Annotated in this window: 57 protein-coding genes (2 of these 57 cut by a window edge); 36 read left to right on the top strand and 21 right to left on the bottom strand. The window is 67.9% G+C overall.

The window, feature by feature from the left end; translation table 11 throughout:
* From choX to ACFOMP_RS13340, 8 genes are all read left to right on the top strand, one after another.
* Window positions 1–263, top strand: partial view of a choline ABC transporter substrate-binding protein gene (gene choX / locus ACFOMP_RS13305; protein WP_379031322.1) — the 3' end only. Its footprint begins 700 nt before the window's first position; 263 of the gene's 963 nt are visible here — the last part of the coding sequence; the start codon falls outside the window, past its left edge; the stop codon is at window positions 261–263.
* A complete protein-coding gene (gene betC, locus ACFOMP_RS13310) occupies window positions 264–1760 on the top strand; it encodes a choline-sulfatase (RefSeq protein WP_379031325.1) in 1497 nt (498 codons plus the stop codon).
* Entirely contained in the window at window positions 1761–2177 is a 417-nt protein-coding gene (locus ACFOMP_RS13315) for a PPC domain-containing DNA-binding protein (protein ID WP_379031328.1), read from the top strand.
* 114 nt (window positions 2178–2291) lie between these two features.
* Window positions 2292–2852, top strand: a complete 561-nt coding sequence (locus ACFOMP_RS13320) for a DUF1269 domain-containing protein (RefSeq protein ID WP_289893066.1) — start codon at window positions 2292–2294, stop codon at window positions 2850–2852.
* Window positions 2853–2891: 39 nt separating this feature from the next.
* Window positions 2892–3650 carry a monofunctional biosynthetic peptidoglycan transglycosylase gene (gene mtgA, locus ACFOMP_RS13325; protein ID WP_289893065.1) on the top strand — a complete coding sequence of 253 codons (759 nt, stop codon included), beginning with the start codon at window positions 2892–2894 and terminating at the stop codon, window positions 3648–3650.
* Between the two features lie 84 nt (window positions 3651–3734).
* Window positions 3735–4424 (top strand): FtsZ-binding protein FzlA, encoded by a 690-nt coding sequence (fzlA, locus tag ACFOMP_RS13330; RefSeq protein WP_289893064.1) that lies wholly within the window; start codon window positions 3735–3737, stop codon window positions 4422–4424.
* A complete protein-coding gene (queG, locus tag ACFOMP_RS13335; RefSeq protein ID WP_379031333.1) occupies window positions 4405–5457 on the top strand; it encodes a tRNA epoxyqueuosine(34) reductase QueG in 1053 nt (350 codons plus the stop codon). The genes fzlA and queG overlap by 20 nt, the downstream gene beginning before the upstream one ends.
* Entirely contained in the window at window positions 5454–6386 is a 933-nt protein-coding gene (locus ACFOMP_RS13340) for a DMT family transporter (protein ID WP_289893062.1), read from the top strand. The genes queG and ACFOMP_RS13340 overlap by 4 nt, the downstream gene beginning before the upstream one ends.
* Here ACFOMP_RS13340 and ACFOMP_RS13345 read toward each other — a convergent pair whose 3' ends face one another.
* The 8 genes from ACFOMP_RS13345 to cysQ form a co-directional block, all read right to left on the bottom strand.
* Window positions 6387–7781: a hypothetical protein gene (locus tag ACFOMP_RS13345; protein WP_379031337.1), complete on the bottom strand. Its 1395-nt coding sequence runs from the start codon at window positions 7779–7781 to the stop codon at window positions 6387–6389.
* Window positions 7778–9502, bottom strand: coding sequence for a DUF5927 domain-containing protein (locus ACFOMP_RS13350; protein WP_379031340.1), 1725 nt, complete (start codon window positions 9500–9502; stop codon window positions 7778–7780). The genes ACFOMP_RS13345 and ACFOMP_RS13350 overlap by 4 nt, the downstream gene beginning before the upstream one ends.
* Window positions 9499–10527 carry a glycosyltransferase family 2 protein gene (locus ACFOMP_RS13355; protein ID WP_379031343.1) on the bottom strand — a complete coding sequence of 343 codons (1029 nt, stop codon included), beginning with the start codon at window positions 10525–10527 and terminating at the stop codon, window positions 9499–9501. Before ACFOMP_RS13355 ends, ACFOMP_RS13350 begins: the two co-directional genes overlap by 4 nt.
* Before the next feature lie 108 nt (window positions 10528–10635).
* The gene (locus ACFOMP_RS13360; RefSeq protein WP_289893058.1) at window positions 10636–11673 is read right to left on the bottom strand and encodes a glycosyltransferase family 2 protein; all 1038 of its coding nucleotides are present in this window, start codon (window positions 11671–11673) and stop codon (window positions 10636–10638) included.
* Entirely contained in the window at window positions 11670–12668 is a 999-nt protein-coding gene (galE, locus tag ACFOMP_RS13365) for a UDP-glucose 4-epimerase GalE (protein WP_289893057.1), read from the bottom strand. Before galE ends, ACFOMP_RS13360 begins: the two co-directional genes overlap by 4 nt.
* Before the next feature lie 3 nt (window positions 12669–12671).
* Window positions 12672–13562 carry a UTP--glucose-1-phosphate uridylyltransferase gene (locus tag ACFOMP_RS13370; protein ID WP_019352815.1) on the bottom strand — a complete coding sequence of 297 codons (891 nt, stop codon included), beginning with the start codon at window positions 13560–13562 and terminating at the stop codon, window positions 12672–12674.
* 253 nt (window positions 13563–13815) lie between these two features.
* The gene (locus ACFOMP_RS13375; protein ID WP_289893056.1) at window positions 13816–14616 is read right to left on the bottom strand and encodes a 3-deoxy-manno-octulosonate cytidylyltransferase; all 801 of its coding nucleotides are present in this window, start codon (window positions 14614–14616) and stop codon (window positions 13816–13818) included.
* A gap of 4 nt (window positions 14617–14620) precedes the next feature.
* On the bottom strand, window positions 14621–15418 hold the full coding sequence (gene cysQ, locus ACFOMP_RS13380) for a 3'(2'),5'-bisphosphate nucleotidase CysQ (protein WP_289893055.1): 798 nt from the start codon (window positions 15416–15418) through the stop codon (window positions 14621–14623).
* A 130-nt stretch (window positions 15419–15548) separates the two neighbouring features.
* Between cysQ and ACFOMP_RS13385 the strand changes: the two genes are divergently transcribed.
* The 11 genes from ACFOMP_RS13385 (at window position 15549) to uvrC (ending at window position 29138) form a co-directional block, all read left to right on the top strand.
* Entirely contained in the window at window positions 15549–16370 is an 822-nt protein-coding gene (locus ACFOMP_RS13385; RefSeq protein WP_289893054.1) for an ABC transporter permease, read from the top strand.
* Between the two features lie 233 nt (window positions 16371–16603).
* The gene (gene dnaK, locus ACFOMP_RS13390) at window positions 16604–18520 is read left to right on the top strand and encodes a molecular chaperone DnaK (protein WP_289893052.1); all 1917 of its coding nucleotides are present in this window, start codon (window positions 16604–16606) and stop codon (window positions 18518–18520) included.
* 81 nt (window positions 18521–18601) lie between these two features.
* Window positions 18602–19756, top strand: coding sequence for a molecular chaperone DnaJ (dnaJ, locus tag ACFOMP_RS13395; RefSeq protein ID WP_379031350.1), 1155 nt, complete (start codon window positions 18602–18604; stop codon window positions 19754–19756).
* 124 nt (window positions 19757–19880) lie between these two features.
* On the top strand, window positions 19881–20675 hold the full coding sequence (gene radC / locus ACFOMP_RS13400; RefSeq protein WP_379031353.1) for a RadC family protein: 795 nt from the start codon (window positions 19881–19883) through the stop codon (window positions 20673–20675).
* Window positions 20676–20872: 197 nt separating this feature from the next.
* The gene (gene petA, locus ACFOMP_RS13405) at window positions 20873–21442 is read left to right on the top strand and encodes a ubiquinol-cytochrome c reductase iron-sulfur subunit (RefSeq protein WP_289893049.1); all 570 of its coding nucleotides are present in this window, start codon (window positions 20873–20875) and stop codon (window positions 21440–21442) included.
* A gap of 10 nt (window positions 21443–21452) precedes the next feature.
* Window positions 21453–22775 carry a cytochrome b gene (gene petB, locus ACFOMP_RS13410; protein ID WP_019352398.1) on the top strand — a complete coding sequence of 441 codons (1323 nt, stop codon included), beginning with the start codon at window positions 21453–21455 and terminating at the stop codon, window positions 22773–22775.
* 12 nt (window positions 22776–22787) lie between these two features.
* Window positions 22788–24164: a cytochrome c1 gene (locus ACFOMP_RS13415; protein ID WP_379031358.1), complete on the top strand. Its 1377-nt coding sequence runs from the start codon at window positions 22788–22790 to the stop codon at window positions 24162–24164.
* 153 nt (window positions 24165–24317) lie between these two features.
* Window positions 24318–25187 (top strand): PfkB family carbohydrate kinase, encoded by an 870-nt coding sequence (locus ACFOMP_RS13420; protein WP_379031361.1) that lies wholly within the window; start codon window positions 24318–24320, stop codon window positions 25185–25187.
* Between the two features lie 39 nt (window positions 25188–25226).
* Window positions 25227–26030 carry a S49 family peptidase gene (locus ACFOMP_RS13425; RefSeq protein WP_379031364.1) on the top strand — a complete coding sequence of 268 codons (804 nt, stop codon included), beginning with the start codon at window positions 25227–25229 and terminating at the stop codon, window positions 26028–26030.
* A 165-nt stretch (window positions 26031–26195) separates the two neighbouring features.
* Window positions 26196–26966, top strand: coding sequence for an SDR family oxidoreductase (locus ACFOMP_RS13430; RefSeq protein WP_379031367.1), 771 nt, complete (start codon window positions 26196–26198; stop codon window positions 26964–26966).
* A gap of 300 nt (window positions 26967–27266) precedes the next feature.
* Entirely contained in the window at window positions 27267–29138 is a 1872-nt protein-coding gene (gene uvrC, locus ACFOMP_RS13435; protein WP_379031370.1) for an excinuclease ABC subunit UvrC, read from the top strand.
* Window positions 29139–29171: 33 nt separating this feature from the next.
* Here the strand turns inward: uvrC and ACFOMP_RS13440 are convergent, their stop codons facing one another.
* A complete protein-coding gene (locus ACFOMP_RS13440) occupies window positions 29172–29858 on the bottom strand; it encodes a ZinT family metal-binding protein (RefSeq protein WP_379031373.1) in 687 nt (228 codons plus the stop codon).
* A 159-nt stretch (window positions 29859–30017) separates the two neighbouring features.
* Between ACFOMP_RS13440 and pgsA the strand changes: the two genes are divergently transcribed.
* The 4 genes from pgsA to ACFOMP_RS13460 all read left to right on the top strand — a co-directional run bounded on the left by pgsA (window position 30018) and on the right by ACFOMP_RS13460 (window position 32357).
* Window positions 30018–30647 (top strand): CDP-diacylglycerol--glycerol-3-phosphate 3-phosphatidyltransferase, encoded by a 630-nt coding sequence (gene pgsA, locus ACFOMP_RS13445; protein ID WP_019353066.1) that lies wholly within the window; start codon window positions 30018–30020, stop codon window positions 30645–30647.
* The gene (gene moaD, locus ACFOMP_RS13450) at window positions 30637–30888 is read left to right on the top strand and encodes a molybdopterin converting factor subunit 1 (RefSeq protein ID WP_289893043.1); all 252 of its coding nucleotides are present in this window, start codon (window positions 30637–30639) and stop codon (window positions 30886–30888) included. Before pgsA ends, moaD begins: the two co-directional genes overlap by 11 nt.
* 3 nt (window positions 30889–30891) lie before the next feature.
* Window positions 30892–31332, top strand: a complete 441-nt coding sequence (locus tag ACFOMP_RS13455) for a molybdenum cofactor biosynthesis protein MoaE (RefSeq protein ID WP_289893042.1) — start codon at window positions 30892–30894, stop codon at window positions 31330–31332.
* 68 nt (window positions 31333–31400) lie between these two features.
* The gene (locus ACFOMP_RS13460; protein ID WP_379031377.1) at window positions 31401–32357 is read left to right on the top strand and encodes an acetyl-CoA carboxylase carboxyltransferase subunit alpha; all 957 of its coding nucleotides are present in this window, start codon (window positions 31401–31403) and stop codon (window positions 32355–32357) included.
* A 268-nt stretch (window positions 32358–32625) separates the two neighbouring features.
* Here the strand turns inward: ACFOMP_RS13460 and ACFOMP_RS13465 are convergent, their stop codons facing one another.
* Window positions 32626–33894, bottom strand: coding sequence for a 4-aminobutyrate--2-oxoglutarate transaminase (locus tag ACFOMP_RS13465; protein WP_379031380.1), 1269 nt, complete (start codon window positions 33892–33894; stop codon window positions 32626–32628).
* A gap of 101 nt (window positions 33895–33995) precedes the next feature.
* Between ACFOMP_RS13465 and ACFOMP_RS13470 the strand changes: the two genes are divergently transcribed.
* Entirely contained in the window at window positions 33996–34715 is a 720-nt protein-coding gene (locus tag ACFOMP_RS13470) for a rhomboid family intramembrane serine protease (protein ID WP_289893039.1), read from the top strand.
* Window positions 34716–34726: 11 nt separating this feature from the next.
* On the opposite strand, the gene mnmD is transcribed toward ACFOMP_RS13470, so the two are convergent.
* The gene (mnmD, locus tag ACFOMP_RS13475; protein ID WP_379031384.1) at window positions 34727–35383 is read right to left on the bottom strand and encodes a tRNA (5-methylaminomethyl-2-thiouridine)(34)-methyltransferase MnmD; all 657 of its coding nucleotides are present in this window, start codon (window positions 35381–35383) and stop codon (window positions 34727–34729) included.
* 47 nt (window positions 35384–35430) lie between these two features.
* Here mnmD and ACFOMP_RS13480 point away from each other — a divergent pair, with 47 nt between their 5' ends.
* Window positions 35431–36450 carry an NAD(P)/FAD-dependent oxidoreductase gene (locus ACFOMP_RS13480; RefSeq protein ID WP_379031387.1) on the top strand — a complete coding sequence of 340 codons (1020 nt, stop codon included), beginning with the start codon at window positions 35431–35433 and terminating at the stop codon, window positions 36448–36450.
* Here the strand turns inward: ACFOMP_RS13480 and ACFOMP_RS13485 are convergent.
* Window positions 36434–36943: an NnrU family protein gene (locus ACFOMP_RS13485; protein WP_379031390.1), complete on the bottom strand. Its 510-nt coding sequence runs from the start codon at window positions 36941–36943 to the stop codon at window positions 36434–36436. The two genes, ACFOMP_RS13480 and ACFOMP_RS13485, sit on opposite strands and share 17 nt — an antisense overlap.
* A gap of 88 nt (window positions 36944–37031) precedes the next feature.
* Between ACFOMP_RS13485 and ACFOMP_RS13490 the strand changes: the two genes are divergently transcribed.
* On the top strand, window positions 37032–37595 hold the full coding sequence (locus ACFOMP_RS13490) for a DUF4202 domain-containing protein (RefSeq protein WP_289893034.1): 564 nt from the start codon (window positions 37032–37034) through the stop codon (window positions 37593–37595).
* Complete coding sequence (locus ACFOMP_RS13495; protein WP_379031393.1) at window positions 37588–38286, top strand: cobalamin biosynthesis protein CbiX; 699 nt, start codon at window positions 37588–37590, stop codon at window positions 38284–38286. Before ACFOMP_RS13490 ends, ACFOMP_RS13495 begins: the two co-directional genes overlap by 8 nt.
* Before the next feature lie 62 nt (window positions 38287–38348).
* Here ACFOMP_RS13495 and ACFOMP_RS13500 read toward each other — a convergent pair whose 3' ends face one another.
* From ACFOMP_RS13500 to ACFOMP_RS13525, 6 genes are read right to left on the bottom strand one after another with little or no spacing between them, the layout of a single operon-like run.
* A complete protein-coding gene (locus ACFOMP_RS13500; RefSeq protein WP_379031396.1) occupies window positions 38349–41441 on the bottom strand; it encodes a valine--tRNA ligase in 3093 nt (1030 codons plus the stop codon).
* A gap of 60 nt (window positions 41442–41501) precedes the next feature.
* Window positions 41502–42161, bottom strand: coding sequence for a glutathione S-transferase family protein (locus ACFOMP_RS13505; protein WP_379031399.1), 660 nt, complete (start codon window positions 42159–42161; stop codon window positions 41502–41504).
* Window positions 42161–42793: a glutathione S-transferase family protein gene (locus tag ACFOMP_RS13510; protein WP_379031402.1), complete on the bottom strand. Its 633-nt coding sequence runs from the start codon at window positions 42791–42793 to the stop codon at window positions 42161–42163. The genes ACFOMP_RS13505 and ACFOMP_RS13510 overlap by 1 nt, the downstream gene beginning before the upstream one ends.
* A gap of 3 nt (window positions 42794–42796) precedes the next feature.
* Window positions 42797–43432: a YceI family protein gene (locus tag ACFOMP_RS13515; RefSeq protein ID WP_379031405.1), complete on the bottom strand. Its 636-nt coding sequence runs from the start codon at window positions 43430–43432 to the stop codon at window positions 42797–42799.
* The gene (locus ACFOMP_RS13520; protein WP_379031408.1) at window positions 43429–44217 is read right to left on the bottom strand and encodes a VOC family protein; all 789 of its coding nucleotides are present in this window, start codon (window positions 44215–44217) and stop codon (window positions 43429–43431) included. The genes ACFOMP_RS13515 and ACFOMP_RS13520 overlap by 4 nt, the downstream gene beginning before the upstream one ends.
* 10 nt (window positions 44218–44227) lie before the next feature.
* Window positions 44228–44584: a DUF1428 domain-containing protein gene (locus tag ACFOMP_RS13525; protein ID WP_019353263.1), complete on the bottom strand. Its 357-nt coding sequence runs from the start codon at window positions 44582–44584 to the stop codon at window positions 44228–44230.
* Between the two features lie 89 nt (window positions 44585–44673).
* Here ACFOMP_RS13525 and ACFOMP_RS13530 point away from each other — a divergent pair, with 89 nt between their 5' ends.
* Window positions 44674–45387, top strand: a complete 714-nt coding sequence (locus ACFOMP_RS13530) for a winged helix-turn-helix transcriptional regulator (protein ID WP_379031411.1) — start codon at window positions 44674–44676, stop codon at window positions 45385–45387.
* Here ACFOMP_RS13530 and ACFOMP_RS13535 read toward each other — a convergent pair.
* Complete coding sequence (locus tag ACFOMP_RS13535) at window positions 45321–45803, bottom strand: peroxiredoxin (RefSeq protein WP_289893027.1); 483 nt, start codon at window positions 45801–45803, stop codon at window positions 45321–45323. The two genes, ACFOMP_RS13530 and ACFOMP_RS13535, sit on opposite strands and share 67 nt — an antisense overlap.
* Window positions 45804–45882: 79 nt before the next feature.
* On the opposite strand from ACFOMP_RS13535, the gene ACFOMP_RS13540 reads away from it, so the two are divergent.
* On the top strand, window positions 45883–47094 hold the full coding sequence (locus tag ACFOMP_RS13540) for an NAD(P)/FAD-dependent oxidoreductase (protein WP_379031414.1): 1212 nt from the start codon (window positions 45883–45885) through the stop codon (window positions 47092–47094).
* Window positions 47091–47657: a 16S rRNA (guanine(966)-N(2))-methyltransferase RsmD gene (rsmD, locus tag ACFOMP_RS13545; protein WP_289893025.1), complete on the top strand. Its 567-nt coding sequence runs from the start codon at window positions 47091–47093 to the stop codon at window positions 47655–47657. Before ACFOMP_RS13540 ends, rsmD begins: the two co-directional genes overlap by 4 nt.
* Here rsmD and ACFOMP_RS13550 read toward each other — a convergent pair.
* Window positions 47654–48085 carry an Lrp/AsnC family transcriptional regulator gene (locus ACFOMP_RS13550; RefSeq protein WP_017999354.1) on the bottom strand — a complete coding sequence of 144 codons (432 nt, stop codon included), beginning with the start codon at window positions 48083–48085 and terminating at the stop codon, window positions 47654–47656. The genes rsmD and ACFOMP_RS13550 overlap by 4 nt on opposite strands.
* A gap of 138 nt (window positions 48086–48223) precedes the next feature.
* Between ACFOMP_RS13550 and ACFOMP_RS13555 the strand changes: the two genes are divergently transcribed.
* Together ACFOMP_RS13555 and ACFOMP_RS13560 are read left to right on the top strand one after the other, a co-directional pair.
* A complete protein-coding gene (locus ACFOMP_RS13555; protein ID WP_379031419.1) occupies window positions 48224–49381 on the top strand; it encodes a type III PLP-dependent enzyme in 1158 nt (385 codons plus the stop codon).
* Between the two features lie 80 nt (window positions 49382–49461).
* Window positions 49462–50547 (top strand): DUF2235 domain-containing protein, encoded by a 1086-nt coding sequence (locus ACFOMP_RS13560; protein WP_379031422.1) that lies wholly within the window; start codon window positions 49462–49464, stop codon window positions 50545–50547.
* A gap of 11 nt (window positions 50548–50558) precedes the next feature.
* Here the strand turns inward: ACFOMP_RS13560 and metF are convergent, their stop codons facing one another.
* Entirely contained in the window at window positions 50559–51422 is an 864-nt protein-coding gene (gene metF, locus ACFOMP_RS13565) for a methylenetetrahydrofolate reductase [NAD(P)H] (protein WP_289893022.1), read from the bottom strand.
* 90 nt (window positions 51423–51512) lie between these two features.
* Here metF and ACFOMP_RS13570 point away from each other — a divergent pair, with 90 nt between their 5' ends.
* The 4 genes from ACFOMP_RS13570 to ACFOMP_RS13585 form a co-directional block, all read left to right on the top strand.
* A complete protein-coding gene (locus ACFOMP_RS13570; protein ID WP_379031425.1) occupies window positions 51513–52430 on the top strand; it encodes a LysR family transcriptional regulator in 918 nt (305 codons plus the stop codon).
* A 308-nt stretch (window positions 52431–52738) separates the two neighbouring features.
* Entirely contained in the window at window positions 52739–53833 is a 1095-nt protein-coding gene (locus ACFOMP_RS13575) for an ABC transporter permease (protein ID WP_289893020.1), read from the top strand.
* Window positions 53830–54618, top strand: a complete 789-nt coding sequence (locus tag ACFOMP_RS13580) for an ABC transporter ATP-binding protein (protein WP_289893018.1) — start codon at window positions 53830–53832, stop codon at window positions 54616–54618. The genes ACFOMP_RS13575 and ACFOMP_RS13580 overlap by 4 nt, the downstream gene beginning before the upstream one ends.
* Window positions 54619–54621: 3 nt before the next feature.
* A protein-coding gene (locus tag ACFOMP_RS13585) for an MlaD family protein (RefSeq protein WP_379031429.1) crosses the window boundary here: on the top strand, window positions 54622–55140 show its beginning. It continues 783 nt past the right edge of the window; the window shows 519 of its 1302 coding nt (coding positions 1–519); its start codon is at window positions 54622–54624; its stop codon lies off the right edge, out of view.

Raw genomic sequence — 55140 nt, forward strand, 5'->3', positions numbered from 1 at the left:
GCGGCGCCACGGTCCATACCGTCGCCCGCAAGGAATGGGTGGCCGCCTGCCCCAATGTCGCCAAGCTGTTCAGGCAGATGACCTTCACCGTGGATCAGGAAAACGTGCTGATGGGCAAGATCCTCGACGACGGCGTCGATGCGGTCGAAGCGGCGCGGGGCTGGATCGCCCAGAACCCCGATGCGGTGGCGAAATGGCTTGACGGCGTGACCACCCTGGATGGAAAACCCGGCGCTGAAGCAGTCATGGCATCGGTGAAGTAATTGAAAAATCCCAATATCCTGATCGTGATGGCCGACCAGCTGTCGGGGGTTCTGTTCCCCGACGGCCCGGCCGAGTTCCTGCATGTGCCGCATCTGCGCAAGCTGGCGGAACGCTCGACCCGTTACGCCAACGCCTATACCGGCAGCCCGCTTTGCGCGCCGGGGCGGGCCAGCTTCATGTCGGGGCAATTGCCGCGCCGCACCCGGGTCTATGACAATGCCGCCGAGTTCTGCTCGGACATCCCGACCTATGCCCATCACCTGCGCCGGGCGGGCTATCACACCTGCCTGTCTGGCAAGATGCATTTCGTCGGCCCCGACCAGCTGCACGGTTTCGAGGAGCGGCTGACCACCGACATCTACCCGGCCGATTTCGGCTGGACCCCGGATTATCGCAAGCCGGGCGAGCGCATCGACTGGTGGTATCACAACCTGGGCTCGGTCACCGGCGCCGGCGTGGCCGAGATCACCAACCAGTACGAATATGACGACGAAGTCGCCTATCACGCCACCCGCAAGCTCTACGACCTGGCGCGCGGTGCCGACGACCGGCCCTGGTGTCTGACCGTCAGCTTCACCCATCCGCACGACCCCTTCGTCGCCCGGCGCAAGTATTGGGATCTCTACGAGGGCATCCCGGAACTCGAACCGCCCGAGGCGATTCCCTACGCGCGGATGGACCCGCATTCGCAGCGGCTGATGGATGCCAGCGACTGGCGCGGGCTCGAGGTCACGCCCGAGCATGTCCGCCGCGCCCGCCAGGGCTATTTCGCCAACATCTCCTATGTCGACGACAAGCTGGGCGAGATCATGGACGTGCTGGAGCGCACGCGGCAGGAGGCGATCGTGGTCTTCCTGTCCGACCATGGCGAGATGCTGGGCAGCCGCGGCATGTGGTTCAAGATGAACTTCTTCGAAGGCTCGGCCCGCGTGCCCCTGATGATCGCGGCGCCGGGCATGGCGCCGGGACGGGTGGACCAGCCGGTCTCGACCATCGACGTGCTGCCGACGATCTGCGACCTCGCGGGCATCTCGATGTCCGAGGTGGCGCCCTGGACCGACGGCCGCTCGCTGGCGCAAGGCGCCGGGGGGCGCGGGCCGGTGGCGATGGAATACGCGGCCGAGGGCAGCATCGCGCCGCTGGTCTGCCTGCGCGACGGCGACTGGAAATATGTCGCCTGCGCCGCCGACCCGGACATGCTGTTCAACCTGGCCGATGACCCGGACGAACGGCAGAACCGCGCCACCGACCCGGCCGCGGCCGAGGTGCTGGCGCGGATGCGCGCCATGGCGGCCGAACGCTGGGATCTGGCCGCCTATGACGCCGAGGTGCGCGAAAGCCAGGCCCGGCGCTGGGTGGTCTACGAGGCGCTGCGCAACGGCGCCTATTTCCCCTGGGACCACCAGCCGCTGATGCAGGCCTCGGAACGCTACATGCGCAACCACATGGACCTGAACGTGCTGGAGGAATCCAAGCGCTTCCCGCGGGGCGAGTGAATGGTGCCGCTGTCCTCCGGCCGCTTCGCGGCGATCCGCCTGCAGCCGGGCGAGGATCCGCTGGCGGCGCTGCGCGCCCTGCAGCGCCGGACGGGGGCGGCGGCCATGGCGCTGGTCACCTGCGTGGGCAGCCTGACCCGCGCGGTGATCCGGCACGCGAACCGGGACGAGGCCAGCGAATATCGCGGCCATTTCGAGATCACGGCGCTGACCGGCACCATCGACCCCGCCGGCCAGCACCTGCATCTGACCATTGCCGATGACGAGGGCCGGGCCTTCGGCGGCCACCTGCTGCCGGGCTGCGAAATCTACACCACGGCCGAGATCGTGGTGCTGATCCTGGACGATCTGGGCTTCGCCCGCGCACCCTGCCCGCTTTCCGGCCATGACGAACTGGTCGTGCGGCCCGCGCCATAGGAACGCGGCCCGCCGGTCCGGGGCCCTCCGCCCCCTGCGACCCGGCGTCACGGCGGGGAACCCGCTCCGCCGCCGGGGCGTTGCCCCGCCGTCATCAGTCAAGAGGATCCCGCCATGTCCGACCTGCTTGTCATCGCCTTCGACGACGAGGCGACCGGCTTCGAGCTGCGCACCGAACTGGTCAAGATGCAGAAGGAATACCTGATCGAGCTTGAGGACGCGGTGGTCGTCACCCGCCCCACGGCCGAAGACATCCAGTTGCACCAGGCCGTGAACCTGACCGCGGCCGGCGCGCTTGGCGGCGGCTTCTGGGGCACGCTGGTCGGGCTGATCTTCCTGAACCCGCTGATCGGCGCCGCGGTGGGCGCCGGCGCCGGCGCCATTGCCGGCAAGCTCTCGGATATCGGCATCAATGACGATTTCATGCGCGGGCTTGGCCAGTCCATCCCGCCCGGCGGCTCGGCCGTCTTCATCCTGGTGCGCAAAATGACCGCCGACAAGGTTCTGGCGCGGCTGGAAGGCTTCCACCTGCGCGGCCGGGTGCTGCAGACCTCGCTGCCCGATGCCGAGGAAGACCGCCTGCGCGAGGCCTTTGCCGGCGGCAAGCTGGGCACGGCGCTTGGCGTGCCTCAGGCGGACCAGCCGGCCGCCTCGGTTCCGCCGACCCCAGCCTGACGCTTGACGCAAGGGGCATGGCCGTGACAGGACGCGGCCATGCCCCGCCGCATGGACACCCTGGAAGACCCCGAGGCGCTGACCGAGCCGCCGACGCCCCGCGCCCGCCGGCGCTGGCGGCCGTTCAGGCGCATGGCGCTGTGGTTCTGGGGCTGGTTTTCCTGGATCGGCGCCCGGCTGCTGGCGCTGATGTTCGTGCTGGTCTTCCTGTTTTCCTTCATCAACCCGCCGACCACCTGGACCATCATCCAGGGCCAGCGCGAATTTCCCGGTCGGGCCGAGCGCGCATGGGTCGGCCTGGACGCGATCTCGCCGCACATGGTCCGCGCCGTGGTCGCGGCCGAGGATGCCAATTTCTGCAACCACTGGGGTTTCGACATGGTCGAGATCCGCCGGGTCATCGCCTCGGGCTCGTCGCGCGGCGCCTCGACCATCAGCCAGCAGACCGCCAAGAACGTGTTCCTGTGGCAGGGGCGCAGCTGGCCGCGCAAGGTGATGGAAACCGCCTATACCCCGATGATCGAGGCGCTGTGGTCCAAGCGCCGCATCGTCGAGGTCTATCTGAACATCGCCGAATTCGGCCGCGGCGTCTTCGGGATCAAGGCGGCGGCGGAATATTACTATCAGACCACGCCCGACAAGCTGAGCCTGCGGCAGGCGGCGGCGCTGGCCTCGATCCTGCCGGCGCCGCGCACGCGCAACCCGCAGACCGGCTCGGCCCGCACCCGCGCGATCGTCAGCGGCGCGCAGACGATCCGGGCGGATGGCCGCGATTCCTGCCTGGTGCTTGAGCGCTGATCTGCCCCGCAGCGCCAGGACGGTTGAATCCGCGCGCGCCCGGGCGTATCAACCGGAAGCCCGCGAACGAACGGTTTTCCCCTCATGAATACTTCCTCGCCCAGTTCCACCATCCGCCTTTACCACGTCGCCCTGTCGCCGTTCTGCCGCAAGGTCCGGCTGGTGCTGGCCGAAAAGCGGATCGAGGTCGAGCTGGTCGAGGACCGCTTCTGGGAGCCGGGGTCCGAGATCCTGCGCCGCAACCCGGCGGGCAAGCTGCCGGTGCTGCGCATGGACGGGCGGCTGCTGGCGGAAAGCCAGGCGATCTGCGAATACCTGGACGAGGTGCAGCCGCAGCCGGCGCTGATGCCCCATGCCGCCATCGAGCGCTACGAGGTCCGCCGGCTCTGCGCCTGGTTCGACGACAAGTTCAACGCCGAGGTGACCCGGCCGGTGATGACCGAACGGGTCTGGAAGAAGGTGATGCGGCTGGGCTACCCGGATTCGCGCACCGTCAAGGCCGGGCTGTCGGCGATCCGTTATCATCTCGACTATATGAAAAGCCTGCTGGAACATCGCCGCTGGCTGGCGGGCGACGTGATGACGCTGGCCGATTTCGCCGCCGCGGCGCATCTGTCCTGCCTCGACTACATCTCGGACGTGGACTGGACCCATTCGGCCGAGGTGCAGGAATGGTATGCCAAGATCAAGTCGCGGCCCGCCTTCCGCAGCCTGCTGGCCGACCACCTGCCGGGGGTGCACCCGGCGCCGCATTATGCCCTGCTCGACTTCTAGGCCGACCGACCCGGCCGAGATCCGTTCCCGGCTCGAGGGTCAGGCGCGGGCCGAGGGTTTCTCGGCCCTCGGCATTTGCGCCCCCGACGCGGTGCCCGGCTTGCCCGGACGGCTGGCGGCCTTTCTAGAGCAGGGCCGCCACGGCCAGATGGGCTGGATGGCCGAACGGACGCATTGGCGCACCTCGCCCGCCAGCCTCTGGCCCGAGGCGCGGTCGGTCGTCATGCTGGCCGAGCTTTACACCCCCGAGCATGACCCGATGGAGGTCATCCACTACAAGGACTGCGGCGCGGTCAGCGTCTATGCCCAGGGCAAGGACTATCACGACCTGGTCAAGAAGCGGCTGAAACGGCTGGGCGGCTGGCTGGTCGGGCTGACCGGCTGCGAGATCAAGGTTTTCGTCGACACCGCCCCGGTGATGGAAAAGCCGCTGGCGCAGGCGGCGGGGCTGGGCTGGCAGGGCAAGCACACCAACCTGCTGTCGCGCGATCTGGGCAGCTGGTTCTTCCTGGGCGCGATCTTCACCACGCTGGACCTGCCCCGGGACGCGACCGAGCGCAGCCATTGCGGCTCGTGCCGGGCCTGCCTCGACGCCTGCCCGACCGGGGCCTTTCCGGCGCCCTATCAGCTGGACGCGCGGCGCTGCATCTCCTACCTGACCATCGAGCACAGGGGGCCGGTCGACCCCGAACTGCGGCCGATGCTCGGGAACCGCATCTATGGCTGCGACGACTGCCTGGCCGCCTGTCCCTGGAACAAGTTCGCGCAAGCCGCGACCGAGCTGCGTTATCACGGCCCGCATGGCGGCCCGGCGCTGGCCGAGCTGGCGCAGCTCGACGACGCGGGCTTCCGCGAACGCTTCTCGGGCAGCCCGATCAAGCGCATCGGCCGCGACCGCATGGTCAGGAACGTGCTTTACGCCATCGGCAATTCGGGGCTTGCGCATCTGCGCCCCGTGGCCGATGGCTTGCTGAACGACCCCGATCCCGCCGTCGCCGATGCGGCACGCTGGGCCTGCGAGCGCCTGCCATGATCCCTCACAGCCCGCTGCGCGGCGTCATCCTGAAATGCCTCAGCGTCGTGGTGTTCACGCTGATGGGCACGCTGGTCAAGGCCACCTCCGAGGACGGCCTGGGCGTGCCGCCGGGCCAGCAGGTGTTCTTTCGCTCGTTCTTCGCCATTCCGGTGATCCTGGGCTGGCTGGCCTGGCGGGGCGACCTGCGCACCGGGCTGCGCACCTTTCGCCCGATCGGGCATTTCTATCGCGGCATCATCGGCACCTGCGCCATGGTGCTGAGCTTCTGGGGGCTGGCGTTGCTGCCCTTCCCCGAGGCCACCACGCTGGGCTATGCCGCGCCGCTGATGACGGTGATCTTTGCCGCGATGTTCCTGGGCGAAGAGGTGCGGGCCTTTCGCCTGGGCATGGTGCTGCTGGGGCTGGTCGGGGTGGTGATCGTGCTGTCGCCCCGGCTGGGCCAGGGCACCGGCGGCCTGCAGCACAGCCTGGGCGCCATGGTGGCGCTGTCGGCGGCGGCCTGCACAGCGCTGGCGATGATCTTCGTGCGCAAGCTCGCGCAGGAGGAGCAGACCTCGGCCATCGTGTTCTGGTTCTCGCTGACCTCGACGGTGCTGGGACTGCTGACCCTGCCCTTCGGCTGGGTGGCGACGGATCTGCAAACCACGCTGACGCTGATCGCCATCGGCCTGCTGGGCGGGCTCGCGCAGATCCTGCTGACCTTGGCCTATCGCTTTGCCGATGCCTCGCTGATCGCGCCCTTCGAATATTGCTCGATGCTGCTGGCGCTGGCCATCGGCTGGTACGTCTTCGGCGAGGCGCCGACGCTGACCATGCTGGCCGGCGCCGCGCTGGTGATCCTGGCCGGCATCCTGATCATCTGGCGCGAGCGGCGGCTGGGTCTTGAACGCAACCGCCAGCGCAAGGCCATGACCCCGCAGGGTTGATCAGGGCTGGCCGCCGAAGCCGAAGGCGACGTAATCGCGCAGATAGGCCTTTTTCGCGGCGCCGCGCAGTTCCTGTTCGTTCAGGAAGGCGGGAAAGGGATCGGGATCGGGGAAATCCGCCGGCGCCCGGATGCCGGCGCTGGCGGCAAGCCAGGACAGGTCGCGCGGCAGTTCCGATTCGCGCAGCAGCATGTCGGGGGCGCCGAAGCGGGCGAAACCGGCCAGCACCTCGGACTGGCTGGCCCAGCCGGGATAGGCCGGCAGCGTGGTCTGGCCGTTCAGGTTGCGGCGCAGGAAGTCGAGGAAGGCCGCGAACAGCTCGGCCTTGCGGCCCTGGTCCAGCCCGGCCAGTTCCTGATCCGGCGGCAGGGCGACGCGATGGATCTGCCGCATCAACTGGCGCAGCTCGGCATTCTTGCCGCGCAGCAGGCTGTCGAAGGCCGCCCAGGCGCGCAGCAGCGGGTGGCGCAGCACGGTGAAGCTGCGGTGGCCGACATGCTGGCGCTTCCATTGCCGCAGGCTGTTCTGGTTGAAGTCGCCCGCGACCTCGCCCATCCGCCGCAGCCACCCCCCGACCGGGCCGGTCGGCCCGCCCTTGATCGGCATGAAGATCAGCCCCTTGCCCGCCTCGGCCCCCAGGAACGAGGGCACGGCCGGACCCTTGCGCGGCTCGAAATTCGGGATGCGGCGCAGCATGAACGGATCGAGGCGTGCCAGCTCCGCCGCCATCTCGTCGAAATTCTCGACCTTCTCGGCCAGTTCGCGCGGGTTCTGCGGCACCTGGTCGCTGGCCGGCTCGACCCGCTTCAGATCGGTGCGGCCCAGCCAGTGCAACAGGCCGGTCATCACTTCGGCGTCGCGCAGATCCTCGTAGCCCAGCCAGAAACCGGCCTGGCCGGTCACCTGCAGCCGGTGCATGACCTTCAGCTGGAATTCCTCGATCTCGCCCACCACCTGCCGGAATTCGGCGCCGTCGAAGCGGGCGGCGGCGGGGATCGGCGTCTCGGTCTCGTTCAGCTTCCACTGGTTGGTGGCCCGCGCCAGCGCGGTCGAGACATAGCTGTCCACCGGGTTGCGGGTCAGGATGATCTTGGCGCAGGCCCGATCCTCCATGATGGCGTCGAAGACCCGCGGGTCGTGGTCGTGGAAATAGCGGAATCCCGGCAGGTGGTTCGGCTTGTCGAAGATCGCCGCCAGCAGCCGGTGCGGATCGGCGTCGCGCTCGGCCATGGTGATGCCCTTGAGCGCGTCCTTGTCGGGCCAGCCCATCATGTAGGGGTTGAAGGCCTCGCCGAAGCAGGTGACGCGCTTGACCCCGTTCAGCGTCGCCTCGAGCAGGTTCGAGCCGGTGCGCATCTCGGCGAAGATGACGAAGCTGCGAAAGGGCTGGGTCATGGCGCGGAACTTTCTTCAGGGACGGGTGTGGAAGGCGCGGGCGAAATGTCGGTGGCGGGGAATTCCCCCATCAGCTGCGGCCGCAAGCCGGCATTGCGCAGCCTTTGCAGAAAGCGGCCCATGCCGGCGACGTCGCGCATGGGCGGCAGGTTGGTCGCCGCTTCGGGATCGCCGCCCAGCTGGCGCAGCACACCGCGCAGGGCGTCGGCGGGCCGGGCGCAGAAGTCGCCCAGGGTCCAGACCTGCGTCTGCGCCTTGAGCCAGACCGAGTTCAGCACCTCCATCTGCGCCAGCTCGGTGCGCTGCAGGATGGCGGCGACGCGGCGGATATCATCGAAGGGCATGTCGGAATGCAGCAGCGGCACCGCCCAGGCGCCGGTGATGACGAAGATCCGCGCATTGGGGTCGGTGGCGGTGAACCAGTTCATCTCTTGCCCGTCGCGCGGGCTGAATTGCCAGACCTGCATCCGCTGGGTGACGCGGATCAGATTGGCGACGAAACCGCGCTGGTCCAGGTCGCGCAGCGCGGCGCTGTCCGACAGCCCCCCCGGCCCGATCGGCGAGCGGCCGGCGAATTCGGCGCCGTGGACCGCGAACAGGTGGCCATGCACATCGGCATCGACGCGGCTGGAGAGCCAGGGCTCGAAATCGGGGAACAGGTCGCTGAAGCCCTGCAATACGCCATAGGCCGCCGAGGTCTTGCCGTTCTCGCGGTCCTTCAGCGGAAAGCGGCTCTGCATGTAAAGCCCCGGCCGGCCCAGGCTGCACCGCGCCACGGCCTGGCTGATCATCCGGTCCAGCCGTTCGGGCCGCGGCTCGTCGGCCGAGGGACGGGCCGTATCGCCATGCGGGAAATGCGCGTAAAGCCGATGGGCGCGGCGCCAGATCTTGCGCGCCACGAAGCAGCGCGATTGTTCCAGCATCCCCAGATGGTCGTCGTAGAAGATATAGGGCTTGCCCTGCCCGTCGAACTTGGCCAGCGTCAGCGAACGGCTTTCGATATTGCGCGAATGCCGGCGGGCCAGGCTCTGGAAATAGCTCTCGTCGGGGATCCAGACCCGGCGGAAATAGCGGTCGAACTCGGCCCGGCGCGGATCGGCCAGGATGGCGCGCAGGGTCGGCCGCGTCAGGCACCACCATTGCGAGCCCAGATGCGGCACCAGGCCCTGCGGGATGCGGCGCTTGTAGCGCAGCCGGCGCTGCAAGGCGACATAGCGGTCGAACAGCTTGCGCCGGCGCCGCCACGAGAAGGGAAAGTGCAGGGTGAAGCGTTCCTCGTTCAGCCCGCCCACGGTCCAGCCGACATCCGCCGCGGTCACGCTTTCGATGAAGTCGCGCCGGGGATGCAGGGCCAGGAAGGCGCGCAGATCCTGCACCGGCCGCAAGGGCAGGCAGGAGCCCGAGACCACCATCACATGCGTCAGGTCCTCGAAGCGGTCAAGCAGCAGCGCCGCCGCATCCTGAGTGGCCTGCACCAGGCTGAACATGCCCCATTCGCAGGAATGCCGGGGGCTGAACAGCACCTGCGGCAGATCCGCCAGAGCGCCGCGCATCGCCGCCATCCCGGCGGCCGGCGCCTTGGCATCGACATGCACCGCCACCGAGGCGCCGCCCTCGGCCCAGACCCGCGCCATGCGGGCGGCGGTCGGCAATTCGTCGTGGCAGAGCATGATCACGCCCAGCCGGATCTTGCCCCCGCCGCTCATGCCCCCGCCGCTCATGCCCAGTGCCCCTTGGAGATCAGGCCCAGATCCTCGAGCTGGCGCCAGTCCTGCAGCTCGCAGGACTGCTCGCACCAGAAGTCCGGATCGTCCTGCAGGCCCGAATGATAGGCCATGTATTCCTGGCTGTCGGCGTAATGCTGCCGCCGGGTCAGCTCCTCGGCGGATTTCTCGACGAACGTGGACAGGAACTTGGCATGCAGCAGGCAGCCCGAGGCCTTTTCGCCGCCATGCTCGTCATAGACGATGTTCAGCGAACGCGGCAGCAGCATGTGGGTCGAGCTGACATAGGCATAGGACCGCTCCCACCGCACCAGCGGGATCTTGTTCAGCGCCGGACCATTGCCGGGATCGTCGGCAAAGAAGGCCCGGCCGCGCGGCCCGCCCTGGATCCACAGGTTGCCATATTCCCAGTTCTTGCGGATCGTGTAATTCGCCGGATCGAACCAGCGCGCGATCTCGAACGGATCCTGCCCGGCGCGATAAGGCTGCGAGACCAGCGAGCCCTTGGGATACATGTCCAGCAGCATGGCCGAAAAGGACCGGATCTCGCCCGCGTCCAGCCAGTCGGTCAGCGCCTGCAGGGGCCGGGTGTCGTGATGCGGATAGATCAGGAACTCGTCGGGATCGACCGTCAGGCACCAATGCCCGCTGCCATAGCGCCGCAACAGCGCGTTCAGCCAGTCCATGCCGAAACGCGATTCCTTGTAGCTCGCCTCGGTCCGCCACAACGAGACGTCGGGCTGGCCGGCCAGCCATTCCGCGCTGCCGTCGGCGCTGGCATTGTCCACCACCAGGAAATGCTGCACCCCCAGCTTGCGATAATGGTCGAAGAACCAGGGCAGCCGGATCAGCTCGTTGCGCAGGGTGACAAAGACCAGGATGTCGCCGGGCCGGATGGCATCGGTGCGGTTCTGCACCGGCCGCAGGGCGCGGGCGCGGTTCAGGGCCCGCCCGATCAGCCATTGCCGCCGGGTCCGCCGACGCAGGCGCTTCCAGATCGGCCAGCGCGTCAGCCTGGGCACCGCATGCCATCCTTGGGTTGAATGTGACCGTCTCGGCTCATGCTAGGGGACATGCTTCGTGGCGCGGTTTTTCGCAAGCGGTTTCATCCTCGTACCGGGCGCGGGCGGTCAATCGGTCCAGCCGGTCCCGCCCATCAGCCCCAGCTCGGCCAATTGCCGCCAATCGCGATAGCGCAGCGAGCCGGGATGCCACAGCACCGGCGCCTCGGTCAGCGCCCGGTGATAGCCGGCATAGGCATCCGGATCGGCGAAATGCTGCCGGCGGCCCAGTTCCTCGCGCGAGCGCTCGACGATGCCGGGCAGGAACTTGCTGTGCAGCAGCACCCCCGACAGCCGCGGATCGCCCGGCCCGTCGTAAAGGTCGTTCAGGCGCGGCGGCAGCATGGAATGGGTCGAGTTCACATAGGCATAGCGCCAGTGCCAGCGGATCAGCGGCAGCTTGTTCAGCGTCGGCGCCCGCTGCGGCCGATCGGCGAAGAACACCCGCTGGCGCACGCCGCCCTGCACCCAGCGGTTGCGGCGCGGCTGCATCACCTGGCAGGGATAGGGGCCGGCATCGAAGAAGGGCAGCTCCTCGGTGACGCTGCCCCCGCCCGAGGGTTGGTCGAGCGGCCCTCGCGGATACAGGTCCAGCATCAGCGCCCCCATCCCGGGAATGCCCCGCGCGTCCAGGTGCGCGGTCAGGGCCCGCAGGTCGTGGCTGTCGCAATGCGGATAGACCAGCAGCTCGTCGGCATCGGCGCAGACGCACCAATGGCCATGGCCGTGGCGCAGCAGCAGCATCCCCATCCAGTCCAGTCCGAAGCGCGCCTCGCGATAGCTGGCGGGCGTGCTCCACAGCGAGACATCGGGCTGGGCGCGCAGGAACTCGGCGCTGCCATCGGTGCTGGCATTGTCCACCGCCAAGACGTGCCGCACGCCCAGTTGCCGGTAATGCGCAAGAAATTCGGGCAGGCGCTGCATCTCGTTGCGCAGCGTGGTGAACAGCAGGATGTCGCCCGGCCGGATCGCCGCGGTCCGGTCCGCCACGGGGGTCAGCACGCGCCCCGCCCGGATCGCACGCCAGATCAGCTTGCGGCGTTTCCAGCGCAGCCGCCCGGCCGACCACGCCCGCCGCAGCAGAACGGGCCGGCCGGGGCGGTTCACCGGGCGTAACCGCCGTTCTGGTGCCAGCGCCAGGCGTCGCCGATCATCTGCGGCAGGGTCGAGCGCGCCGGATCCCAGCCCAGCACCGAGACCGCCTTTTCGCTGCCCGAGACCAGCTTGACCGCATCGCCGCCGCGGCGCGGCCCCTCGGTCAGCGGCACCGGGCGGTTGGTGACATGCCGGGAATGGTCGATCACCTCGCGCACCGAGAAGCCGTTGCCGGTGCCCAGGCAGAACACCTCCTGCCCGCCCGTCGCCACCTTGCCGTCCAGCAGGTATTTCAGCCCCAGCACATGCGCGTCCACCAGGTCCATCACATGCACATAGTCGCGGATGCAGGTGCCGTCCGGCGTCGGGTAATCGGTGCCGTGAATGGTCAACGCCGCGCGCTTGCCGTCGATGGCATCCAGGATCAGCGGGATCAGATGCGTCTCGGGCTGGTGGAACTCGCCCACCTCGGCCTCGGGGTCGGCGCCGGCCACGTTGAAATAGCGGAAGATCACCGAACGCAACCCGTCCGAGGCGCCGAAATCCTTCAGCATGTCCTCGATCGCGCGCTTGCTGGCGCCATAGGCGTTCAGCGGCGTCTGGGCGGTACCCTCGTCCAGCACCACGCCGTCATGGTCGCCATAGGTGGCGCAGGTCGAGCTGAAGACGAAGTTGCGCACCCCCGCCGCCAGCGTCGCCTCGATCAGGTTGAGCGAGGCGCCGACATTGCCGCGCCAGTACTTCCCGGGCTCGCGCATGGCCTCGCCGACCTGGCTCAGCGCCGCGAAATGCATCACGGCGACGGGCTTGTGGGCGGCAAGGACCTGATCCAGCCGGGCGCGATCCATCAGGTCGCCCTGCTCGAAGGGGCCGAACTTCACCGCTTCCTGCCAGCCGGTGCAGAGGTTGTCGTAGGTGACGGGGACGAAACCCGCGTCGCGCAAGGCCTTGCAGGCGTGCGAGCCGATATAGCCCGCGCCGCCGGTGACCAGAACCGTGTCGCCCATGCCTTATTCCGCAGCCTTCCGCATCGCCATGACGTCGGAGAGGTAATCCGCGAACTCGTCCTTGAGATCGTCGCGCGCCAGGCCGAAGGCCACGGTCGCCTGCAGGAAACCGGCCTTGGAGCCGCAGTCGAAACGCTGGCCGCGGAAGCGCAGGCCATAGACGTCGCGGCCTTCCTCGATCTCGTCGGCGATGGCGTCGGTCAGCTGGATCTCGCCGCCGGCGCCCTGCTTGAGCTTGTTGAGGTTGTCCATGACGGTCGGCGCCAGGATATAGCGGCCGATCACGGCAAGGTTCGAGGGCGGGTTTTCCTTGGGTTTCTCGACCATGCCCTTGGCGCGGACGATGGCGCCCATGTCCTCGGCCACGTCGAGCACGCCGTAAGCCTTGGTCTTCTCGGTCGGCACTTCCATGGTCGCGACCATGGTGCCGCCGGTTTCCTTGTAGGCCTCGACCATCTGTTGCAGGCAGGGCGGCTCGCCCATGATCACGTCGTCGGTCAGGATCACCGCGACGGGCTCGTTGCCCAGCAGCCGGCGGGCGCACCAGACCGCGTGGCCAAGCCCCAAAGCCTTGTGCTGACGCACATAGGCGATGGCACCCGAATCCATGTTGGTGCCGCGCAGCACGTCCAGAAGCTCGTTCTTGCCGGATTTCTTCAGGCTCGATTCGAGCTCATGGGCATGGTCGAAATAATCCTCGAGCGCCCCCTTGCCGCGCGAAGTGACGAAGATGAATTCCTCGATACCCGCCGCACGCGCCTCGTCGATGGCGTATTGGATCAGCGGCCGATCCACCAAGGTCATGATTTCCTTGGGAATACTTTTCGTGGCGGGAAGAAAGCGGGTGCCGAGGCCAGCTACGGGGAAGATGGCCTTGGTGACTTTGCGATTCATGAATCATGTCTCCTGATTTCTGCGCCTCCTGCAGGGTGCTTATCCCTCTTTGTCGACGCTTCCGCAACAAGCGCATAGCAGGCGCGGCCGTTCCATAAATTACTAAAGCGATTCAGTTTTTGGCGGTTTGCAGCGATTTTCTGCTTATTCCCCTTTCAGGTCTAGGCAATTTTCTTCCCGCGCCCAGAATAGGACGCCCTCTGCGCGGAAATGTGACAGCCGCGCGCTGCCGGAAAAACTCCGCCGCCGCGCCTCAGGCAAGGCCCATCCGGCTCATCATCGCTTCCAGCTTGGGCACGTCCGAGGGGTTGTTCAGCTCCCAGAACTCGCGGCCCCGCGCCTCGACCTCGACGCAGAGGATGCGGCGACCGCGTTCAAGGAAGCGGAGCTGTTCCAGGCCCTCCAGCGCCTCCAGCCGTCCCTCGTCCCAGCCGGGATACTCGGCCAGCGCCTCGGGGCGATAGGCATAGACGCCGACATGGTGGAACACCGGCGTCGGCTGGTTCGGCGCGAAATCCGCGCCGGCATAGGGGATCACTTCCTTGGAGAAATACAGCGCCCGCCGATCATGGCCGAAGACCGCAGTGGTGCCGCCGACCCTGCCCGCCACCCGGTCGGCGATCAGGTCCGAGCGCATGGCGCCCGAGCAACGCAGCACCGGCGTCGCCACATCGGCGCCCGGATCGGCGCGCAGACCGGCGACCAGCTCCTCGACGAACCAGGCGGGCGTCAGCGGCGCGTCGCCCTGCAGGTTCACCACGATCTCATGCGTCAGGCCCAGCTTCGCCACCGCCTCGGCGCAGCGTTCGGTGCCGTTGCGGGCCGCGGTCGAGGTCATGGCGACCTCGGCCCCGAAACCCTCGGCATGGGCGCGGATGCGCTCGTCATCGGTGGCGACGATCACCCGGTCGATGCCTTGGACGGCGCGCGCCGCCGCCCAGCTGCGGCGGATCAGGCTCAGCCCCTCGCCCGTGGCGCCGCGCAGCTCGACCAGCGGCTTGCCGGGATAGCGCGTCGAGGCGTGGCGGGCGGGAATGACGATGACGACCGACATGGGATCAGTCCTTGACCAGCAGCACGCCGGGGGCGAAGGCGATGAAGAACGGGTTCTCGAAACCGGGCTTGCCGTATTTCAGCGCCGTGTGGTCATCGAAGCGCACCACCTCGCCACCCGCGCCACGCAGCACGGCATCGCCGGCGGCGGTGTCCCATTCCATGGTGCGGCCGAGGCGCGGGTAAAGATCGGCCTCGCCCGTCGCCACCAGGCAGAACTTCAGCGAGCTGCCGGCCGAGGTCATGTCGCGCACCCCGTAGCGGGCGATATAGTCATCGGTTGCCGCATCGCGATGCGATTTCGAGGCGACGACCATCAGCGCCCGGTTGTCGGGCATGGAATTGACGCCGATGGGCGTGACCTCGCCCGGCTTTTCGCCGAAGGGGCCCTTCTCCTCGACCGAGCCGCCCTCGGCATTGGTATAGAACAGCCGGCCCTTGGCCGGGGCATAGACCACGCCAAGGCGCGGCACGCCGTCCTGGACATAGGCGATGTTGACGGTGAAATCGCCGCGGCGCTGCACGAATTCCTTGGTGCCGTCCAGCGGATCGACGATCAGGAAGGTGGAGAGGCTCTGGCCATGGGTGGCGGCCTGCTCCTCGGTCACCAGCGGGATCTCGGGGAAGGCGGCGCGCAGCCCGGCCGAGATCAGCGCATCGGCGGCCTCGTCGGCCTCGGTTACCGGCGAGGCGTCGGATTTCGCCCGCACCTCGAAATCCTCGGCACCATAGATCTTCATGATCTCGTCCCCGGCCTGCAGGGCCAGGCGACGCATCTCGGCGATCAATTGATCGAATTGCATGGTTTTTCCTTTCCATCCCGAACCCACGGGATTGCGGCGCCGATTGAACCCGGCGGTTCCGTTCCTTATGATGCCGGGAACCGCGCAGGGCAAGCGCCCCGCATGTCGCAACGGAAAGACCCCGCCGAGCATGTTCACCCAGCGCCGCAACCGCAACATGGTCGAGGCCGCGTTCACCACGCTGTCGCTGATCTACCACGTCACGGTCAACAACCTGCGCAAGGGCCAGCGCAATGCCGTGGTCGGGCTGGTGATGACCGTGGCGCAGTCCATGGCGATGATCGCCGGCTTCTGGCTGATGTTCACCATCATCGGGGTGCGCAAATCGCCGATTCGCGGCGATTTCATCGTCTATATCATGACCGGCATCTTCATGTTCATGGCCCATTCCCAGGCCATCGGCGCGGTGTCGAATGCCGGCAGTCCCAGCAACCAGATGATGAAGCACGGGCCGATGAACACGGCGGTGCTGATCTCGGCCGCGGCGCTGGCCTCGCTCTACAAGCAAACCTTCTCGGCGCTGGTGGTGCTGACGGCCTATAACTACCTGGTCGAGCCGGTGCATATCGACAAGCCGCTGGCCTGCTACGCCATGCTGCTGATGGCGTGGTTCTCGGGCTGCTGCATCGGGCTGATCTTCCTGTCGCTGCGGCCCTGGTGGCCGCAGGGGGCGACGGTGCTGACGCAGTTCTACCAGCGCATCAACATGGTGTTCTCGGGCAAGATGTTCGTCGCCAACACCATGCCTTCCTTCATGCTGCACCTGTTTGCCTGGAACCCGCTGTTCCATATCATCGACCAGACCCGCGGCTTCGCCTTCATCAACTACTCGCCGCGCAACTCGTCGCTGGAATACCCGGTCTATGCCACGCTGGCGCTGCTGATGATCGGGTTGATGGCGGAATTCGTCACCCGCAAGGCGGTGTCGATCAGCTGGTCGGCCGGACGATGAGGCCGGTTTCCGCCCGACCGCCGCCGCCGCAAAAGCGCCGGCCCTTCCGCCTGCGACAAGGGCATGTTTTCTGCCCTCGGCTCAGCTTGCAGCCCGCCAGACCCCTTCCTATATAGGCCCATGAAGCTCGGAGGGCCCCGGACACGGTTCCCTTCGGTCAATCCAGGGATCGGGTTTTCGGGGGCCGCTTGAGGACCCAAGGCCCAGAATATCGCCGCAAGAAAGGTTATTGCATGTCCAAAGTCATCGGCATCGACCTCGGAACCACCAACAGCTGCGTCGCCATCATGGACGGCAGCCAGCCCAAGGTCATCGAGAACTCGGAAGGCGCCCGCACCACGCCTTCGATCGTCGGCTTCACCGACAGCGAGCGGCTGGTGGGCCAGCCCGCCAAGCGCCAGGCGGTGACCAACCCCTCGAACACCGTCTTCGCCGTCAAGCGCCTGATCGGCCGCCGCACCACCGATGCCGAGGTGGAGAAGGACAAGAAGCTGGTCCCCTATACCATCGTCGACGGCGGCAATGGCGACGCCTGGGTCGAGGTGCGGGGCGAGAAATACTCCCCCAGCCAGATTTCCGCCTTCATCCTGCAGAAGATGAAGGAAACCGCCGAATCCTATCTGGGCGAGCCGGTGACGCAGGCCGTGATCACGGTGCCCGCCTATTTCAACGACGCCCAGCGTCAGGCCACCAAGGACGCCGGCAAGATCGCCGGCCTGGAAGTGCTGCGCATCATCAACGAGCCGACCGCGGCCGCGCTGGCCTATGGCCTCGACAAGAAGGACAGCAAGACCATCGCGGTCTATGACCTCGGCGGCGGCACCTTCGACATCACCATCCTGGAAATCGACGACGGCCTGTTCGAGGTGAAGTCCACCAACGGGGACACGTTCCTGGGCGGTGAAGATTTCGACATGCGCATCGTCAACTACCTGGCCGACGAGTTCAAGAAAGAGCATGGCGTCGACCTGACCAAGGACAAGATGGCGCTGCAGCGGCTCAAGGAAGCCGCCGAGAAGGCCAAGATCGAGCTGTCCAGCTCCAGCCAGACCGAGATCAACCAGCCGTTCATCTCGATGGACAAGGACTCGGGCACGCCGCTGCACATGGTCATGAAGCTGACCCGCGCCAAGCTGGAAAGCCTGGTCGGCGACCTGATCAAGCGCACCATGAAGCCGGTCCAGGACGCGCTGAAGGATGCCGGCATGTCCAAGGGCGACATCGACGAGATCGTTCTGGTCGGCGGCATGACCCGGATGCCGAAGGTGGTCGAGGAAGTGACCAGCTTCTTCGGCAAGGAACCGCACAAGGGCGTGAACCCGGACGAGGTCGTGGCGCTTGGCGCCGCCATCCAGGCCGGCGTGCTGCAAGGCGACGTCAAGGACGTGGTCCTGCTCGACGTGACGCCGCTGTCCCTGGGCATCGAGACCCTGGGCGGCGTCTTCACCCGTCTGATCGACCGCAACACCACCATCCCGACCAAGAAGTCGCAGATCTTCTCGACCGCCGAGGACAACCAGAACGCGGTGACCATCCGCGTGTTCCAGGGCGAGCGCGAGATGGCCGCCGACAACAAGCTGCTGGGCCAGTTCAACCTGGAAAACATCCCGCCGGCGCCGCGCGGCATGCCGCAGATCGAGGTGACCTTCGACATCGACGCCAACGGCATCGTGTCGGTTTCCGCCAAGGACAAGGGCACCGGCAAGGAGCAGAAGATCACCATCCAGGCCTCGGGCGGGCTGTCGGATGACGAGATCAACCAGATGGTCAAGGACGCCGAGGCCAATGCCGAGGCCGACAAGAAGCGCAAGGAGCTGGTCGAGGCCAAGAACCAGGCCGAAAGCCTGATCCACACCACCAAGAAGTCGCTGGAAGAACATGGCGACAAGGTGGACGGTTCGACCGTCGAGGCGATCGAACTGGCGATCGGCGCGCTGGAAGAGGCCGTCAAGTCCGAGGATGCCGGCAAGATCAAGGGCGGCATCCAGAACCTGATGGACGCCTCGATGAAACTGGGCGAGGCCATCTACAAGGCCAGCCAGGCCGAGGCCGGCGCGGGCGATGCCGATGGCGAGCCCGGCCCGCGCGACGTGGATGACGAGATCGTCGATGCCGATTTCGAGGATCTCGGCGAAGGCAAGCGCAAGTAAGCGCGATGTGACCCAACCGGCCGGCCCGCTGCAGACCCGCACGGGCCGGTCCTGTCTTGAAAGACCCCGGACGCGATCGACATGGCGAAACGTGATTACTACGAGGTGCTGGGCGTTCAGCGGGGCGCCTCGGCCGACGAGATCAAGAAGGCCTACCGCACCAAGGCAAAGCAGTTGCACCCCGACCGCAACAAGGATTGCAAGGTCTCGGAGGCGGCGTTCAAGGAAGTGAACGAAGCCTATGACTGCCTGAAGGACGACCAGAAGAAGGCCGCTTATGACCGTTTCGGCCATGCCGCCTTCGAGAATGGCGGCGGCGGCTTCCACCGGGGCAACGGCCATGGCGATTTCGGCTCGGCCTTCGCCGATGTGTTCGAGGATCTGTTCGGCGACATGATGGGACGCCGGCCCGGCGCCGGCGGGCGCGCGCGCTCCAGCCGCGGCCAGGACTTGCGCTACAACCTGCGCGTCTCGCTGGAAGAAGCCTATAACGGCGTGCAGAAGACCATCAACGTGCCCGGCTCGGTCGCCTGCGAGGCCTGCAGCGGCACCGGCGCCGAGGGCGCGGTCGAGCCCGCCACCTGCCCCACCTGCTCGGGCATGGGCAAGGTCCGGGCCACCCAGGGCTTCTTCACCGTCGAGCGCACCTGCCCGACCTGCAACGGCCAGGGCCAGATCGTCAAGAATCCCTGTCAGGAATGCCGCGGCGCCGGCCGCGTCCAGAAGGAACGCACCCTGTCGGTGAACATCCCCGCGGGCGTCGAGACCGGCACCCGCATCCGCCTGGCCGGCGAGGGCGAGGCCGGGATGCGCGGCGGCCCGGCGGGCGATCTCTATATCTTCATCGAGGTCAAGGAACACCCGATCTTCATCCGCGACGGCCGGATGCTGGCCTGCCAGGTGCCGGTCAGCATGGCCACCGCCGCCCTGGGCGGCGAGATCGAGGTGCCGAACATCGACGGCGGCCGCTCGCGCGTCAAGGTGCCGGCCGGCACGCAGAGCGGCAAGCAATTGCGCCTGCGCGGCAAGGGCATGCCGCCGCTGCGCCACGGCCCGGGGCTGAACGGCGAATCGGGCGACATGCTGATCGAGCTGGTGGTCGAAACGCCGGTGAACCTGACCGCGCGGCAAAGGGATCTGCTGCGCGAATTCGAGGCGATCAAGGCCGACAACAACCCGCAGACCCAGGGGTTCTTCCAGAAGATCAAGGGCTTCTGGGACGAGATGAAGGGCTGAACCGGCCAGGCCGGCACCCGCGGCCGGCTTGGGCTTTGGGTATTTGGAAAACAGAGAAGGACCTGGGAGCCGGGATCGCGCGCGTTAACCCGGCCTTTACCCCTGCCGTGGCAGGCTGCCGGTCATGGACCCGAATCGCGCCTTTCACGAAGCACCGCTGCCGCTGTTTTCCGCCGCCGCCCCTGCCGCTGCGGCGGACGAGACGCCGCTTGCCGGAGGCATCGCCCTGGCACCCGGCAGCCGCCCGCCCAGCTATATCGCCGATCACCGCGCCCGGCTGCGCGACCGCTTCATGCAGGGCGGGGCCGGGGCGATGCCGGATTACGAATTGCTGGAACTGGTGCTGTTCCGCGCCATACCCCGCCAGGACGTGAAGCCGCTGGCGCGGCTGCTGCTCGACCGGTTCGGCGATTTCAACCGGGTGCTCTCGGCCCCACCCGCGCGGCTGGCCGAGGTCTCGGGCGTCGGCCAGGCGGTGATGCAGGAGCTGAAGATCGTCGAGGCGGCGGCGCAGCGCCTGGCGCGCTCGCGCGTCATGCACCGCCCGGTGCTGACCAGCTGGGACGCGCTGCTGGACTATTGTCACACCGCCATGGCGCATCGCGAGATCGAGCAGTTCCGCGTCCTGTACCTGGACCGCAAGAACGTGCTGATCGCGGACGAGGAACAGGCGCGCGGCACCGTCGACCATGTCCCGGTCTATCCGTGCGAGATCATGCGCCGGGCGCTGGAGCTGAATGCCAGCGCGCTGATTCTGGTCCACAACCATCCCTCGGGCGATCCGACGCCCTCGCAGGCCGACATCGCCATGACCGGCCGCATCGCCGCCGCGGCCGAGGTGATGGGAATCGCCGTTCACGACCATCTGATCATCGGCAAGGCCCGCGAACTGAGCTTCCGCAGCGAGGGGCTGCTTTAGCGCAAACAGCCGCAGAGCGCTTCGGCAGCGCGCAGCTAAAATCCCACACTCGCGGCGTTTTGCGGCCCGGGCCCCCGCCGGCCCGGCTGGACTGACAGGAATTTGATCGCTAGAACCGCCCATGCGAGGGCTGTGCGATGCACGGCCCGTTCCGTCGTATCGCCCCGGTTTCGGGGCATAAATGGAGATCAAAACCCGTGTCCCACGCAGACGAACACGCAGGTGACCACGGCACCCGGAGGGACTTCCTCTACTTCGCGACCGCCGGTGCCGGCGCCGTTGCGGCCGGAGCCGCGACCTGGACCCTTGTCAACCAGATGAACCCCTCGGCCGATGTCCAGGCGCTTGCCTCGATCCAGGTCGATGTCAGCGGCGTCGAGACCGGCACCCAGCTGACGGTGAAATGGCTCGGCAAGCCCGTGTTCATCCGCCGCCGCACCGAGGAAGAGATCCAGAAGGGCCGCGAGGTGCAACTGGGCGACCTGATCGACCAGAATGCCGAGAATGCCAACAAGCCCGGCGAGCCGGCGACCGACCAGAACCGCGCGCTCGACGAGGCCGGCGAATGGCTGGTGATGATCGGCGTCTGCACCCATCTGGGCTGCGTGCCGATCGGCGACGGCGCCGGCGATTTCGGCGGCTGGTTCTGCCCCTGCCACGGTTCGCACTACGATACGGCCGGCCGCATCCGCAAAGGCCCGGCACCGCAGAACCTGCACATCCCCGTTGCCGAATTCGTCAACGAAACCACCATCAAGCTGGGCTGAGGAGGCGCACATGGCCGGTATTCCCCACGACCATTACGAGCCCAAGACGGGTTTCGAGCGCTGGCTGCATCGCCGCCTCCCCGTCGTCGGCCTGATCTACGACACCATCATGATCCCCACCCCCAAGAACCTGAACTGGTGGTGGATCTGGGGCATCGTGCTGGCATTCTGTCTGGTGCTGCAGATCGCGACCGGCGTGGTGCTGGTCATGCATTACACGCCGCATGTCGACCTGGCCTTCGCCTCGGTCGAGCACATCATGCGCGACGTGAACGGCGGCTACATGCTGCGCTACCTGCATGCCAACGGCGCCTCGCTGTTCTTCTTTGCCGTCTATATCCACATCTTCCGCGGCCTCTATTACGGCTCCTACAAGGCCCCGCGCGAGGTGACCTGGATCGTCGGCATGCTGATCTACCTGGCGATGATGGGCACTGCCTTCATGGGCTACGTGCTGCCCTGGGGCCAGATGTCCTTCTGGGGCGCCACGGTGATCACCGGCCTGTTCGGCGCCATTCCCGGCATCGGCGAGTCGATCCAGACCTGGCTGCTGGGCGGCCCGGCGGTGGACAATGCCACGCTGAACCGCTTCTTCTCGCTGCACTATCTGCTGCCTTTCGTCATCGCCGCGCTGGTGATCGTCCATATCTGGGCCTTCCACACCAGCGGCAACAACAACCCGACCGGCATCGAGGTGCGCCGCGCCTCGAAGGAAGAGGCGCAGAAGGACACCCTGCCCTTCTGGCCCTACTTCGTGATCAAGGACCTGTTCGCGCTGGCCGTGGTGCTGGTGGTGTTCTTCGCCGTCGTGGGCTTCATGCCGAACTATCTCGGCCATCCCGACAACTATATCGAGGCGAACCCGCTGGCGACGCCGGCCCATATCGTGCCGGAATGGTATTTCCTGCCCTTCTACGCGATCCTACGCGCCTTCACCGCCGATGTCTGGCTGGTGCAGCTGGTGAACTGGCTGTCCTTCCGCATCATCGACGCCAAGTTCTTCGGCGTGATCGCCATGTTCGGCGCCATCCTGGTCATGGCGCTGGTGCCGTGGCTTGACACCTCGCGCGTGCGCTCGGGGCAGTACCGGCCGCTGTTCAAGTGGTGGTTCTGGCTGCTGGCCGTGGATTTCGTGGTCCTGATGTGGGTTGGCGCCATGCCGGCCGAGGGCATCTACCCCTATATCGCGCTGTTCGGCGCGGCCTATTGGTTCGGCTATTTCCTGGTGATCCTGCCGCTGCTCGGCATCATCGAGAAGCCGCTGCCCATGCCGCAGACCATCGAGGAAGACTTCAACGCCCATTACGGGCCCGCAACCCATCCTGCCGAGTAAGGAGAGGCATCAATGACCCTGAGAAACGCATCGCTCACGGCCGTTGCGGCCCTGACGGTTACCTTGGCAGGCGGCGCGGTGGCACAGGACGCCAGCACGGCGCCCGGCACCACCGCTCCCGCGGGCTCGAGCTACCAGACCGGCACGCCGGCCGCCCCGGCGGCCGCGGCACCCGAAGCTGCGGCGGAAACCTCGGCTCAGCCGACCGCCACGGCAGCGCCGGAAGCCGCAGCGGAAGCGGCACCCGAGGCTGAAAAGCCTGCCGCCGCGGCAGCCCCCGAAACCGCGACCGAAGAACCGGCGGCGGAACAGCCGGCGGCCGATGAGGCGCAACCGGCCGAGGACACCGCTGCGGAAGCCGCCCCCGCCGAGGAAACTGCCGCGCCCGAGCAGCCTGCGGCCGAAGAACCGGCGGCGGAAACCGAGGCCCAGCCCGCAGCCGCCGAGCCGGTCTCCGAACCGGAAGCTGCGGCCGAGCCGGAAGCCGCGGCCGAGGAAGCCGCCGAAGTGCCGGCTGCCGAGGCGACCGAGGCGCCTGCCGCGGAAGAACCCGCCGCCGAAGCCCCTGCCGCTGATGAGCCGGCTGCCGAGGCGCCGGAAGCCGAGCCCGCCGCTACGGCTGCCGAGGCCACCCCGGCCGAGGCACCCGCCGCGGCCGAGGGCCATGCCGCCGCGCATATCGAGGACATCTCGTTCAGCTTCGAGGGACCGTTCGGCAAGTTCGACCAGTTCCAGCTGCAGCGCGGCCTGCAGGTCTATACCGAGGTCTGCTCGGCCTGCCACGGTCTGCGCTATGTGCCGCTGCGCACCCTGGGCGACGAGGGCGGCCCCGGCCTGCCCGAGGATCAGGTCCGCGCCTATGCCGCGAATTTCGACGTCACCGACGAGGAAACCGGCGAGGATCGCCCGCGCGAGCCGACCGACCATTTCCCGACCGTCTCGGGCGAGGGCATGGGGCCGGACCTGTCGCTGATGGCCAAGGCGCGCGCCGGCTTCCACGGGCCCTATGGCACCGGCATCTCGCAGCTGTTCAACGGCATCGGCGGGCCGGAATACATCCATGCCGTGCTGGCCGGCTATAACGGCGAGGACAAGGAGGAGGCGGGCAGCACCTTCTATCACAACGCCGCCTTCCCCGGGAACTGGATCAAGATGCCGCCGCCGTTGAGCGATGGCCAGGTCACCTATGAGGACGGCACCGAAGCCACCGTCGACCAGATGTCGCGCGACGTGGCCGCCTTCCTGATGTGGACGGCCGAGCCGAAGATGATGGACCGCAAGCAGATCGGTTTCGTCTCGGTGCTGTTCCTGATCGTTCTGGCGGCGCTGCTGTATCTGACCAACAAGAGGCTCTGGTGGCCGATCAAGCATCCGCGCAAGCCGGAGTGATCGCCGCTTTCTGAACCGAAGACGCGCCCCCCGGGGCGCGTTTTTCTTTTCCGGGATGGACAAGCTGCCGCGCCAAGGCTGAAAATGGCGCGACGCACCGCCAGCGTCGCATGGGTATTTGGAAAACGGTGAAAAGGCGGAGTCGGAGGGCAGATGACGATCTACAATCTCGGCTCGATCAACATTGATCATGTCTATCGTCTGCAGGCCCTGCCGCGCGCCGGCGAGACGCTGCACGCCCGCTCCTATACCCAGGGCCTGGGCGGCAAGGGCGCGAACCAGTCCGTTGCAGCGGCACGGGCCGGGGCCAGAGTCGTGCATCTGGGTGCCACGGGCGCCGGCGAGGGCTGGGTGCTCGACCGCCTCGCCGCCGCGGGGGTCGAGACCTCGGCCATCCTCCGGCTCGCGGACATTGCCACCGGCCATGCCATCATCCTGGTCGAGGCCGGAGGCGAGAATTCCATCATCCTGCATGGCGGCGCGAATCTTGCCCTGCCCGCCGACCTGCCGGGCCGCGCCGGTCTGGGCCCCGGCGACATCCTGCTGATACAGAACGAAACCAACCTGCAGGCCGAGGCCGCGGCGCTGGCCCGCCGGGCCGGGGCACGGGTGATCTATTCCGCCGCGCCCTTCGAGATCGCGGCGCTGCGCGCCGTGCTGCCGCATGTTTCGATCCTGGCGGTGAACGCGATCGAGGCCCGCGATACCTTTGCCGCCTTCGGCGAGGATCTGCCGGTCGAGGCGCTGCTGATCACCCGCGGCGCCGAGGGCGCCGAATTCCGCGATCTGCGCAGCGGCCAGGTCTGGCACCAGCCGGCCTTCGCCGTGCAGGCGGTGGACACCACCGGCGCCGGCGACTGTTTCGCCGGCTGGTTCGCCGCCGGCCTGTCGCGCGGCGAGGATCCGCCGACCGCCCTGCGCCATGCCGCTGCCGCCGCCGCGCTGCAGGTGACCCGCCGCGGCGCCGGCGACGCCATGCCCGGCCGCGCCGAAGTGCTGGACTTCCTGAAAGCGCGGGGCTGAGCGCTTGCCGCCGCGCCGCCACAACCTTATCTGGTGTCCATGAGAATTCCTTTCCTGAACCGCCCGGCCACTGTCGCCGTCCTGCGCCTGCAAGGCGCCATCGGGGTCGCCGGCCGCGGCGGGCCCGGCCTGTCCGATGCCGCGCTGGCACCGCTGCTGGAACGCGCCTTCAAGCGCCGCAAGCCGCTGGCGGTCGCGCTGGCACTGAACTCTCCCGGCGGCTCTCCGGTGCAGTCCAGCCTGATCGGCGCCCGCCTGCGCCGCCTGTCCGAGGAGCATGACGTGCCCGTTCACGCCTTCGTCGAGGATGTGGCGGCCTCGGGCGGCTACTGGCTGGCCTGCAGCGCCGATCACATCTGGGCCGATGCCAGCTCGGTCCTGGGCTCGATCGGGGTGATCTCCTCGGGCTTCGGCTTCGTCGAGCTGATCCACCGCCACGGCATCGAGCGGCGCGTGCATACCGCCGGCCGCTCGAAGTCGATGCTGGACCCGTTCCGCCCCCAGACGCCCGAGGATGTGGAGCGGCTGAACCGGCTGCTGGGTCCGATCCACGAGGCTTTCAAGGAGCAGGTGCGCGCCCGCCGCGGCAACCGCCTGGCCGAGGATCGGGACCTGTTCACCGGCGAGATCTGGACCGGCCGCGAGGCGGTCGAACTGGGGCTGGCCGACGGCATCGCCCATCTGGTGCCGAAGATGCGCGAGCTTTACGGCGAGAAGATCCGCTTCCTGACTTATGGCCAGCGCGTGCCGCTGCTGCGGCGCTTCGGTCTTTCGGCGGATGAGCTGCTGGGCTCGGTCGAAGAGCGCGCGGCGTTCTCGCGCTTCGGGGCGGGCCGCGGATGATCAAGACCGTGCTTCTCTGCCTGCTCATCATCGTGGCGCTGGCGCTGGCCGCCGGGCCGGGCGTGCGCCGGATCATCGCCCGCATCCTGGGATTGCCGCATAAATGACCAAGGATCTCGCCCCGCTTCCCGCCTGGCCCGCGGACCTGGACCGGAGCGCAAGGCCGTGACGGCGCTGATCACCGGCGGCGCCCGCCGGCTGGGCAAGGCCATGGCGCTTTACCTGGCCCGGCGCGGCCACGACATCGCCCTGCATTACCACGCCTCGGCCGAGGAGGCCCGGGCCACCGCCGCCGAGATCCGCGCGCTTGGCGTCGGGGTCGAGATCCTGCATGCCGACCTGCTGGACCCCGACCAGACCGAAACGCTGGTGCCGCGCGCCCAGGCCGCACTGGGACCGCTGACGGTGCTGGTGAACAACGCCTCGATCTTCGAATACGACAATATCCGCACCGCCAGCCGGCAAAGCTGGAGCCGGCATATCGGCTCGAACCTGCAGGCGCCCTTCATCCTGACCCAAGGCTTCGCCGCCCAGGCCCCCAGGGCCGATCACAGCAGCGCCGAGCCGCTGGCGCAGGGGTTGATCGTCAACATGATCGACCAACGGGTGCTGAAGCCGACCCCGGAATTCATGACCTATTCCGTGGCCAAGGCCGGGCTGTGGTGGCTGACCCGGACCACGGCCCAGGCCCTGGCGCCGGATATCCGCGTCAATGCCATCGGCCCCGGCCCGACCGTGCAGGGGCTGCGCCAGTCCGACAGCCATTTCGCCAACCAGCGCGCCGCCACCATCCTGCAGCGCGGCGCCGGCCCCGAGGATGTCTGCGCCGCCCTGGGCTATCTGCTGGACGCGCCCTCGGTCACCGGCCAGCTGATCTGCGTCGATGGCGGCCAGCATCTGGCCTGGCGCACGCCCGACGTGCTGGGGGTGGAATAGGCGCCAAGGGCTGCCGCCGCGGCAAGTTGTCCACCTTTTGGATCGCCTTCACCCTTCCTTCACGATTCTGGCAAGAAATTCAGTGGATTGTATGGCAGAGAAAAAATATCCTTCCAAATCAGCGCCCTGCAGAATTGCCTGAATTTTAATCAGATCGACGAAACCCCAAGAAACGCTTATTGAACGCGTGTTGCTCCCAAGCTGATTCACAGAGTTATCCACAGATTCCGTGGACAGGATTCAGCTTGATCTTCGTCACTGGAACTTGCAGCCGAGGCCGAGAATCATTTCGTTAACAGCATGACCGATTCCACCCCAGAAATGCGGCCGGAAAAGACTGGCCAGACGCTGATCCAGGATTATCTGCGGACGCTCGACGGCTCGCCGGGGGTCTATCGGATGCTGGATGCGCAGGGGGCGGTGCTTTACGTCGGCAAGGCGCGGAACCTCCGGGCCAGGGTCTCGAACTATGCGCGCGGCAGCGGGCATTCGGCGCGCATCGCCCGGATGATCCGCGAGACCTGCTCGATGATGTTCCTGACCACGCGCACCGAGACCGAGGCGCTGCTGCTGGAACAGAACCTGATCAAGCAGTTGAAGCCGCGCTACAACGTGCTGTTGCGCGACGACAAGTCCTTCCCGAATATTCTGGTCGCCAAGTCGCATCCCTTCGCGCAGATCAAGAAGCATCGCGGCGCCAAGGCGGAAAAGGGCGACTATTACGGCCCCTTCGCCAGCGCCGGGGCGGTGAACCGGACGCTGAACCAGCTGCAGCGGGTGTTCCTGCTGCGCAGCTGCACCGATGCCACCTTCTCGAGCCGCACCCGGCCCTGCCTGCTTTACCAGATCAAGCGCTGCAGCGCGCCCTGCGTCGACCGCATCGGGCTGGAGGAATATAACGGCCTGGTCGCCGATGCCGAACTGTTCCTGCAGGGCAAGACCACCCGCATCCAGGCCGACCTGGCGCGCGAGATGGCCGAGGCTGCCGAGGCGATGGAGTACGAGCGCGCCGCCGCCTTGCGCGACCGCATCAAGGCGCTGACCGCCGTGCAATCGGTGCAGGCCATCAACCCGCGCGGTGTGCCCGAAGCCGACGTGATCGCGCTGCACATGGAGGGCGGGCAGGCCTGCGTGCAGGTCTTCTTCATCCGCGGCAATCAAAGCTGGGGCAACCGCGACTTCTATCCCCGGCTGAACGGCGTGGAATCGGCCGACGAGGTGATGCAGGCCTTCCTGGCGCAGTTCTACGACGGCAAGGTGCCGCCGCGGCTGATCCTGCTGTCGCATGGCATCGAGGATCCCGACCTGATGACCGAGGCGCTGTCGGAAAAGGCCGGGCGCAAGGTCGCGCTTGGTGTCCCGCAGCGCGGCGAAAAGGCCGAGCTGGTGGAAAACGCCCTGCGCAACGCCCGCGAGAGCCTGGCCCGCCGCATGTCGGAAAGCGCCGCGCAGCAGCGGCTGCTGGAGGGGCTGACCGAGGCCTTCGACCTGCCCGCCGTGCCGCAGCGCATCGAGATCTATGACAACAGCCACATCCAGGGCACCAATGCCGTGGGCGGCATGGTCGTCGCCGGCCCGGAGGGCTGGATCAAGAGCCAGTATCGCAAGTTCAACATCAAGGGCACCGAGATCACCCCCGGCGACGATTTCGGCATGATGAAAGAGGTGCTGACCCGCCGCTTCTCGCGCCTGCTGAAAGAGGATCCAGACCGCCAGACCGACATCTGGCCCGACCTTTTGCTGATCGACGGCGGCGCCGGGCAGGTCTCGGCGGTGCATCAGATCATGGCGGACATGGGGGTCGAGGACATCCCGATGATCGGCGTCGCCAAGGGCGAGGACCGCGACCACGGCAAGGAAGAATTCCACCGCCACGGCCAGCGGCCCTTCGCGCTGCGCATGAACGACCCGGTGCTGTATTTCGTCCAGCGCCTGCGCGACGAGGCGCATCGCTGGGCCATCGGCACCCACCGCGCCAAGCGGGCCAAGGCCACGATGACGAATCCGCTGGACGAGATCGCGGGCATCGGTGCGGCCCGCAAGCGGGCGCTGCTCCAGCATTTCGGCAGCGCCAAGGCGGTCAGCCGCGCCGGGCTTGCCGATCTGGTCGCGGTCGAGGGCATCAGCGAATCCATGGCGCAGAAGATCCTGGACCATTTCCACAAGGGATAAGGGCGGCGCCGGGACCGCCCTTGCGTCCCGATGTCAATGCGCCAGCATCTCCGCGACGATCTGCTGCTTGCTCAGCGCCGAAGGATAATAGGTCGGCCAGTTGCTGACCTCCTTCAACAGGGCCGCGCGGTCGTCCCCCCAGTAGAGGTGATAATGCCCGGCCTTGACCGGCGCGATGGCGTGATCGCTGAACTGGATGAACCGCGGCGCCGCCTCCTCGCCCCCGACCTTGCTGAAGACGTAGCGCACGCCGCGATTGCCGGCCTTATAGGTCAGGATCTCGTGCCCGTCGCCGGCATAGCGCCCCCGAACCGCCTCGCCGCCGCGGTGGAAGGTCACGCTGTCACCCTTGATGGTGATGCGGTCCACGTCGGATTTGTAGCCGGTCTCGTAATAGGCGCGATAGTCTTCGGCGCTTTTCCCGCCATGCTCGGCCTTGTGGGCCATCACCGGACCCAGCGTGCCGTCCGTCAGCAGCGGATAGACCGACTGCCAGTCGCCCTCCCAGTCGGACAGCGCGCGGGCGCGGATCTGGGCATCCTCGAAATGGCCCTTGTCGATCGCATCGTCATGCGCGTGGGCATGGTCGTGGCCATGGTCATGGTCATGGTCATGCGCGTGATCGCCGCCCGCATTCCCCTGCGCCGCCGCTTGCCCGGCGGCAAGCAGCAGCGCCGCCGCCAGCAGCGCGCCGATATGTCTGATCGTCTTTCCCGGCATGTGTCCTGCACCTTTCCAGTTTGCCAATTGGTAATGTTATTACATTTCATAAATTCCCTATCCGACCGCCGGCGCCATGGCAAGCGCCTTTCCGGCCGGCGGTCCGTCTTGGCGCCGCGCCCCCTTCCCCCGGCGCGCACAAGCGCCTAGATTGCCCCCATGCGCTGGACCTTGCCCAATATCCTGACCGTTCTGCGACTTGCGGCCGCGCCGCTGGTGCCGCTGATGTTCTTCTTCCTCACCCGGCCCTTTGCCGATTTCGCGGCGCTGGCGCTGTTTCTGGTCGCCGCCATCACGGATTGGTTCGACGGTTACCTCGCCCGCGCCTGGGGGCAGGAAAGCCGATTCGGCGCCGCCATGGACCCGATCGCCGACAAGGCCATGGTGATCATCGCCGTCGTGGTCATCACCGGCTATTCCGGCATGAACCCCTGGCTGATCCTGCCCTCGACGGTGATCCTGTTCCGCGAGGTCTTCGTCTCGGGCCTGCGGGAGTTCCTGGGCGACCAGTCGCGGCTCCTGAAGGTCACGAAGCTGGCCAAGTGGAAGACCACCGCGCAGATGGTCGCCATCGCCGTGCTGTTCCTCGGCACCGGGCTGAACTATTACGAGACCGGCCACCCGCCGCTGGTGGGCGAGACCAGCCTGCCCTGGTCCGACAGCTGGTCGGACCTGGCGACACAGTTCGGGCTGCTGCTGATCTGGCTTGCCGCGGTGCTGACCGCCATCACCGGCTGGGACTATTTCGCCAAGGCCCGGCCCTATCTGAGGGACGACCATGCCGCTTGACGTGCTCTGGTTCGCCTGGCTGCGCGAGCGCGTCGGCCAGCCCCGCGAAAGCATCGAGACCGAGGCCGCGACCGTGCGCGAGCTGGTCGCCGAACTGGCCGGCATGGACCAGTGGCACGCGGCGGCACTGGCCGACCTCGCCGCGGTGCGCGTCGCCGTGGATCAGGAACTGGCCGACCTGGACGCGCCGCTGGCCGGCGCGCGCGAGGTCGCCTTCTTCCCGCCGATGACCGGGGGCTGATCCATGTCCGCCCGCGTCCAGACCGAACCTTTCGACCTTGCCGCCGAGCTGGCCGGCTTCGGCGCCGGCGCCGGGGCGATCGTCACCTTCTCGGGCCTGGTGCGCGACGAAGGCGGCCGGCTGGTGGCGCTGGAGATCGAACACTATCCCGGCATGACCGAAAAGGCCCTGCAGGCCTATGGCGAGGAAGCCGCGCGCCGCTTCGATCTCGGCGACTGGCGCATCCTGCATCGCCATGGCCGGCTGGCGGTGGGCGAGCCGATCATGATGGTCGCGACCGCCGCCCGGCATCGTGGCGCCGCCTTCGCGGCGGCGGAATACCTGATGGACTGGCTGAAATCCCGCGCGCCGTTCTGGAAGCGCGAGATCGGCCCGGATGGCGCCGGCGCCTGGGTCGAGGCCCGGGACGAGGACGAGAAGTCGCTGGCCCGGTGGCAAGGCTGACATTGCAATCCGGACCCCGGGCAAGCATATAGACCGCAACCCGACCGGATGACAGCGCGGAGCCCTGCATGACTTACCTGGAGTTCGAGAAACCCCTTGCCGATCTTGAAGGCAAGGCCGAGGAACTGCGCGTCCTGGCAAGCAAGGGCGAGGGCGTCGATCTGGAAAAAGAGGCCGCCGCCCTCGACAAGAAGGCCGAGGACATGCTGCGCGACCTCTACAAGCAGCTCGATCCCTGGCGCAAGACACAGGTGGCCCGCCATCCCGAACGGCCGCATTGCAGGGATTACATCGGCCAGCTCTTTACCGAATACACGCCGCTGGCCGGCGACCGCGCCTTCGGCGAGGATCACGCGGTCATGGGCGGACTCGCCCGCTTCCACGACAAGCCCTGCGTGGTCATCGGCCATGAAAAGGGCAACGACACCAAGTCGCGCATCAGCCACAATTTCGGCATGGCCCGTCCCGAGGGCTATCGCAAGGCGATCCGGCTGATGGACATCGCCGACCGCTTCCGCCTGCCGGTGATCACCCTGGTCGACACGCCCGGCGCCTATCCCGGCAAGGGCGCCGAGGAACGCGGCCAGTCCGAGGCCATCGCCCGCTCGACCGAGAAATGCCTGCAGATCGGCGTGCCGCTGGTCTCGGTCATCATCGGCGAGGGCGGCTCGGGCGGTGCCGTGGCCTTCGCCACCGCCAACCGCATCGCCATGCTGGAACATTCGATCTATTCGGTGATCTCGCCCGAGGGCTGCGCCTCGATCCTGTGGAAGGATGCCGAGAAGATGCGCGAGGCCGCCCATGCGCTGAAGCTGACGGCGCAGGATCTGAAGAAGCTCGAGGTGATCGACCGCATCATCGCCGAACCGCTGGGCGGCGCCCAGCGCGCCCCGGCCGAGGCCATCGCCGCCGTGGGCGAGGCGATCTCGGCCATGCTGGGCGAGCTCGAGGGCAAGAAACCGGCCGAGCTGATCAAGGATCGCCGGCAGAAATTCCTGCATATGGGCTCCAAGGCCCTGGGCTAGAGCGCCCGGCGCGCCCTTGCCCCGGGCATTCGATCGACAAGAAAAGCGCACGACACCGCCCTTCCGGGGCCGGACCTTCGCGTCTTCACCGTTTCCCAAATACCCATGCGACGGTGCTGGCCTGCGCCGCCGCATGAGAATTGGGGGCAAGGAAGACGCGCCGGGCGGGTCGCGATTGGCGCGGCGGCTCTTTCCGTTTCCATATACCCGGCCAAGGCTTCCCGCCGGCGCGGTCGAACGGGTATTTGGGAAACGGTGAAGCGCGGGTTCAGCCGCGTGCGGCCGCAATCGATTCCTCGAGAATGTCCAGCGCCTCGTCGAAGATCGCATCCGGGATGGTCAGCGGCGCCAGGAAGCGGATCACGTTGCCGTAAACACCGCAGGTCAGCAGGATCAGCTTGCGCTTCAAGGCCTCCTCGCGGAGGCGGTTGGCGAAATCGGGATTGGGCTTGTCGCTGCCGGCGATGTTGAACTCGACCGCGTTCATGAAACCCGGGCCGCGGATGTCGGCGATCTCCGGCACCCCGTCCGCGATGCCGGCCAGGCGCTGCTTCAGCCGCTGGCCAAGACGGGTGGCGCGGTCGCAAAGCCCCTCCTCCTCGATCACGTCCAGCACCGCATGGGCGGCGGCGACGGCCAGCGGATTGCCGGCATAGGTGCCGCCAAGGCCGCCCGGCGCCGGACTGTCCATCACCTCGGCCCGGCCGGTGACGGCGCTGATCGGCAGCCCGCCGCCCAGCCCCTTGGCCATGGCGGTCAGGTCGGCCGCCACGCCGTGATGCTCCATCGCGAACAGCTTGCCGGTGCGGGCGAAGCCGGTCTGCACCTCGTCGGCGATCAAAAGGATCGAATACTGGTCGCAGATCTGCCGCAGCCGCTGGATGAAGCCGGCGGGCGCCTCGTAGAAGCCGCCTTCGCCCTGCACCGGCTCGATGATGATCGCGGCGACGCGCGAGGGGTCGATATCGGCCTTGAACAGCCGGTCCAGCGCCGCCAGCGCGTCCTCGGCCGTGACGCCGTGCAGCGCGGTCGGGAACGGCAGGTGCCAGATGTCGTTCATCATCGGCCCGAACCCAGCCTTGTAGGGCTGGACCTTGCCGGTCAGGGACATGCCCATGAAGGTGCGGCCGTGGAAGCCGCCGGCAAAGGCCACCACCCCGGCGCGGCCGGTATGGTGGCGGGCGATCTTGACCGCGTTCTCCACCGCCTCGGCGCCGGTGGTGTAGAAGGCGGTCTTCTTCGGCCCCTTGCCGGGGACCAGCGCATTCAGCCGCTCGGCCAGCGCGACATAGTTTTCATAGGGCACGACCTGGTGGCAGGTATGGGTGAAGCGGTCGAGCTGTTCCTTGACCGCCGCGATCACCCGCGGATGGCGATGGCCGGTATTGACCACGGCGATGCCGGCGGCGAAGTCGATATAGCGGTTGCCGTCCTTGTCCCAGATCTCGGCATTCTCGGCGCGCTCGGCATAGATCTGGGTCGTCATCCCCACGCCGCGCGAGATGGCGGCGTTCTTGCGGTCGGTCAGGCTGGTCATCGGCCCCTCCTCGGATACGATTCGGGGTCGATGCTATACGCGGTCCGGCGATCCGAACAGGGCCGCTTGCGCGCGCCCATGCGATGCTTCAGGCTGAGCCCATGTTCCCGATCCGCGATCACAACCCATCCGAACGCACGCCCTATGTCACCACCGGGCTGATCTTCCTGAACCTGGTCCTGTTCCTGGTCACCATGCCCTGGGCCGGCGGCCAGGTCGGGCTCTGGGACCGGCTGGCGCTGTATCCGGTCGCGATCATGCATGGCGAATGGCTCTGGGGTCTGGTCACGCACATGTTCCTGCATGCCGGGATCATGCATATCGCCGGCAACATGCTGTTCCTGTGGGTCTTCGGCGACAATCTCGAGGACCAGATGGGCCATGCCGGCTTCCTGGTCTTCTATCTCGCCTGCGGACTGGCGGCGGCGGCAGGGCAGATCGCCGCCGAGCCGATGAGCGGCATTCCCATGGTCGGCGCCTCGGGCGCCATCGCCGGGGTGATGGGCGGCTACCTGCTGATGTTCCCGCGCGCCCGCGTCGACGTGATCGCCATCATCATCGTCATCATCCGCCGCTTCACCATTCCCGCCTGGGTGCTGCTCTTGGCCTGGTTCGGGTTGCAGTTGCTCTCGACCGCCAGCATGGCCGATGACGGCGTGGCCTATATCGCCCATGCGGCGGGCTTCGTCGCCGGCATCGTGCTGGCCGTGCCGCTGTTCCTGCGCCGCGGCGGCCCGGCCTTCTGGCGCCGCACCCAGGGCCGCCCCCCCCATGCGCCGATCGACTATCCGCCAAGCCGCATCCCGCCGGTCCGACGCTAGAACGGCCGGCGCTAGAGCCGGCCACAGCTCATGTGGCGCTTGCCCGCGAAGCCGGGCGCGCGCGTCACCGCGAACCCTGCCGCCGCCAGCGCCCGGCGCACATGGCCGGCCGCCGTATAGGTGGCGAATGTGCCGCCCGGTGCGGTGTGACGGGCCACCTCGGCCATCAGCGCCTCGCCCCAAAGCTCCGGGTTCTTGGCAGGGGAAAACCCGTCCAGGAACCAGGCATCGGCGCGGCCGTCCCAGCCGGGCAGCGCCTGGCGGGCATCGGCCTCGATGATCTCGGCCTCGACCAGGCCCACGGACAGGCGGCGTTGCGGCCAGCCGGCGCGCAACTGATCCGCCAGCGGCGCCAGTTCCGGGAAGGCGGCATGGGCGCGGGCCAGTTCGTCCAGGCTCATCGGGAAGGCCTCGAAGCTGGTGAAACGGACCGGCACCGTGACGACCTGCGCCAGCGCCAGCAGGTTCAGCCCGGTGCCGAAGCCCAGTTCGGCGACATGGAAGCCGGGCCGCAGCCGCGCCGGCAGGTCGTTGCCGGCCAGAAAGACATGCCGCGTCTCCTCCAGCCCACCGCTGAGGCTGAAATAGGGGTCGTCGAAACGACGCGAGACCGGAATCGCCCCCTCGCGCCAGTCCAGGTCGGCGCTGCTCTGGTCGCGCTCACCCATCCGCGCTAACTCCTCTTTTGCAGGCAAATGCGGCAAGGGGCGGCGGAATGGCAAGCGGAATCACGGTGGCGGGCGCGGGTGTCTTCGGCCTCGCCTGCGCATGGGAACTGGCGCGGCGGGGCGCCCGCGTGCGGGTGTTCGAAACGGCGCTGATCGGCGCCGGCGCCTCGGGCGGGCATGTCGGCGCGCTGGCGCCGCATGCGCCGGAAAACTGGAACGCCAAGAAACAGGTGCAACTCGATGTCCTGGTCGCGGCGGCGGACTGGTGGGCCGAAGTGGCGGCGGCGGGCGGCGTGGATCCCGGCTATGCCCGCAGCGGCCGCATCCAGCCGGTGCCCGAAGGCGCCGCGCCGCGCATGGCCGAGCGCATCGCGGCCGCCGGCGCGCATTGGCCGTGCTGGGCGGGGATGGAGCTCACCGATGCGCCGCAGGGGCTGCTGGTGCCGGCCTCGCCCTCGGGCCTGTGGCTGGTGGACCGGCTGACGGCGCGGATCAGCCCGCGCCGGGCCGGCGCCGCGCTGGCCGCCGCCATCCGCGCCCGGGGTGGCGAGATCGTCGAGGGGCAGCCCGCCCCGGACGCCCCGGCGATCTGGGCCACCGGCGTCGCGGGACTGGCGCCCTTCGGCGGCAGCGGCGTCAAGGGGCAGTCGGCGCTGCTGGCGTTTTCCGCCGCCGACGCACCGCAGGTCTTTGCCGACGGGGTCCATATCGTGCCCCATGCCGACGGCACGGTGGCCATCGGCTCGACCTCGGAACGCGACGTCATGGACACGGCCACCGACGCGCAGCTCGAGGCGCTGATCGACAAGGCGCGCGCGCTTTGCCCGGCACTTGGCGATGCGCCGGTGGTGGACCGCTGGGCCGGCATCCGGCCGCGCGCCAGGTCCCGTGCGCCGCTGGTCGGCCCCTGGCCCGGACGGCCGGACCATTACGTCGCCAATGGCGGCTTCAAGATCGGCCTTGCCATGGCGCCGGCCTGCGCGGTGATGCTGGCCGACCTGATCCTGGACGGTCGCGACCGCATCCCCGAGGGCTTCAGACCGCCCGATCCTAGGGCTGGGGGCTGACCCCGATCACCAGCGGATGCAGAAGATACAGCGCCAGCCAGACCAGCACCGCCAAGGCCAGCCGCGGCCAGGTCGGACGCATCGCCGCGCCGCGGCGCAGGCCGAGCGCCAGTCCGAACAGCGCATAGGCCAGCAACAGACCGAACAGGATGACATGCGCCAGGTCTCCGTTCGCGACCAGATGCGCCGCGCCCCACAGGGCAAAACCCGCCATCAGCCCCGCCATGCCGCCGACCGCCGCCACCAGCACCGCGACGGGCATGGCGATATTCACCAGCCAGCGCATCCAAGGCCATTGCGGCCATAACTCGACATAGGGCGCCCGCCCGGACGCCAGGATCAGCCAATAAAGCAGCGCCAGCGACAGCAGGCTGTAGCCGATGACATAGCCCCGCCGCCCCAGCGCCGCGACCAGCGGCCCGCGGAACCGCGCCGGAATCACATGCGAGCCCAGAAAGACCGCCAGCGCCAGGATGAATTCGCCCCATGCCATGTCGGCAGCCTAGTCGCCTTCCCAGGCCGCGGCAATCCGCGTTGACGCGACGCGCCGCTGCGGCATGATGGCGCAAAGAGAGGATATCATGACCCGCCTTCAGACCGCTTTCGACGCCATCGACAAGGCCAATGCCGCCGACCCGCACCTGGACCCCGAGGGCCGGCCCGAGGCGCTGCTCTACGGCCAGCGCATGACGGCCGAGCAGCAGGCACTCTATCCCGATGCCTCGGATGCCCTGCGCATCGCCTGCCGGGGCCAGCATGTGGAACGCTGGCAACTGCCCCGCGACGCCTATCCGATGGACCGCGCCGGCTACCTGGCCTGGCGCACCGAACAGGGCCGCCGCCACGCCGCCCGCATCGACGGCATCATGCGCGAGGCCGGCTATGCCGAAGCGGACGTCGTCCATGCCGGGAAAATGCTGACCAAGCAGGGCATCAAGCGCGACGACGAGGTGCAGGCACTGGAGGACGTCGCCTGCTTCACCTTCATCCGCTGGTATATGGGCCCCTTCGCCGAAGGCCGCGACCCGGACGAATTGCAGCGCATCGTGGAAAAGACCGCACGCAAGATGTCGGCCATGGCCCGCACCCGGGCGCTGCAGGAATTCGCCATCCCCGAGCCCTTCGCCGCCGCCTTCCGTGCATAGGGCGCTGCCCCAGGTCCTGATCGTCGCCCATGGCCAGCCCGGCGACCCGGCCCCGCAGCAGCAGGCCATCGAGGCGCTGGCCGCCCGCATCCATGTCGCCGATGCGCAGGTCAAGGGCGCGACGCTGGCCATGCCCGGCGCGCTGGACCTGGCCGAGAACGAGACGCTGATCTATCCGCTGTTCATGGCGGCGGGCTGGTTCACCCGCAGCGAACTGCCCCGCCGCCTGCGGCTGGCCGGCGCGCCGAATGCCCGCATCCTGCCGCCCTTCGGCAGCGACCCGCGCCTGCCGGCGCTCTGCCTCGGGCTGATCGCCAAGGCCGCCGAGGCGCAGGGCTGGCCGCCCGCGCAAACCCATCTTCTGCTCGCCGCCCATGGCTCCGGCCGCTCGCGCGCGCCCGCCGAAGCGGCACGGCGGATGGCGGCCAGCCTCGCCCCCCATGTCGCCGCCGCCAGCTGCGGCTTCATCGAGGAAACGCCCTTCCTCGCCGACGCCGCCCGCGACCTGCCGGCGCAGACGATCTGCCTGCCGCTTTTCGCCACCCGGGCCGAGCATGTCACCGACGACCTGCCCGCGGCCCTGGCCGAGGCCGGCTTCCGCGGTCTGGTGCTGCCCCCGCTCGGCCTTGCCTCGGAGGTTCCGGCGATGATCGCCGAAAGCATCAGGGCCGCCCTGTCCGAGCGGCCCTGATCTTCACCGTTTTCCAAATACCCATGCGACCGCGCCACCGGCCGGGGCGCCAAGGCCTGGGGTCACATCGCCGCCAGCTGCGCCAGGGCCGCCCGGATGCGCAGCAGGTCGTCCTCCAGCGCGGCAAGCTTCTCGCGGGTCTCCTCGATCACCTCGGGCTCGGCGTTCTCGACGAATTTCGGATTCGCCAACCGGCCGCGCAGGCCCGCGGCGTCCTTCTCGGCCTTGGCCGCCGCCTTTTCCAGCCGCGCCGTCTCGGCCTTGACGTCGATCATCTCGCCGACCGGCAGGGCGAAGCTCGCCCCCAGCGCCGCGACCGAGATCATCCCCGGTCCCATGGCGCCGTCCTGCGGGGGGTTCACCCGCGCCAGCCGCTCGATCAGCGGCGCATTGGCGGCCAGCGCCGCCCGCGCCGCCTCGTCGGCCTCGGTCACGATCAGGTCGGGACGGGCGCCGGCCGGCACGCCGATCTGGGCGCGGGCCGAACGGATGTTTTCGATGAGCTGGATCACCCAGTTCATCTGCCGGTCGGCCTCGGCGTCGATCAGCTCGCCGCCATAGGCGGGCCAGTCGCCATGCACCAGCATCCGCCGGCGCTCCCCGGTCAGCGCCCAAAGCTCCTCGGTCACGAAGGGCATGATCGGGTGCAGCAGGGTGTAGCACTGGTCCAGCACCCAGCCCATGGTGGCCTGGGTTTCCTCGCGATATTCGCCGTCGAACAGCGGCTTGGAGAACTCGACATACCAGTCGCAGACCTTGCCCCAGACGAAGCCGTAAAGCCCGGCCGCGGCGTCGTTGAAGCGGAAGCTCTCCAGCGCCTCGTCGGTGGCCTGGCGGATGCGGGCCAGCTCGCCGATGATCCAGCGGTTGACGACATGGCGCGGCTCGGGCCGCGCACCGCCGCCGCGGACGCCGTTCATCTCGGCGAAGCGGGTGGCGTTCCAGATCTTGGTGACGAAATTGCGGTTCGCCTCGACATGTTTCGGGCCCAGCTTGGGATCGCGGCCCATGGCAGCCATGCTGGTCAGGGTGAAGCGCAGCGCGTCGGCGCCGTATTCGTCGATCAGGGTCAGCGGGTCGATGACGTTGCCTTTCGACTTCGACATCTTGGCGCCCTTTTCGTCGCGCACCAGCCCGTGCACATAGACGGTGCGGAACGGCACCTGCCCGACCACGGCCAGCTGCATCATCATCATCCGGGCCACCCAGAAGAAGATGATGTCGAAGCCGGTCACCAGCACGTCGGTCGGGAAATACTTGCGCAGCTCGGCGGTATCCTCGGGCCAGCCCAGCGTGCCGATCGGCCAGAGGCCCGACGAAAACCAGGTGTCCAGCACGTCCGGGTCGCGCCAGACCGGATAGACCAGCTTCGTCAGATCCTGCGTCAGGTTGTAATCGGCCAGCCCCTGGGCAAAGGCGTCGATAGCGGCCTCGCGGTCTGCGACCTCGACCACGCGGGCCATCTCCAGCGGCACCGGCAGTTCGGCGATGGAATCGCGGAACTTTTCGGCCACCTCGGCAAAGCCCGAGGCGGCGTGGTGGATCTCGTCGCGATGCACCAGCCCCTCTTCCAACAGGGCGAAGATCTCGACCTCGTCTAGCACGCCGTCATGGTCGTCCTCGACCTGGCCCTCCAGCCGCAGGTCGAGCCCGTACCAGACCGGGATCTGGTGGCCCCACCAGAGCTGGCGGCTGATGGTCCAGGGCTCGATGTTCTCAAGCCAGTGGAAATAGACCTTTTCATGCTGCTCGGGCAGGATCTTCGTCGCGCCGCTGCGCACCGCTTCCAGCGCCGGGCCGACGATCTTGGCGGTGTCCACGAACCACTGATCGGTCAGCATCGGCTCGATCACCACGCCCGAGCGGTCGCCGAAGGGCTGCATGATCGGCTTGGCATCGACCAGCGGGCGGCGCTCCAGATGCTCGGCGCCGGTTTCCTTGTCGATGGACTTGTGCAGATAGGTGACGGCCAGCCCTTCTTCGGTGATCGCCTCGACCACCCGCGCCCGCGCCTCGTAACGGTCGAGGCCGCGCAGCTCCTCGGGGACCAGGTTCACGTTCGAGACGTCGCCCACATCCTCGCCCTTGGCGGCGCGGGTGGCGATCTCGGCGCTGTCCTCATAGCCGAGGCCATCGGCGCGCATCTGGCCCTTGCCGTCCATCAGCGCGTAAAGCGGGATGCCATTGCGCATGGCGACGGCATAGTCGTTGAAATCATGCGCGCCGGTGATCTTGACCGCGCCCGAGCCGAAATCCGGGTCGGGATAGTCGTCGGTGATGATCGGGATCAGGCGGCGGTGCTCCTTGGGTCCGACCGGGATCTCGCAAAGCTTGCCGACGATCGGGGCATAGCGCGCATCGTCCGGATGCACGGCCACGGCGCCGTCGCCCAGCATGGTCTCGGGGCGAGTGGTGGCGATGCTGATATAGTCGCGGGTCTCGCGCAGGGTGACATTGCCGTCCGCATCGCGTTCCACGTATTCATAGGTCGCGCCGCCGGCCAGCGGATATTTGAAATGCCACATATGGCCGGGAACCTCGCGGTTCTCGACCTCCAGGTCGCTGATCGCGGTCTCGAAATGCGGGTCCCAGTTCACCAGCCGCTTGCCGCGATAGATCAGGCCCTTGTCATACATGTCCACGAAGACCCTGATGACGGCATCGTGGAAATTGCCCCCTTCGCCCGCGGGGGCGCCGGGGGCGCCGGACATGGTGAAGGCATTGCGCGACCAGTCGCAGGACGCGCCCAGACGCTTCAACTGCTCGATGATGGTATGGCCGGATTCCTGCTTCCAGGCCCAGACCTTCTGCAGGAAGGCCTCGCGGCCGATCTCGCGGCGGTTCGGTTCCTGCCGTTCGGCCATGCGCCGTTCCACGACCATCTGAGTGGCGATGCCGGCATGGTCCTGGCCGGGCTGCCACAGCGTGTCGAAGCCGCGCATCCGGTGCCAGCGCACCAGGATGTCCTGCAGCGTGTTGTTCAGCGCGTGGCCGATATGCAGGCTGCCGGTCACGTTCGGGGGCGGGATCACCACCGAGAAGCTTTCCGCCCCCGGTTTCGCATTGGCGCCCGCGGCGAAGGCATTGCTTGCCGCCCATTCCCGCGCGATCCGCGCCTCGGCGGTCCCGGCGTCGAAATTCTTGTCCATGGCCATGTCGCTTACCCCTCGAATCGAAAAGGGGATAGCGAAACCACGGCGAAAGGCCAAGAGGCGCTAGAGAAACCGCGCCGCGATCCCGTCCTTGAACGGGAACCAGCCATAGAAGGGCCGCGCGCCCGCGATCACCCGCAGGACCGAGGGCCGCGCCACCAGCCGCTCGAAATACCCGGCCAAGTGCGGATGATCCGCAAAGGGATGGATGGCGCCGGCATAGAACAGCGCCGGCATGGCGGCGCAATCGGCCAGGCCGAAGCCGCCCGCGATCCAGTCCCGGCCGTCAAGCTGGCGGTCGAGCGCCGCATAGGCCAGGTCCAGCTTGCCGCGGGCGAAGGGGGCGACCCGTTCCTCGGCCCCCTCGGCCATGAAGATGCGGGCATCGACGATCTGCTGCATCATCTGCATGACCTGGAAATCCAGGAAGCGATCCCATTGCCGCGCCGGCAGCGAGGCGTCGGGGTCCGGGTCCAGCAGGCGCTGCGGCCCGGGATGGTGCCGGTCCAGCCATTCGATCATCAGCGAGCTTTGCGACAGCACCAGATCGCCCTCGCGCAGCGCCGGCATCCGGCCCATGGGTTCGACCGAGCGCATCAGCGCCCGGTCACCCCCGTTGCCCAGGTCGATATGGCGAAACTCGAAATCCGTCCCCAGTTCGTAAAGCGCGATCAGCACCTTTTGCGTATAGGAGGACAACGGGTGGCCATAGAGCGTCAGCATCACGCCGCCTGCGCGAAATGCGCCACCTGCGCCGCATGGGCGCGCCGGAAGGCCGGGCGCGCGGTGATGCGGTTCATATAATCCGCCAGCACCGGATGGGCCGCCAGCTCGCCCATGCTGTCCACGATGCGCAGCACATCGGCCAGCAGGATGTCGGCGATGGTGAAGCGGCCGGCGGCGATGAAATCCCGTCCCTTCAGCACCGGGACCAGTTGCGCCAGGCGTTCCTGCAGGCGCGGCAGGGCCAGTTCCTCGGCCCTTGCGTCCTGGTCGAAGATCCGCGCCAGCGCCATGGCCATCACCACCGGCTCGAGGCTGTTGAGCGCGGCGACCAGCCATTGCTGGGTCTCGGCCCGCGCGGCGGCCTCGCGCGGCATCAGCGCCTCGGAACGTTCGCCGAGATAGAGCAGGATCGCGCCGCTTTCGAACAGCGTCAGTTGGCCGTCGCGCAGGATCGGCACCTGGCCGAAAGGCTGGCGGGCGAAATGCTGCGGGGTCTTGTCGCGCACGCTGGTGGTCTCGATCTCATAGGGCAGGCCGGCTTCCTCGCAGGCCCAGCGGATGCGCAGGTCGCGGACATAGCCCACGGCAAAGGGCGGCACCCAGTCATAGGTTGTGATCACGAATATCATGGCTTACTCCTGCCGGGCGAACTCGGCGTCGATTTCGATGGTGATCGGATCGGTGAAGAACTCGTTCATGCCATAGGCCTGCGGGTCGATGTCGGTCCGGGCATGGATGCCGATCAGGTCGCGGATGATGGGATTGCCGGCTTCGTCGCCGGTATAGCCCTTGCCCGCGCCGATCAGCGTCACGTCGAACGTCGCGGGCCGGGTCTTGCCCAGCAGCGTCAACTGGCCCGAAACCGTGCCCTTGGTCGGGCTTTCCGCCGTGAAGCCGTCGGCGGTGAAGCGCGCGGTCGGGTTCGCCGCGCTGTCCAGGTAATCCGGGCCGGTCAGGATCTCGGCAAAGCCCTCGACCGGGGTCATGATCGAGGCGATCTGAACCTCGGCCGCCAGCCGGCTTTGCGCCGGGTCGTCCGGGTTCCAGTCGAGCTGGCCCGAAACGGCGCCGAAGCGGAACAGGCTGACCGAAAAGCCCATATGCGGCACGCGGGCCTGCACCGCCGAATGCGCCGGGTCCAGACGATAGCGGCCGGCGGCGGCGGCGTGATAGTCCTGCTGGCCACGCGGGATGCTCTCCGGCGTCACCTCCTGGGCCGCAGCCGGTGCGGCCCAGAGGGCGAGCGCGATCAGGGATGCGCGGATCATGGCGTTTCCGCCTTGGGCCCGACGATGGCGAAATGCGCGCCTTGCGGGTCGCGCGCCACCGCGATGAAGGCCGGCCCCGGCACCTCCATCGGCCCGTGCAGAACCTCGCCGCCGCCGTCGCGGATGCGGGCGATGGCGGCATCGACACCGTTCACGCCGAAATAGGGCAGCCAGCAAGACACCGGCGCACCGCCCAAGCCCATCATGCCGCCGATATCGGTGCCCTGCCAGGAGAACAGCTGGTAGGTGCCCATCTCGCCCATGTCCATGGCGGTGGATTTCGTCCAGCCGAACAGCTCGGCATAGAAGTCGAAGCCCGCTGCGGGGTCGGTGGACATCAGCTCGGTCCAGTTGCCGTGGCTTTCCTTGCTTTGGTTCCAGGCCCCGGATTCGACCGGAGGCTGCGGGTCCATCGGCGCAGGTTGCAGGATGCCGAAGCTGGCGCCCTGCGGATCGGCGACCACGGCGAAACGGCCGGTGCCGGGAATGTCGGCCGGCTCGCGGAACACCGAGCCGCCCAGCGTCTTGATCTTGGCCGCCGTGGCGTCGGCATCGTCCACGTCGAAATAGATCATCCAGAACGGCGGCACGTCGGCGCAGTCCCCGGGCATTTCCATCAGCCCGGCGACCATGTCGCCGCCGTGGCTGGCCAGATGATAGGTAAAGCCCTCCATCCCGGAATCGGCAATCGTCCAGCCGAGCAGCTTGCCATAGAAGCCCTCGGCCGCGCCGAGCCCGCCCCTGGCGGTGGAAAGCTCGAACCAGCAGGGTTTGCCGTGATACATGGCGGCCCCCTCAGGCTTTCTCGTCCACGATGGGTTCGAAGCCGCCCCACATCATCCGCATGCCGTCGAAAGGCATTTCCGGCGGCGCCTGCATCTCGGGGTCGGACATCATCTTTTCATAGCCCGCATCCGCGGTCGCCTTGTCCGGCCATTCGATCCACGAGAACACCACGGTCTCGTCATCCTTGGCCTGGGTGGACATGTAGAAGTCGTTCACCTTGCCGCGGGGCACGTCCACACCCCAGGCCTCGACCATGCGCAGCGCGCCATAGCGCTTGAACATGGACCAGGCCGCTTGGGCCATATCGATGTATTTCTGCCTGTTCGCCGTCGGAACCGGCAGCAGGAAACCAGAGTAGTAGGTCATCTCTCGTCCTCCTCGTCGGGCGCGGTCATGCGCCAATGAGTCGCAGGTTGGCAGTTGAAGTATTAAAAAGCAACTGTTAATATCAAAACATGACAAGCAACGGCAAGATCTCGCGACTGCGCTATGAAGAAGGCTGCCTTGGCGCCCATGCGCTGAATTTCATCGGCGACCGTTGGGCGCTGCTTGTGGTGCGCGAACTGATGTTCGCGCCCAAGCGGTTCCAGATGATCCGCGCCGGGCTGCCGGGGGTCACGGCCAGCGTGCTGACCCAGCGCCTGACCCAGTTGGCGCAGGCGGGGGTGGTGGCGCATGACGATGTGCTGGGGCTTTACGCGCTGACCGATGCCGGGCGGGCGCTGCATCCGGTGCTGCGCGAGCTGTGCCGCTGGGCGCTGGCGATACCGGGCCATGATCCGAGCAGGTTCATCAGCATTTCCGCGCTGATGATCTCGCTCTCGGCGACGGCGGACCGCGCGGGCGCCGCCGGATTACCGCTGCGCGCCGGCTTCGTCTCGGGCAAGGAAGGGTTCGAGGTCGCGCTTTCCGCCGACGGGATGCCGCAGGTCCGGGCGGCCCGGGCGCCCCAGGCGGATTTCGTGCTGGAAGGCTCGGGCAATGCGCTGGCGGCGGCGGTCTATGGGCCGGGGCCGGTGGCGCTGGCCTCGGCCGGGCTGATCGCGCTGCGCGGCGACCGCAGCGCCGCGCAGCAGTTCACGGCGCTGTTCCGCCTGACGCCTCAGACCAGGTCCAGCAGCGAATCGCCCGAAGTGACCGAGCACGCGCCGGGCGATTCCTCGATCTGAAGCTCTTCCACCGTGCCGTCATTGACCAGCATGGCATAGCGTTTCGAGCGGCCGTTGACCCAGCCCGCGCCTTCGATGTTCATGCCCAGCGACTTGGTGAAGCTGCCATCGCCATCGGCCAACACCTCGATCCCGGCATCGGTCGCGCCGGTATCCGCGGCCCATTTCCCGGCGACGAAGGGGTCGTTCACCGTGATGCAGATCACCCGCGACACGCCCTTGGCGCGGAACTTGTCGGCATTCTTCACGAAGCTGGGCATATGCGCATTGGTGCAGGTCGGCGTATAGGCGCCCGGCACGGCAAAGATCGCCACGCGGCCTCTGGCCAGATCGGCGGCGGCCACTTCCTCGGGGCCGTTGGCGCCCGGTTTCAGCAGCTTGCCTTCGGGCAGCTTGTCGCCTTTCGAGATGGACATGCGCGGTTCCTCCGTCAATTGCATCGTTCCGGGGGCGACTATAGGCTCTGCGCCGCAGGCAAACCAGCGAGGGCGAAGAATGAACATCGTGATCCTTGGCGCGGGACAGGCGGCGGCCTCTCTGGCGGCGAAACTGCGCGCGCTGGGACATGAAGGCGGCATCGCGGTCATCGGCGACGAGCCCGCGCCGCCCTATCAGCGCCCGCCGCTGTCCAAGGCCTATCTGCTGGGCCAGATGGGGCTGGACCGGCTGACGCTGCGCGCCCCGGACTGGTGGGACGAGCAGCACATCGCCCTGCACCTGGGCGAGCGCGCCACCCGCATCGACCGCGACCGCCGCGTGGTCATCACGGAGCGCGGCGAACATGCCTATGACCAGCTTGCCCTGACGCTGGGCGCCGCGCCGCGCCGGCTGCCAGCCGCGATGGGCGGCGACCTGCCGGGCGTGCATGTGGTGCGCAATCTGGCCGACATCGCGGGGGTGCAACCGGCGCTGGTCGCCGGGCGGCGGCTGGTGGTGATCGGCGGCGGCTATATCGGGCTGGAGGCCGCGGCGGTGGCCCGCAAGCTGGGGCTGGAGGTGACGCTGGTCGAGGCGGCGCCGCGCATCCTCGGCCGGGTGGCGGCTCCCGAGACGGCCGAGATGATCCGCACCCTGCACCGCGCCCATGGCGTCGAGATCGTCGAGGGCACCGGCATCGCCCGCATCACCGGCAGCACGGCCGCCGACGGGGTCGAACTGACCGACGGCCGCCGCCTGCCGGCCGACCTGGTGATCTGCGGCATCGGCATCGCGCCCGAGACCGCGCTGGCCGCAGCGGCGGGGCTGGTCGTCGACAACGGCATCGCCACCGATGCGTTCGGGCGGACCTCGGACCCGGCGATCTGGGCGGCCGGGGATTGCGCCAGCTTTCCGGCGCCCGATCTTTGCGCAGCCGGTGGACGGCTGCGGCTGGAAAGCGTCGGCAATGCCATCGACATGGCCGAGGCGGTGGCGGCGAACATGCTGGGCGCCGATACCGCCTATGTGCCGAAACCGTGGTTCTGGTCGGACCAGTTCGACGCCAAGCTGCAGATCGCCGGTCTGAACCTCGGTTACGACCGGGTGGTGACGCGGCCAGCGGACCATGGCGGCTCGGTCTGGTATTACCGCGCCGGCCGGCTGATCGCGGTGGATGCGCTGAACGACGCCCGCGCCTATATGGTCGGCAAGCGGCTGATCGAGGCCGGCCGCTCACCCGCGCCCGAGGCCGTAATCGCGGCGGCCGAACTGAAGGCGCTGATGGCATGAGAATCGTCGGCGGCAGCCTGCGCGGGCTGAAACTGGCCGAGCTCGGCGCCGGCGATCCGGCGGCGCATCTGCGCCCGACCACCGACCGGGTCCGCGAGTCGATCTTCAACCTGCTCATCAACGGCACGCATGGCAATCCGATCCCCGGCGCCCGGGTGCTGGACCTGTTCGCCGGCACCGGCGCGCTGGGGCTCGAGGCGCTGTCGCGCGGCGCGGCGCGGGTGGCCTTCGTCGATGACGGCGTGGCGGCGCGCGGCCTGCTGCGCACCAATATCGAAAAGGCCCGCGCCATGGGCGTGACCGATGTCTGGCGGCGCGACGCGACCCGGCTGGGCGAGAATCGCGGCGCGCCCTACGGGCTGGTCTTCCTTGATCCGCCCTATGGCCAGGGCCTGGGCGAGCGGGCGCTGGAATCGGCGCTGGCCGGCGGCTGGATCGCCCCCGGCGGCATGGTGGTCTGGGAAGAATCGGCACCGCCCGCCCCGGTCGCCGGGCTCGCCCAGATCGACCAGCGCAAATATGGCGACACCACCGTCACCTTGTTGCGCGCCGGGCACGGCTAGGTGGCGCGGTCCAGCTTGGTGGACAGGTGAATCAGGCTCTCGCTGGACTTCACGCCGGTCAGACCGCCGATCTGATCCAGCACATCGTCGAGCTGGCTGGTCGATATGGCGGCCAGTTGCAGCAAAAGATCGACCCGACCGCTGGTGGTGTGGATGCGCTCGACCTCGGGCAGGCTGCGCAGCCGGCCCAGGATCGCGGCCTGCGAGCGCGGCTCGATGGTCAGCAGGCAGGTGGCACGGATACGATGCTCGCGCGCGGAATCGCCCAGCCGCAGCGTATAGCCGGCAATGGCGCCCGAGGTTTCCAGCCGTTCCAGCCGCGCCTGCACGGTCGAGCGCGCCACCTTCAGCCGCCGCGCCAGCACCGCGACGGACATGCGCGCATCCTGCGCGAGATGGGTCAAAATTCCCCGATCGAGCTCGTCCACCGTCCACCTGTCATAATGACGACACTTTCGGCAGATTACCCATAGTTCAGACCATTTCCACCCTTTTCATTGCTTCAATCGGAACCCATAGGGCGCAGACTTGTTTCCACCCCAAACGCGCACAGGAAGGACATGCCGATGGGACTGACCGAGGGCCGCGGGCCCAAGACCGTCTGGGACAATCCCTCCGAGATCATCCGCAAGCTGGCGCCGGAGAATCCGGTGATGGTCTTTGCCCCGTCGGTGCTGCGCGAGAATGCGCAGCGTTTCCTGCGCGGCTTTCCCGGCCTGGTCACCTATGCCGTCAAATCGAACCCGGACGAGGCGGTGATCCGCACCCTGTCGGCGGCCGGGGTCAAGGGTTTCGACGTGGCCTCGCCCTATGAGATCGACCTGATCGGCCGGCTGGCGCCGGACGCGGCGCGGCATTACCACAACCCCGTGCGCTCGCAGGCCGAGATCGCCCATGCGGTCGAGGCGGGCATCAAGGCCTGGTCGGTGGACAGCCGCTCGGAACTGGACAAGCTCTTCGCCCGGGTGCCGGCCGAGAATTGCGAGATCTCGCCCCGCTTCAAGCTGCCGGTCCTGGGTGCGGCCTATGATTTCGGCTCGAAATTCGGCGCCTCGCCGGAACTGGCGGCCGAGCTGCTGCGCGCGGCGGCGGATCGCGGCTATATCCCCTCGCTGACCTTCCATCCCGGCACGCAATGCGTCGATCCGCATGCCTGGGAAAGCTACATCACCACCGCCGCCGAGATCTGCCGCACCGCCGGCGTCAGGGCGCGGCGGCTGAACGTCGGCGGCGGCTTCCCCTCACATCGCGTGACCGGGGTCGAGCCCGACCTGGCCGCGATCTTCGCGCTGATCCGCCGGGTCGCCGACGAGGCTTTCGACGGCCAGGCCCCGGCGCTGGTCTGCGAGCCCGGCCGCGGGCTGTGCGCCGACGCCTTTTCGCTGATCACCCGCGTCAAGGCGGTGCGCGACGGCCAGAACGTGTTCCTGAACGACGGCGTCTATGGCGGGCTGTTCGAGCTGCCCATCGTCGGCAACCTGGACCGGCTGCAGGTGCTGACGCCCGAGGGCACGGCGCGCCAGGGCGAGCCCCTGCCCCGCGTCATCTTCGGCCCGACCTGCGATTCCGTGGACCGCCTGCCCGGCGAACTGGCCCTGCCCGGCGACATCCAAGAGGGCGATTTCGTCATCTTCCACGGCGCCGGCGCCTATTCCACGGTCACCAACACCCGGTTCAACGGCTTCGGGCTGATGGCACACCTGACCGTGAACGCGCTTGAATAGGCATTAATCGACCCTTGGCGTTTCCGTGCTAGCGTCGCCGCATGGAATCACCTCGTCCGCCGATATGCCAGGTCGTTCTGATGGATGGCACCTTCGCCTCGCTGACGCAGGGGCGCAGGTCCTCCATCGCCCGAATTCACGCGATGCTGTCGGGCGAACTGGGCCGCCTGCCGGCGCCGGTACGGCTGCATTACGCGCCGGGCCAGCAATGGCAGGCTTGGCGCACGCTGCCCGAACTGACCATGGGCGCCACGCTGGAGCGGCATATCTGCGACGCCTATGCCTGGCTTTCCCGCGAATGGCGGCCGGGCAACCCCCTGTTCTTCTTTGGCTATTCGCGCGGCGCCTTCGCCGTGCGCTCTCTGGCCGGGATGATCGGCCGGGTGGGGCTGCTGACCCATGCCCATGCCACGGCCAGAAATGTCCAGCGCGCCTGGGACTATTATCGCAATGGCGAGGATCTGGGGGTCGAGCGGCTGGAGCCGGAGCTGTGCCACCCCTTCGTGCCGATCCGCATGATCGGGGTCTTCGACACGGTGATGGCGCTGGGGATCCGCCTGCCGCTGCTGTGGATGCTGACCGAGCCGCGATTCCGCTTCCATGACGAGCAATTGGGCACCGATGTCGAGCATGGCGCGCAGGCCCTGGCGCTGGACGAAACCCGCGCCGCCTTCCAGCCGCTGCTCTGGGACAGCGAATCGGCCCCCGGCCGCATCGAACAGATGTGGTTCCGCGGCTGCCATCCCGATATCGGCGGGCAGCTTTCGGGGCTGGAATATGCCCGTCCGCTGGCGAATATCCCGCTGGTCTGGATGATGTCGCGGGCCGAGACCTGCGGCCTGCCCCTGCCCCGCGGCTGGCAGGCGCATTTCCCCCGCGATCCCAGCGCGCCCTCGGTCGGCTCGTGGCGCAGCTGGGGCAAGGCCTTCCTGGCCCGCGCGCCCCGCCTTGCCGGCACCGATCCGTCCGAGGCGCTGCACCGCTCGGTGCCGCGTCCCTATCCCGGCCCGGCGCTTCTGGCCGGGCCGCTGGCCGATGCCGCGCCGCCGCGGCCGCATCGGCGGCTGTCCTTCATCCGCCCGGCCCCACCACCGCCCGAACCAGAGCCGCAGCCCCAGCCGCAGACCGCAGCGGTGACGCCCGGCACCCCGCCGGGGGATGGCTGATGCGCCTCCGGTCAGGCGACCTGCGAAAACGGGCTTTTGGGCTCGATGCCCAGGCCGGCGCAGACCTTCAGCACCAGGTCGGGCTTGTTCAGCGTGTAGAAATGCAGCCTGTCCACGCCGCCTTCGACCAGCCGCTCGCACAGCCTGACGCAAACATCCAGCGCCAGCCGGGCCTCGCCCTCCTTGCCGGCAGCGGCGAAGGCGTCCTCGGCCCATTGCGGGACCGAGGTGCCGCAGCGTTCGGCAAAGCGGCGGGCCCCGGCCCAGCTCTGGATCGGCAGGATGCCGGGGATGATCGGCGCGTCGATGCCCGCCGCGGCGCAGGCATCGCGGAAGCGGAAATAGGTCTCGGCGTCGAAGAAGAACTGCGTCATCGCCGAGCTGGCGCCGGCATCGACCTTGCGCTTGAGCCAGGCCACGTCGGCGGCGGTGTCGGGGCTTTCCGGATGCGGCTCGGGATAGGCGCCGCAGCGGATGGTCATGTCGCCGCGCGCCGCGATGGCCTCGATCAGCGCCACCGAATCGGCGAAACCGTCGGCATGCGGGGTGAAGCGGTCCTGCCCCTGCGGCGCGTCACCGCGCAGCGCCACGATCTCGTGCACGCCGGCAGCGGCGTAATCGGCGACGATCTGCATGGTCTCGTCGCGCGTCGCGTCCACGCAGGTCAGGTGCGCGGCGACGTTCAGCCCGTAATGGCTGGCCAGCGCCGTCACCGCCTCATGCGTCAGCTGCCGGGTGGTGCCGCCGGCGCCATAGGTGACCGAAACGAAATCCGGCCCCAGCGGCGCCAGCGCCCGCGCCGTCTCCCACAGCCGGAACGACTGGTCCAGGTTCCGCGGCGGGAAGAATTCGAAGCTGATCGCGGGTGTGGTCATGGTGCCATCCTTTTGTCGCAGGTCTTGTGACATGCAGCCCGACGTGAGACAAATTCATAATCTTCAAGATCGTGATGAGATTGGCTCAAGATGCACCTGGAACTTCGTCACCTGCGCAGCCTGCGCGCCATTCATGAACAAGGCGGCCTGGCCCGCGCGGCCGAGGTGCTGAACCTGACGCAATCGGCGCTGTCGCATCAGATCAAGGCGCTGGAAGAGCAGGCAGGGGTCGAGCTTTTCCTGCGCAAGACCAAGCCCTTGCGGCTGTCGGCCGCCGGGATGCGGCTTTTGCGCACGGCCGAACAGGTGCTGCCGCTGATCGAATCCGCCGAGGCCGAGTTCCGCGCCGTCGAACTGGGCCGCGCCGGCCGGCTGCATGTGGCGATGGAATGCCATCATTGCTTCGACTGGCTGCTGCCGGTGCTGGACCAGTTCCGCCGCGCTTGGCCCGAGGTGGACCTGGACATCCGCTCCAGCCTGGCGCTCAAGGCGCTGCCGGCGCTGGAGCGGGGGCAGGTGGACATGGTGATCTCCTCGGATCCCGAGGAGATCGCCGGCGTCACCTTCCAGCCGCTGTTCGACTATGCCCCGACCATGGTGGTCGCGGCCGGCCATCCGCTGGTCGCCAAGGGCTATGCCGAACCCGCGGACCTGACGGGCGAGACGCTGATCACCTATCCGATGGACCGGGCGCGGCTGGACGTATTCTCGCAATTCCTCGATCCGGCCGGGGTCGAGCCGGCCCATGTCCGGCAGGTCGAGCAGACCGCCATCGCGCTGATGCTGATCGCCTCGGGGCGCGGGGTGGCGGTGATGCCCGACTGGGTGCTGCGCGCCCAGGCCGGCAATCCGGAACTGGCGCTGCTGCCGCTGGGCCCGCAGGGCATGTTGCGCCGGCTTTACGCGGCGATCCGCAGCGAGGACATGCAGCAGCCCTTCATCGCCCATGTCCTGCGCCTGGCCCGGACCGAGCCGGTGCGGATGATGCGCGCTCTGGCGCAGGGGTGAACGGTTCTCCTCGGGACCACCACTTACGGGGAACTCTTTACGCCTGGTCCCGAGGATTTCCTGCTCTGGTCGTGCAGGCTTTACTAAACCATAGCGTGAATCTTGGTCAACGAGAACAACCTGAAAATAAAACGTAAATTTCTGCCCCGGACGGGCTGGCGACCGGGGTCGATCCGCCTCGTCCCAGGGTTTTCCCAGGGTTTCCGGGCCGCGACCCCCGGGCGGCGACCGGCGCACCAAGCGGCCCGATTTGACAAATCCCGGCAATAGCCGGATGAAATCCGTATCAATTCCCGTTCAGGACCGCCATGGCCAGCCTTCCCGACGATCCCACGCTTCGCGCCACCGTCTCGGACGGCGTCCTGCGGCTGGAGGGCGAGCTGAGCGTCTGGACGCTGGGCCGGTTGCCGGCCGAAGCCGAGAGCGCGGCGCGGCTCGATCTGGCGGGCGTCACCCGGCTGGACACCGCCGGCGCCTGGTATCTCGACCAGCGCGCGCAGGCGGGCGCGGCGCTGGAGGGGCTGAGCGGGCCGCAGGGGCGGTTGCTGGAGGCGGTCGCCAAGGCCCGGCCGCAGCCGGACGCGGACAGTCCGCCGCCCGCCGGCTGGCGGCAGATGCTGGAGGCGACCGGGCGCTGGGTGGTGACGGCGCTGACCTTCCTGCGCGAGCTGGCCGAATATCTGGGCCGCTTCCTGGCGGCCCTGGCGCGCGGCATCCGCCATCCCGGCGATTTCCGCCTGACCTCGCTGGTCTGGCACTGCCAGGAAACCGGGCTGCGCGCCGTGCCGATCGTCGCCCTGATGTCCTTTCTGATCGGCGTGGTGCTGGCCTTCCAGGGCGCGGCGCAACTGCGCCAGTTCGGGGCCGAGGTCTTTGTCATCGACCTGATCGCCATCTCGATCCTGCGCGAGCTGGGTATCCTGCTGACCGCGATCATCGTCGCCGGCCGCACCGCCTCGGCGCTGACCGCCTCGATCGGCTCAATGAAGATGAACGAGGAGATCGACGCCATGCGCACGCTGGGCCTCGATCCCGACATGGTGCTGCTTCTGCCGCGCGTGCTGGCGCTGATCATCACCCTGCCGATCCTGGGGCTGATCGCCAATGTCGCCGGCCTGGTCGGCGGCGCGCTGATGTCCTGGATCGAGCTGGGCATTTCGCCGTCGATGTTCCGCTATCGGCTGATCGCAGAAACCAGCGTGGACCATGTCATCGTCGGCCTGTCCAAGGCGCCGGTCTTTGCCGTCATCATCGGCATCGTCGGCTGCCATGCCGGGATGAAGGTCGGCAAGGACGCGGAATCGCTGGGCGCCCAGACCTCGACCGCCGTGGTCAACGCCATCTTCGCGGTCATCGTCGCCGATGCGCTGTTCTCGATCTTCTTCTCGGAGGTCGGGCTGTGACCGAGAACGCGGCCGAGAACGTCATCGAGGTCCGGGGGCTGCGCACCCAGTTCGGCCGCCATGTCGTGCATGACGGGCTGGATCTGGACGTGAAGCGGGGCGAGATCCTGGGCGTGGTCGGGGGGTCCGGCACCGGGAAATCGGTGCTTTTGCGCACCATTGTCGGGCTGAACCGGCCCGCCGCCGGCACAGTGCGGGTCTTCGGCCAGGATGTGGGCCGGCTGCATGGCGCCGCGCGCGAGGCGCTGGAGCGGCGCTGGGGGGTGATGTTCCAGGCCGGGGCGCTGTTTTCGTCGCTGACCGTGCGCGAGAATGTCGAGGTGCCGCTGCGCGCCGTGCCGGGGCTTTCGCCCGGGACACGGGCGGGGCTGGCGGAACTCAAGGTCTCGATGGCCGGACTGCCCTGGGGCGCGAACGAAAAATACCCCTCGGATCTGTCGGGCGGCATGAAGAAGCGCGCGGGGTTGGCGCGGGCCCTGGCGCTGGACCCCGAGATCGTGTTCCTGGACGAGCCGACGGCGGGGCTGGACCCGATCGGCGCCGACGCCTTCGACCGGCTGATCGTCGAACTGCGCGACGCGCTGAACCTGTCGGTTTTCCTGGTCACGCATGACCTCGACACGCTGCACGCCTGTTGCGACCGCGTCGCGGTGCTCGCCGAAAAGCGGGTGCTGGTCAGCGGCACCATGGCCGAGATGCTGAAGGTGGATCATCCTTGGGTGCATGAATATTTCCACGGACCGCGCGCCCGTGCCGCCATCGCCACCGGCCGGAGCAAGGAGTAGCCAATGGAAACCAAGGCCAATTATGTCCTGATCGGGGCCTTCACCATCGCCGGTTTCCTGGGGGTGCTGCTGTTCCTGATGTGGTTCGCCAAGCTGCAGATCAACCGGCAATTCGCCTATTACGACATCTATTTCAAGGAAGTCTCGGGCCTGACCGTCTCCTCCGAGGTGACCTTCGCCGGGCTTTCGGTGGGCAAGGTGGTGGACATGCAGCTGGCCGGGGATGAGAACGGCGCCGTGCGGGTGCGCGTCGAGCTGGCCGAGGATACGCCGGTGCATACCAATTCCCGCGCCTCGATCGAGATCCAGGGCGTCACCGGCGTCTCGAATGTCGCGATCACCGCCGGCAGCCCCGACGCGCCGCTGCTGCGCGAGGCGCAACCGGACGGCATCCCGGTGATCCCGGCCAACCGCTCGGCCCTGCAGACCCTGTCGGACCAGGGGCCCGAGATGATCTCGCGGCTGAACACCGTGGCCGAGCAGATGACCCAGCTTCTGGGCGACGACAACCAGAGCCGGGTG

The organism is Paracoccus simplex, from assembly GCF_042648325.1.
GTDB classification, from domain to species: Bacteria; Pseudomonadota; Alphaproteobacteria; order Rhodobacterales; family Rhodobacteraceae; genus Paracoccus; species Paracoccus simplex.

Excerpts from the sequence above, each read along its gene's own strand:
- ACFOMP_RS13485 (WP_379031390.1), bottom strand. The coding sequence starts at position 36,943 with ATGGCATGGGGCGAATTCATCCTGGCGCTGGCGGTCTTTCTGGGCTCG.
- ACFOMP_RS13320 (WP_289893066.1), top strand. The coding sequence starts at position 2,292 with ATGTCCGACCTGCTTGTCATCGCCTTCGACGACGAGGCGACCGGCTTC.
- queG (WP_379031333.1), top strand. The coding sequence starts at position 4,405 with ATGCCCTGCTCGACTTCTAGGCCGACCGACCCGGCCGAGATCCGTTCC.
- ACFOMP_RS13465 (WP_379031380.1), bottom strand. The coding sequence starts at position 33,894 with ATGACCAGCCTGACCGACCGCAAGAACGCCGCCATCTCGCGCGGCGTG.
- galE (WP_289893057.1), bottom strand. The coding sequence starts at position 12,668 with ATGGGCGACACGGTTCTGGTCACCGGCGGCGCGGGCTATATCGGCTCG.
- radC (WP_379031353.1), top strand. The coding sequence starts at position 19,881 with ATGGACCCGAATCGCGCCTTTCACGAAGCACCGCTGCCGCTGTTTTCC.
- moaD (WP_289893043.1), top strand. The coding sequence starts at position 30,637 with ATGCCGCTTGACGTGCTCTGGTTCGCCTGGCTGCGCGAGCGCGTCGGC.
- ACFOMP_RS13500 (WP_379031396.1), bottom strand. The coding sequence starts at position 41,441 with ATGGCCATGGACAAGAATTTCGACGCCGGGACCGCCGAGGCGCGGATC.
- ACFOMP_RS13480 (WP_379031387.1), top strand. The coding sequence starts at position 35,431 with ATGGCAAGCGGAATCACGGTGGCGGGCGCGGGTGTCTTCGGCCTCGCC.
- fzlA (WP_289893064.1), top strand. The coding sequence starts at position 3,735 with ATGAATACTTCCTCGCCCAGTTCCACCATCCGCCTTTACCACGTCGCC.
- ACFOMP_RS13570 (WP_379031425.1), top strand. The coding sequence starts at position 51,513 with ATGCACCTGGAACTTCGTCACCTGCGCAGCCTGCGCGCCATTCATGAA.
- ACFOMP_RS13530 (WP_379031411.1), top strand. The coding sequence starts at position 44,674 with ATGACAAGCAACGGCAAGATCTCGCGACTGCGCTATGAAGAAGGCTGC.
- ACFOMP_RS13560 (WP_379031422.1), top strand. The coding sequence starts at position 49,462 with ATGGATGGCACCTTCGCCTCGCTGACGCAGGGGCGCAGGTCCTCCATC.
- ACFOMP_RS13510 (WP_379031402.1), bottom strand. The coding sequence starts at position 42,793 with ATGATATTCGTGATCACAACCTATGACTGGGTGCCGCCCTTTGCCGTG.
- ACFOMP_RS13415 (WP_379031358.1), top strand. The coding sequence starts at position 22,788 with ATGACCCTGAGAAACGCATCGCTCACGGCCGTTGCGGCCCTGACGGTT.
- uvrC (WP_379031370.1), top strand. The coding sequence starts at position 27,267 with ATGACCGATTCCACCCCAGAAATGCGGCCGGAAAAGACTGGCCAGACG.
- ACFOMP_RS13350 (WP_379031340.1), bottom strand. The coding sequence starts at position 9,502 with ATGAGCGGCGGGGGCATGAGCGGCGGGGGCAAGATCCGGCTGGGCGTG.
- dnaK (WP_289893052.1), top strand. The coding sequence starts at position 16,604 with ATGTCCAAAGTCATCGGCATCGACCTCGGAACCACCAACAGCTGCGTC.
- ACFOMP_RS13555 (WP_379031419.1), top strand. The coding sequence starts at position 48,224 with ATGGGACTGACCGAGGGCCGCGGGCCCAAGACCGTCTGGGACAATCCC.
- ACFOMP_RS13525 (WP_019353263.1), bottom strand. The coding sequence starts at position 44,584 with ATGACCTACTACTCTGGTTTCCTGCTGCCGGTTCCGACGGCGAACAGG.
- dnaJ (WP_379031350.1), top strand. The coding sequence starts at position 18,602 with ATGGCGAAACGTGATTACTACGAGGTGCTGGGCGTTCAGCGGGGCGCC.
- ACFOMP_RS13575 (WP_289893020.1), top strand. The coding sequence starts at position 52,739 with ATGGCCAGCCTTCCCGACGATCCCACGCTTCGCGCCACCGTCTCGGAC.
- mtgA (WP_289893065.1), top strand. The coding sequence starts at position 2,892 with ATGCCCCGCCGCATGGACACCCTGGAAGACCCCGAGGCGCTGACCGAG.
- ACFOMP_RS13370 (WP_019352815.1), bottom strand. The coding sequence starts at position 13,562 with ATGAATCGCAAAGTCACCAAGGCCATCTTCCCCGTAGCTGGCCTCGGC.
- ACFOMP_RS13340 (WP_289893062.1), top strand. The coding sequence starts at position 5,454 with ATGATCCCTCACAGCCCGCTGCGCGGCGTCATCCTGAAATGCCTCAGC.
- ACFOMP_RS13520 (WP_379031408.1), bottom strand. The coding sequence starts at position 44,217 with ATGTATCACGGCAAACCCTGCTGGTTCGAGCTTTCCACCGCCAGGGGC.
- ACFOMP_RS13385 (WP_289893054.1), top strand. The coding sequence starts at position 15,549 with ATGTTCACCCAGCGCCGCAACCGCAACATGGTCGAGGCCGCGTTCACC.
- ACFOMP_RS13315 (WP_379031328.1), top strand. The coding sequence starts at position 1,761 with ATGGTGCCGCTGTCCTCCGGCCGCTTCGCGGCGATCCGCCTGCAGCCG.
- ACFOMP_RS13425 (WP_379031364.1), top strand. The coding sequence starts at position 25,227 with ATGAGAATTCCTTTCCTGAACCGCCCGGCCACTGTCGCCGTCCTGCGC.
- petB (WP_019352398.1), top strand. The coding sequence starts at position 21,453 with ATGGCCGGTATTCCCCACGACCATTACGAGCCCAAGACGGGTTTCGAG.
- ACFOMP_RS13440 (WP_379031373.1), bottom strand. The coding sequence starts at position 29,858 with ATGCCGGGAAAGACGATCAGACATATCGGCGCGCTGCTGGCGGCGGCG.
- ACFOMP_RS13505 (WP_379031399.1), bottom strand. The coding sequence starts at position 42,161 with ATGCTGACGCTCTATGGCCACCCGTTGTCCTCCTATACGCAAAAGGTG.
- mnmD (WP_379031384.1), bottom strand. The coding sequence starts at position 35,383 with ATGGGTGAGCGCGACCAGAGCAGCGCCGACCTGGACTGGCGCGAGGGG.
- ACFOMP_RS13490 (WP_289893034.1), top strand. The coding sequence starts at position 37,032 with ATGACCCGCCTTCAGACCGCTTTCGACGCCATCGACAAGGCCAATGCC.
- ACFOMP_RS13470 (WP_289893039.1), top strand. The coding sequence starts at position 33,996 with ATGTTCCCGATCCGCGATCACAACCCATCCGAACGCACGCCCTATGTC.
- ACFOMP_RS13345 (WP_379031337.1), bottom strand. The coding sequence starts at position 7,781 with ATGACCCAGCCCTTTCGCAGCTTCGTCATCTTCGCCGAGATGCGCACC.
- metF (WP_289893022.1), bottom strand. The coding sequence starts at position 51,422 with ATGACCACACCCGCGATCAGCTTCGAATTCTTCCCGCCGCGGAACCTG.
- ACFOMP_RS13515 (WP_379031405.1), bottom strand. The coding sequence starts at position 43,432 with ATGATCCGCGCATCCCTGATCGCGCTCGCCCTCTGGGCCGCACCGGCT.
- pgsA (WP_019353066.1), top strand. The coding sequence starts at position 30,018 with ATGCGCTGGACCTTGCCCAATATCCTGACCGTTCTGCGACTTGCGGCC.
- cysQ (WP_289893055.1), bottom strand. The coding sequence starts at position 15,418 with ATGCAATTCGATCAATTGATCGCCGAGATGCGTCGCCTGGCCCTGCAG.
- ACFOMP_RS13540 (WP_379031414.1), top strand. The coding sequence starts at position 45,883 with ATGAACATCGTGATCCTTGGCGCGGGACAGGCGGCGGCCTCTCTGGCG.
- ACFOMP_RS13375 (WP_289893056.1), bottom strand. The coding sequence starts at position 14,616 with ATGTCGGTCGTCATCGTCATTCCCGCCCGCCACGCCTCGACGCGCTAT.
- ACFOMP_RS13455 (WP_289893042.1), top strand. The coding sequence starts at position 30,892 with ATGTCCGCCCGCGTCCAGACCGAACCTTTCGACCTTGCCGCCGAGCTG.
- rsmD (WP_289893025.1), top strand. The coding sequence starts at position 47,091 with ATGAGAATCGTCGGCGGCAGCCTGCGCGGGCTGAAACTGGCCGAGCTC.
- ACFOMP_RS13460 (WP_379031377.1), top strand. The coding sequence starts at position 31,401 with ATGACTTACCTGGAGTTCGAGAAACCCCTTGCCGATCTTGAAGGCAAG.
- ACFOMP_RS13420 (WP_379031361.1), top strand. The coding sequence starts at position 24,318 with ATGACGATCTACAATCTCGGCTCGATCAACATTGATCATGTCTATCGT.
- ACFOMP_RS13535 (WP_289893027.1), bottom strand. The coding sequence starts at position 45,803 with ATGTCCATCTCGAAAGGCGACAAGCTGCCCGAAGGCAAGCTGCTGAAA.